This is a genomic window from Desulfuromonas carbonis (assembly GCF_054658035.1).
Genome location: NZ_BAAHXR010000003.1, coordinates 1867170 through 1924624, shown reverse-complemented (window position 1 = coordinate 1924624; position 57455 = coordinate 1867170). Strand labels below are relative to the sequence as shown.

General features: G+C 63.2%; 47 protein-coding genes, 1 pseudogene and 1 riboswitch (2 of these 49 cut by a window edge). Of the genes and pseudogenes, 26 read left to right on the top strand and 22 right to left on the bottom strand.

From position 1 onward, the window contains the following. The 3 genes from ACYQ8E_RS15620 to ppnP form a co-directional block, all read right to left on the bottom strand. Window positions 1-384 carry the start of a DEAD/DEAH box helicase gene (locus ACYQ8E_RS15620; protein ID WP_082820174.1) on the bottom strand. It extends 900 nt beyond the left edge of the window, so only the first 384 of its 1284 coding nucleotides appear in the window; its start codon is at window positions 382-384; its stop codon lies off the left edge, out of view. A 205-nt stretch (window positions 385-589) separates the two neighbouring features. Beyond that, window positions 590-910, bottom strand: coding sequence for a cytochrome b5 domain-containing protein (locus tag ACYQ8E_RS15615; protein WP_082820173.1), 321 nt, complete (start codon window positions 908-910; stop codon window positions 590-592). 22 nt (window positions 911-932) lie between these two features. After that, window positions 933-1262 carry a pyrimidine/purine nucleoside phosphorylase gene (gene ppnP / locus ACYQ8E_RS15610; protein WP_066724722.1) on the bottom strand — a complete coding sequence of 110 codons (330 nt, stop codon included), beginning with the start codon at window positions 1260-1262 and terminating at the stop codon, window positions 933-935. A gap of 159 nt (window positions 1263-1421) precedes the next feature. On the opposite strand from ppnP, the gene ACYQ8E_RS15605 reads away from it, so the two are divergent. Together ACYQ8E_RS15605 and ACYQ8E_RS15600 are read left to right on the top strand one after the other, a co-directional pair. Continuing rightward, window positions 1422-1802 carry a response regulator gene (locus tag ACYQ8E_RS15605; protein WP_066724719.1) on the top strand — a complete coding sequence of 127 codons (381 nt, stop codon included), beginning with the start codon at window positions 1422-1424 and terminating at the stop codon, window positions 1800-1802. Between the two features lie 139 nt (window positions 1803-1941). Continuing rightward, window positions 1942-2808, top strand: a complete 867-nt coding sequence (locus ACYQ8E_RS15600; RefSeq protein ID WP_066724707.1) for a response regulator — start codon at window positions 1942-1944, stop codon at window positions 2806-2808. 17 nt (window positions 2809-2825) lie between these two features. On the opposite strand, the gene ACYQ8E_RS15595 is transcribed toward ACYQ8E_RS15600, so the two are convergent. Beyond that, window positions 2826-3866 carry a zinc-dependent alcohol dehydrogenase family protein gene (locus ACYQ8E_RS15595; protein WP_197463727.1) on the bottom strand — a complete coding sequence of 347 codons (1041 nt, stop codon included), beginning with the start codon at window positions 3864-3866 and terminating at the stop codon, window positions 2826-2828. Window positions 3867-4032: 166 nt separating this feature from the next. Here ACYQ8E_RS15595 and ACYQ8E_RS15590 point away from each other — a divergent pair, with 166 nt between their 5' ends. Beyond that, window positions 4033-4728, top strand: coding sequence for a Bax inhibitor-1/YccA family protein (locus tag ACYQ8E_RS15590; RefSeq protein WP_231875388.1), 696 nt, complete (start codon window positions 4033-4035; stop codon window positions 4726-4728). Window positions 4729-4808: 80 nt separating this feature from the next. Here the strand turns inward: ACYQ8E_RS15590 and queF are convergent, their stop codons facing one another. Further along, the gene (gene queF, locus ACYQ8E_RS15585; protein ID WP_066724703.1) at window positions 4809-5648 is read right to left on the bottom strand and encodes an NADPH-dependent 7-cyano-7-deazaguanine reductase QueF; all 840 of its coding nucleotides are present in this window, start codon (window positions 5646-5648) and stop codon (window positions 4809-4811) included. 240 nt (window positions 5649-5888) lie between these two features. On the opposite strand from queF, the gene ACYQ8E_RS15580 reads away from it, so the two are divergent. Next, entirely contained in the window at window positions 5889-6869 is a 981-nt protein-coding gene (locus ACYQ8E_RS15580; protein ID WP_066724700.1) for a serine/threonine protein kinase, read from the top strand. A gap of 78 nt (window positions 6870-6947) precedes the next feature. Here ACYQ8E_RS15580 and ACYQ8E_RS15575 read toward each other — a convergent pair whose 3' ends face one another. The 4 genes from ACYQ8E_RS15575 to ACYQ8E_RS15560 form a co-directional block, all read right to left on the bottom strand. After that, window positions 6948-8018, bottom strand: coding sequence for a type IV pilus twitching motility protein PilT (locus ACYQ8E_RS15575; RefSeq protein WP_066724697.1), 1071 nt, complete (start codon window positions 8016-8018; stop codon window positions 6948-6950). A gap of 42 nt (window positions 8019-8060) precedes the next feature. Beyond that, entirely contained in the window at window positions 8061-9821 is a 1761-nt protein-coding gene (locus tag ACYQ8E_RS15570; protein WP_066724694.1) for a DUF4388 domain-containing protein, read from the bottom strand. 190 nt (window positions 9822-10011) lie between these two features. Continuing rightward, a complete protein-coding gene (locus tag ACYQ8E_RS15565; RefSeq protein ID WP_066724691.1) occupies window positions 10012-10425 on the bottom strand; it encodes a tautomerase family protein in 414 nt (137 codons plus the stop codon). Window positions 10426-10601: 176 nt separating this feature from the next. Beyond that, window positions 10602-11699: a phosphotransacetylase family protein gene (locus ACYQ8E_RS15560; RefSeq protein ID WP_066724688.1), complete on the bottom strand. Its 1098-nt coding sequence runs from the start codon at window positions 11697-11699 to the stop codon at window positions 10602-10604. Window positions 11700-12183: 484 nt separating this feature from the next. Between ACYQ8E_RS15560 and proV the strand changes: the two genes are divergently transcribed. The 7 genes from proV to ACYQ8E_RS15525 all read left to right on the top strand — a co-directional run bounded on the left by proV (window position 12184) and on the right by ACYQ8E_RS15525 (window position 22506). Continuing rightward, the gene (proV, locus tag ACYQ8E_RS15555; RefSeq protein WP_459861376.1) at window positions 12184-13437 is read left to right on the top strand and encodes a glycine betaine/L-proline ABC transporter ATP-binding protein ProV; all 1254 of its coding nucleotides are present in this window, start codon (window positions 12184-12186) and stop codon (window positions 13435-13437) included. Continuing rightward, the gene (locus ACYQ8E_RS15550) at window positions 13434-14285 is read left to right on the top strand and encodes an ABC transporter permease (RefSeq protein WP_066724683.1); all 852 of its coding nucleotides are present in this window, start codon (window positions 13434-13436) and stop codon (window positions 14283-14285) included. Before proV ends, ACYQ8E_RS15550 begins: the two co-directional genes overlap by 4 nt. Before the next feature lie 46 nt (window positions 14286-14331). Beyond that, window positions 14332-15360, top strand: coding sequence for a glycine betaine/L-proline ABC transporter substrate-binding protein ProX (gene proX, locus ACYQ8E_RS15545; RefSeq protein ID WP_066724680.1), 1029 nt, complete (start codon window positions 14332-14334; stop codon window positions 15358-15360). A 35-nt stretch (window positions 15361-15395) separates the two neighbouring features. Beyond that, window positions 15396-16562, top strand: coding sequence for a hypothetical protein (locus ACYQ8E_RS15540; RefSeq protein WP_066724668.1), 1167 nt, complete (start codon window positions 15396-15398; stop codon window positions 16560-16562). 76 nt (window positions 16563-16638) lie between these two features. Continuing rightward, window positions 16639-17955 (top strand): lysine 2,3-aminomutase, encoded by a 1317-nt coding sequence (kamA, locus tag ACYQ8E_RS15535; protein WP_066724664.1) that lies wholly within the window; start codon window positions 16639-16641, stop codon window positions 17953-17955. Next, the gene (gene ablB / locus ACYQ8E_RS15530; RefSeq protein ID WP_066724661.1) at window positions 17945-18787 is read left to right on the top strand and encodes a putative beta-lysine N-acetyltransferase; all 843 of its coding nucleotides are present in this window, start codon (window positions 17945-17947) and stop codon (window positions 18785-18787) included. Before kamA ends, ablB begins: the two co-directional genes overlap by 11 nt. 176 nt (window positions 18788-18963) lie before the next feature. Further along, window positions 18964-22506, top strand: coding sequence for a DUF748 domain-containing protein (locus tag ACYQ8E_RS15525; protein WP_066724658.1), 3543 nt, complete (start codon window positions 18964-18966; stop codon window positions 22504-22506). A gap of 83 nt (window positions 22507-22589) precedes the next feature. Here the strand turns inward: ACYQ8E_RS15525 and ACYQ8E_RS15520 are convergent, their stop codons facing one another. The 5 genes from ACYQ8E_RS15520 to ettA form a co-directional block, all read right to left on the bottom strand. After that, entirely contained in the window at window positions 22590-23009 is a 420-nt protein-coding gene (locus ACYQ8E_RS15520) for a DNA-binding transcriptional response regulator (protein WP_066724656.1), read from the bottom strand. Window positions 23010-23123: 114 nt separating this feature from the next. Continuing rightward, window positions 23124-23198, bottom strand: a riboswitch (cyclic di-GMP riboswitch). Between the two features lie 135 nt (window positions 23199-23333). Continuing rightward, entirely contained in the window at window positions 23334-23768 is a 435-nt protein-coding gene (locus tag ACYQ8E_RS15515; protein ID WP_459861372.1) for a hypothetical protein, read from the bottom strand. Between the two features lie 474 nt (window positions 23769-24242). Further along, window positions 24243-25157: a hypothetical protein gene (locus tag ACYQ8E_RS15510; protein WP_066724650.1), complete on the bottom strand. Its 915-nt coding sequence runs from the start codon at window positions 25155-25157 to the stop codon at window positions 24243-24245. Between the two features lie 94 nt (window positions 25158-25251). Further along, window positions 25252-27636, bottom strand: coding sequence for a putative bifunctional diguanylate cyclase/phosphodiesterase (locus ACYQ8E_RS15505; protein WP_066724647.1), 2385 nt, complete (start codon window positions 27634-27636; stop codon window positions 25252-25254). A 173-nt stretch (window positions 27637-27809) separates the two neighbouring features. Beyond that, the gene (ettA, locus tag ACYQ8E_RS15500) at window positions 27810-29483 is read right to left on the bottom strand and encodes an energy-dependent translational throttle protein EttA (RefSeq protein WP_066724644.1); all 1674 of its coding nucleotides are present in this window, start codon (window positions 29481-29483) and stop codon (window positions 27810-27812) included. Between the two features lie 539 nt (window positions 29484-30022). Here ettA and ACYQ8E_RS15495 point away from each other — a divergent pair. The 8 genes from ACYQ8E_RS15495 to tatA all read left to right on the top strand — a co-directional run bounded on the left by ACYQ8E_RS15495 (window position 30023) and on the right by tatA (window position 38924). Beyond that, a complete protein-coding gene (locus tag ACYQ8E_RS15495) occupies window positions 30023-30349 on the top strand; it encodes a c-type cytochrome (RefSeq protein WP_082820172.1) in 327 nt (108 codons plus the stop codon). A gap of 163 nt (window positions 30350-30512) precedes the next feature. Next, complete coding sequence (locus tag ACYQ8E_RS15490; RefSeq protein ID WP_066724641.1) at window positions 30513-32222, top strand: DUF3373 domain-containing protein; 1710 nt, start codon at window positions 30513-30515, stop codon at window positions 32220-32222. A gap of 101 nt (window positions 32223-32323) precedes the next feature. After that, window positions 32324-34525: a molybdopterin-dependent oxidoreductase gene (locus tag ACYQ8E_RS15485; protein ID WP_066724639.1), complete on the top strand. Its 2202-nt coding sequence runs from the start codon at window positions 32324-32326 to the stop codon at window positions 34523-34525. A gap of 28 nt (window positions 34526-34553) precedes the next feature. Next, a complete protein-coding gene (locus ACYQ8E_RS15480; RefSeq protein ID WP_066724636.1) occupies window positions 34554-35108 on the top strand; it encodes a 4Fe-4S dicluster domain-containing protein in 555 nt (184 codons plus the stop codon). 10 nt (window positions 35109-35118) lie between these two features. Beyond that, on the top strand, window positions 35119-36264 hold the full coding sequence (gene nrfD, locus ACYQ8E_RS15475) for an NrfD/PsrC family molybdoenzyme membrane anchor subunit (protein WP_066724633.1): 1146 nt from the start codon (window positions 35119-35121) through the stop codon (window positions 36262-36264). Window positions 36265-36280: 16 nt separating this feature from the next. Further along, on the top strand, window positions 36281-36901 hold the full coding sequence (locus ACYQ8E_RS15470; RefSeq protein ID WP_066724627.1) for a TorD/DmsD family molecular chaperone: 621 nt from the start codon (window positions 36281-36283) through the stop codon (window positions 36899-36901). 272 nt (window positions 36902-37173) lie between these two features. Beyond that, window positions 37174-38556 (top strand): tetrathionate reductase family octaheme c-type cytochrome, encoded by a 1383-nt coding sequence (locus tag ACYQ8E_RS15465; RefSeq protein ID WP_066724624.1) that lies wholly within the window; start codon window positions 37174-37176, stop codon window positions 38554-38556. 173 nt (window positions 38557-38729) lie between these two features. Further along, window positions 38730-38924, top strand: coding sequence for a twin-arginine translocase TatA/TatE family subunit (gene tatA / locus ACYQ8E_RS15460; protein WP_066724622.1), 195 nt, complete (start codon window positions 38730-38732; stop codon window positions 38922-38924). Window positions 38925-38955: 31 nt separating this feature from the next. Here the strand turns inward: tatA and ACYQ8E_RS15455 are convergent, their stop codons facing one another. After that, the gene (locus tag ACYQ8E_RS15455) at window positions 38956-39912 is read right to left on the bottom strand and encodes an IS1595 family transposase (protein ID WP_066723977.1); all 957 of its coding nucleotides are present in this window, start codon (window positions 39910-39912) and stop codon (window positions 38956-38958) included. A gap of 194 nt (window positions 39913-40106) precedes the next feature. On the opposite strand from ACYQ8E_RS15455, the gene mobAB reads away from it, so the two are divergent. Both mobAB and ACYQ8E_RS15445 read left to right on the top strand, forming a co-directional pair. Continuing rightward, the gene (gene mobAB, locus ACYQ8E_RS15450) at window positions 40107-41210 is read left to right on the top strand and encodes a bifunctional molybdenum cofactor guanylyltransferase MobA/molybdopterin-guanine dinucleotide biosynthesis adaptor protein MobB (protein WP_459861367.1); all 1104 of its coding nucleotides are present in this window, start codon (window positions 40107-40109) and stop codon (window positions 41208-41210) included. A gap of 64 nt (window positions 41211-41274) precedes the next feature. Continuing rightward, window positions 41275-42462, top strand: a complete 1188-nt coding sequence (locus ACYQ8E_RS15445) for a molybdopterin molybdotransferase MoeA (RefSeq protein ID WP_066724616.1) — start codon at window positions 41275-41277, stop codon at window positions 42460-42462. Window positions 42463-42552: 90 nt separating this feature from the next. On the opposite strand, the pseudogene ACYQ8E_RS15440 reads toward ACYQ8E_RS15445, so the two are convergent. The 7 genes and pseudogenes from ACYQ8E_RS15440 to ACYQ8E_RS15410 form a co-directional block, all read right to left on the bottom strand. After that, a pseudogene (locus tag ACYQ8E_RS15440) lies at window positions 42553-42777 on the bottom strand (DUF1003 domain-containing protein); the annotation flags it as partial. A 77-nt stretch (window positions 42778-42854) separates the two neighbouring features. Then, a complete protein-coding gene (locus ACYQ8E_RS15435) occupies window positions 42855-44264 on the bottom strand; it encodes an AcvB/VirJ family lysyl-phosphatidylglycerol hydrolase (RefSeq protein ID WP_066724611.1) in 1410 nt (469 codons plus the stop codon). Beyond that, a complete protein-coding gene (gene mprF, locus ACYQ8E_RS15430; RefSeq protein ID WP_066724608.1) occupies window positions 44261-46828 on the bottom strand; it encodes a bifunctional lysylphosphatidylglycerol flippase/synthetase MprF in 2568 nt (855 codons plus the stop codon). The genes ACYQ8E_RS15435 and mprF overlap by 4 nt, the downstream gene beginning before the upstream one ends. Before the next feature lie 123 nt (window positions 46829-46951). Continuing rightward, window positions 46952-49369 (bottom strand): glucan 1,4-alpha-glucosidase, encoded by a 2418-nt coding sequence (locus ACYQ8E_RS15425; protein ID WP_066724606.1) that lies wholly within the window; start codon window positions 49367-49369, stop codon window positions 46952-46954. Window positions 49370-49395: 26 nt separating this feature from the next. Then, on the bottom strand, window positions 49396-50178 hold the full coding sequence (locus tag ACYQ8E_RS15420; RefSeq protein ID WP_066724603.1) for an SDR family oxidoreductase: 783 nt from the start codon (window positions 50176-50178) through the stop codon (window positions 49396-49398). Between the two features lie 10 nt (window positions 50179-50188). After that, the gene (locus ACYQ8E_RS15415; RefSeq protein WP_082820171.1) at window positions 50189-50986 is read right to left on the bottom strand and encodes an MIP/aquaporin family protein; all 798 of its coding nucleotides are present in this window, start codon (window positions 50984-50986) and stop codon (window positions 50189-50191) included. Window positions 50987-51111: 125 nt separating this feature from the next. Further along, window positions 51112-51762: a YiaD family glycine zipper/OmpA-like lipoprotein gene (locus ACYQ8E_RS15410; RefSeq protein WP_066724598.1), complete on the bottom strand. Its 651-nt coding sequence runs from the start codon at window positions 51760-51762 to the stop codon at window positions 51112-51114. A 200-nt stretch (window positions 51763-51962) separates the two neighbouring features. Here ACYQ8E_RS15410 and gatC point away from each other — a divergent pair, with 200 nt between their 5' ends. The 5 genes from gatC to glnE all read left to right on the top strand — a co-directional run. Beyond that, a complete protein-coding gene (gene gatC / locus ACYQ8E_RS15405) occupies window positions 51963-52250 on the top strand; it encodes an Asp-tRNA(Asn)/Glu-tRNA(Gln) amidotransferase subunit GatC (protein WP_066724595.1) in 288 nt (95 codons plus the stop codon). 42 nt (window positions 52251-52292) lie between these two features. Beyond that, window positions 52293-53753 carry an Asp-tRNA(Asn)/Glu-tRNA(Gln) amidotransferase subunit GatA gene (gene gatA, locus ACYQ8E_RS15400; RefSeq protein WP_066724591.1) on the top strand — a complete coding sequence of 487 codons (1461 nt, stop codon included), beginning with the start codon at window positions 52293-52295 and terminating at the stop codon, window positions 53751-53753. A gap of 66 nt (window positions 53754-53819) precedes the next feature. Next, window positions 53820-55271, top strand: a complete 1452-nt coding sequence (gene gatB, locus ACYQ8E_RS15395; protein WP_066724587.1) for an Asp-tRNA(Asn)/Glu-tRNA(Gln) amidotransferase subunit GatB — start codon at window positions 53820-53822, stop codon at window positions 55269-55271. 17 nt (window positions 55272-55288) lie between these two features. Then, window positions 55289-56335, top strand: a complete 1047-nt coding sequence (gene mtnA, locus ACYQ8E_RS15390; protein ID WP_066724583.1) for an S-methyl-5-thioribose-1-phosphate isomerase — start codon at window positions 55289-55291, stop codon at window positions 56333-56335. Window positions 56336-56338: 3 nt separating this feature from the next. After that, window positions 56339-57455, top strand: the 5' portion of a protein-coding gene (gene glnE / locus ACYQ8E_RS15385; protein WP_066724581.1) for a bifunctional [glutamate--ammonia ligase]-adenylyl-L-tyrosine phosphorylase/[glutamate--ammonia-ligase] adenylyltransferase. 2066 nt of this gene lie beyond the right edge of the window; only the first 1117 of its 3183 coding nucleotides appear in the window; the start codon lies at window positions 56339-56341; its stop codon lies off the right edge, out of view.

The following is a 57455-nucleotide window of genomic DNA, read 5'->3' as shown; positions in this document are numbered from 1 at the left end:
CGGGCAGGCGACGACGATCTCGACGCCGCGCTTCAGCTTCTGGACCTGCGGATTGATGCCGACGCCGCCGTAGATGGTGGCGCTGCGCAGACCGGTCTCGCTGCCGAAAGCGGAAATCGCCACGTGGATCTGCTCGGCCAGCTCGCGGGTCGGGGCGATGACCAGGGCGCGCACATGACCGCGCTCCCCCTGCAACAAGCGGTGCAGGATCGGCAGCCCGAAGGCCGCGGTCTTGCCGGTTCCGGTCTGGGCCAGGCCCATGATGTCGCGACCGGCCATGACCCGGGGGATGGCCTGGGCCTGGATCGGCGTGGGGGTGGTGAAGCCGGCAGCGGCAATGCCGGCCGCAACCTTGGGGTGGAACTGGAAACTGCTGAAATTCATGGTGCCCTTTCAAAGCTTCCGGAGAGCTCCGAAAGCGTGGGGTAAAGCCGCAACAAAATCAGGCCCCGGTCGGTATACCGGGGCCTGCAGGATGGGTAATTTTCATCGATGCGTTGCGGGGAGCGGTGATACTTGGGGGCAAGACTAGCAGTGCCGCCCATTGCTGTCAAGTGAATTAGCTGCCGACGCCCGTTGCCAGAGCAACTCAGCGCAGGAAATAGACCAGCAACAGGACGGCAACCACCAGCACCAGGACCGCGGCCAGGAGGAGCGGTGATAACCGGGAGGGGGCCGCCGGCAGCGGATCCACCAGTTCACCGACCACCGGAAAGCGTTCGATCACGGCACGAACATGGGGCGCTGTCAAGAGCGCTGCGCTGAGATCGGCGCCGGCGGCGTGCAGCCCCTCGTGCAGGCCGTCAGGCCAGCGCGCGCTGGCCGTGACATCGTAGACCTTGCCGTTGACGGCAACCAGGGCCTGGCGGCCATCGCGGCCGTCAAATCGGCGCAACTCCTCGCTGGTCATGCTCCCTCCCGTGGCGGCCGGCTCAGACAAAAGAGCAGACATATTCGGTTATGCCCTCCTCGACGGCGATCTCGAAGGAGGAATTCCCCGGAACCTCGAACCAGGTGCCGGCGGCAAAACCGATCCATTTCTCCTGGCCACCGATCCTGACCCGGCAACTGCCGGAGATGATTTCCATCTTCTCCGCGGCCTCGGTATTGAAACGGTAGCTGCCGGGATAGATCAGGCCGAGGGTCTTGCGGCTGCCGTCGGCGAAGGTCAGGGAATGGCTGACAACCCGGCCGTCAAAATAGAGATTGGCCTTGCATGTCACGCTGACATTGGCAAACTGGGAAGGGGAAATGTAAGTCATCGGTGGCTCCTTGCCGGGTTTAAGGGGGACGTCCCGCTTGTTATCACAACCCGCCACCTCCCGGCAAGCGGATTCCGCCGGAATTGACAGGCCGGGCCGAATCGGCTATTTTGCCCCAACTCGGGCCGGGGGGAAATGGCTGACGACGGGATCGACTCCATGCACAAAGTCCTGATTATTGATGATGACCGGATCTTTCTCCAGTTCCTGCGCGACTATGTCGCCGGCCGCTGCCCGGATCTGGTCATCGAGACCTGCCCCGATCCGCTGCGCGGTCTGGCGGCGATCACCCCCGACCTCGACCTGCTGCTGGTCGATCTCGAGATGCCCGGCATCGACGGCAGCAAGATCCTTGCCTACGCCACCGAAAAAGGGCTCGACAAGCGCCGGATCATCATCCTCTCCGCCCGTGATGCCGACTACCTCCACCAGCGCTTCCCGATGGGGAGCTGTCTCGCCGTCCTCAACAAGCACGAGGCCCGGCAGAAGGAGGTCCTCGACATGGTTTTCAGCGCGCTGCAGCTCAAATGCCGGATCTGAGCTGCGCGCCCGCGTTGGCGACCGGTCTACGCCGCCGCAAGCCCTGCGTTGACAGTTCCGGGTGAAATCGTTATCTTTGCTCAGGCAACCGCGCCGCCACGCAGGCAGGCGCCCTTTTCGCGCCGACGGAGTCTGAACCATGAGCGAAACGCCGCCCGCCAAGGAACCCCGCCGGACCCTCGGCGAAATCTTCGTCGAACAGGGCATTATCAGCGAGAAGACCCGGGAGCGGATTCTGGAACGTTCCCGGCAGCTCGGGCGGCGCTTCGGCAGCGTACTCGAGGATCTCGAGCTGATCACCGGTGAGGAACTGGCCATTGCCCTCGCCACCCAGTACGACTGCCGCCTCCTTCCCAATCTCCCCCGCATCAAGGTCGATAACGCCGTCCTCGAGATGATCCCGGTCGAGGTCGCCATGCAGCACCTCATCTTCCCGATCAAGAGCGAGGGGGGACGCCTGGCAGTGGCAATGGCCGACCCCGCCGACAACCGCGTCATCGAGAACCTGGCTGCCGATACCGGCATGGAGATCGTCCCCTTTGTCGCCACCAAGCAGGATATCCGCGAGGCGATCTGTTACCGCTACCTGAACAAGGGGGCGACCCGCCCCAGCGAGCGCACCGTCCTGGTCGTCGATGACGACAAGCTGATCCGTACCATGCTTGGCGATATCCTCAGCGGCGCCGGCTACCGGGTTCTCAAGGCCAAGGATGGCATGGAAGCATTCAAGCAGGTGATCGCCCAGAGCCCGCATGTCATCATCTCCGACCTCGAGATGCCGCTGCTCAACGGTTACGGCCTGCTCGGAGCGCTGCAGAACATTCCCGAGACCAGTTTCATCCCGGTGATCATGATCACCGGCAAGGCCAAGAGCGAGGAAGACGAACTCAAGGCCTTTCAGACCGGCTTTTTCGATGTCATCTTCAAGCCCTTCACCGCCGGCTCGGTGCTGGCCCGGGTCAAACGCGCCTTTCACTTCTACGAGCACCAGTACCGCCTCTTCTGATCACCATCCCGCCAGCGTCACCCGATCCGCAGCACCTTGGCGCCGCGGATCTTTCCCGCCTTCAATTCCTGCAGCGCCTGATTCGCCGCCGCCAACGGGTATTCGCTGCAGGCCGGGTGGATCGGCACGCGGGCGGCCAGGGCCAAAAACTCGCGCACATCGGCGCGGGTGACATTGGCGACGCTGCGAATCTCCTTCTCCAGCCAGAGGTCGCGCGGGTAGTCGAGACCGGCCAGCAGCTCGCGATCGCCCTCCTCCTTGCGAATGGCGTTGATCACCAGCCGCCCACCCGGGGCGAGATGGCGCAGCGCCGCGACCACCGGACGCCAGACCGGGGTCGTATCGATGACCGCCTGCATCGGCTCGGGTGGCGGCGCCTCCGTCCCTCCTGCCCAGGCCGCGCCGAGATCGCGGGCAAACTGCTGCTCTTCGGCGCTGCGGGCAAAGACGAAAACCGGCAGCTGCGGATGGAGATGACGTACCAGTTTCAGAACCAGGTGGGCGGAGGCGCCGAACCCGGTCAGACCGAGGGGGGCCGTGCCGGTGAGTGCGGCCAGGCGCAGCGAGCGATAGCCGATCGCCCCGGCACAGAGGAGCGGCGCGGCCGTGGCATCGCCAAGCGCGTCGGGGATCGGGTGAACGAAGGGAGCGGGGACTACCAGATACTCGGCGTAACCACCGTCGGCATCGCGACCGGTGGCGCGAAATTCAGGGCAGAGATTTTCCCGCCCTTCGCGGCACCAGGAACAGTTCCCGCAGGCGGAATGAATCCAGGCGACACCGACCCGGCTGCCAACGGCGAGGTCGGTCACCCCGGCGCCGAGCCGGTCGACGCGACCGACCGCCTGGTGCCCGGGGATGACGGGGAGCCGCGGCGGCGGGGTGCGCCCCTCGACCTCGTCGAGTTCGGTATGGCATACCCCGCAGACAGTGACCGCGACCCGCACCTCGCCCGGGCCAGGGTCCGGAATTGGCCACTCCACCAGCCGCAGCGGTTCCGAACAGTCCGCCAGGGATACGATCCGCTCCAGCAGCATGCCTCGCATCGTTTCGGCCATGCATCCTCCCCGACCGCGCCAGCTTCACCCGCAGCCCTACCTTAGAGATACCCGCACCAACCGTCGCGGTCAAGCCCGGGCAGCCGGTCCGATTCCGGTTCCCTTCGCCAGGCCGCTGCTGCTATACTCGCAGCGCAGCGCCAACCGTCACCCAGGAGGATTCATCGTGGAACACCCGTTTCCCGCCACTGCCCGTCCGACCGTCACCAGCGCCAGCAGCTTTCTCACCAGCGTCTACGGCTGGATGACCGCCGGTCTCGGCCTCACCGCCGTGGTCGCCCTCTTTACCGCTTCGAGCCAGGCCATGCTGCAGCTGGTTTTCGGCAACCGGCTCGTCTTCTTTGGCCTGATCATCGCCGAATTCGGCCTCGTCATCGCCCTCTCCGCCGCCATCCGCCGCCTCAGCGCGACGGCTGCCACCGGCCTCTTTCTGCTCTACTCGGCCCTCTCCGGCGTCACCTTCGCCGCCATCTTCCTCGCCTACACCAGCAGCTCCATCGCCAGCGCCTTCTTCGTCACCGCCGGCACCTTCGGCGCCATGAGCCTTTACGGTTACCTGACAAAGCGCGATCTCAGCTCCTGGGGGAGCTTCTTCTTCATGGGCCTGGTCGGCTTCCTGCTCGCTTCGCTCGTCAACCTCTGGCTGCAAAGCGCCATGATCTACTGGGTCACCACCTATCTCGGCATCTTCATCTTTGTCGGCCTGACCGCCTACGACACCCAGAAGATCAAGAACCTGGGCGCTGCCGGCCTGAGCGGCGCGGAGCATCGCAAGGCGGCCATTCTCGGTGCGCTGACCCTCTATCTCGATTTCGTCAACCTCTTCCTGCTGCTGCTGCGAGTCTTCGGCCGCAGGCGTTAGACCGCGCCATTCGGTAAAACGCGACAAGGGACCGGCTGCAGCAGCCGGTCCCTTGTCGCGTTTTACGGGCGAGTAATCCGTTATTGGCGGGCCAGCCGCAGGTTCGGCACCTCAGCCTCAAAATTGCTGCGAAAGGGGTTGATATCGAGGCCACCGCGGCGGGTGTAGCGGGCGTAGACCGTCAGCTGCTCGGGGCAGCAGTAGCGTTGCAGATCGACGAAGATCCGCTCGACGCACTGTTCGTGAAACTCGTTGTGGCGGCGAAAGGAGACCAGGTAGCGCAGCAGCGCCGCCGGGTCGATGCGCCCCCCCCGGTAGCGGATCAGGACGCTCCCCCAGTCGGGCTGGCGGGTGACCAGGCAGTTGCTCTTGAGCAGGTGACTGTGCAGCTCCTCGTCCACCACCTGGCCGGGGTCGGCCGCCCCGGCGAGGAGCTGCGGGCTGAGTTCATAGGTTGCGATCTCGATTTCGAGATCGTCGATACAGCGCCCCGGCAGCAGCGCCAGCTCGCGGCCGGCGAAGCCGGGAGCGGCAAAGAGCGCCACCGCCACCGGCGCCCCGGCCGCCTGCTGCAGATCGGCGGCAAGCAGCTGGCGCACCTCCTCGAGGTTGGCGAAACGGGCCTGGTTGAGGGAATTGAGGTAAAGCTTGAGGGACTTGGACTCGATCAGCTGCGGGGAGGTGCAGGGGAAACGGAACTCCCCCATCGCCACCACCGGCTTCCCCCGGGGGTCGAGCCAGGAGAGTTCGTAGGCGGTCCAGAGGTCGCAGCCGCCGAAGGGAAGGTCGCCGGCCAGGCCAAGCTCCGCACGCTTGTTGTGGCGCGGCACCGGGCAGAGCAGCCGGGGGTCGTAGTCGGCAGCGTAGTCGGTCGGTTTGCCGAGGGGGAGCTGGGCGTGCAGTTCATCCATGGCGGTCATTTTCGGTCAGCAGTAAGCGCTTGTCAATAACCTGCCGCCGGCAGGGATGCTCTTTCAGCACGGGGATTGCAGCAACCACCCGATGCAAGGCTTGCCAGCAGGGTCGGCACGGGGGTATGGTGGGAATTCACCACCGACGGTCAACCTGCGGAAGGAAACAGCAACTCTTATTTCATCTTCCCGGCTGCGGCCAGCAAGGACGACGATGATGCCATTCTACCCTCTCACTTCCGGTCGGCCATGACCCGTGCCGGCCATCCCTATCAGAGTCTGACCCCCGACCTGGTCATGACCGCGGTGGAAAGCTGCGGCTACCGTTGCGACTGTCGCATTCTCGCCCTGAACAGTTATGAAAACCGGGTCTACCAGGTCGGCGTCGAAGACGCGCCTCCCCTGATCGCCAAGTTCTACCGGCCAGGACGCTGGTCTGACGCCCAGCTGCGGGAGGAACACCTGTTCACCCTGGAACTGGCCGAGCACGAACTGCCGGTGGTGGCGCCCCTGGTCAGGGACGGCGAAACCCTCTTCCAGTATGGCGGCTTCGCCTTCTCCCTCAGCCCGCGCCAGGGGGGGCACGCTCCCGAGTTCGACAACCTCGACAACCTGCTGATCATGGGCCGGCTACTGGGACGCCTGCACGCCGTCGGGGCGATCCGTCCCTTTACCCACCGGCCGCAGCTGGACAGCCTCAGCTTCGGCCGCGAGAGCGTCGCCCTGCTCCTGGAGGATTTTGTCCCCGCCGAATACCAGGCCAACTACCGGGCGCTGAGCGACGATCTGCTCCTCTCCATAGAAGAACTCTTCGCCGCCGTCAAGCCACGCTTTATCCGGACTCACGGCGACTGTCACGCCGGCAACGTCCTCTGGCGCGACGGTGCCCCGCATCTGGTCGATCTCGACGACGCGCGGATGGCGCCGGCGATCCAGGATATCTGGCTGATGCTCTCCGGCGACCGCCAGCGGCAGACGGCGCAGCTCGCCGAAATCATCGACGGCTACAGCGAATTCCACGACTTTCACCCCCGCGAGCTGCGCCTGATCGAGGCGTTGCGCGCGCTGCGCCTGCTCCACTACAGCGCCTGGTTGGCGCGGCGCTGGGACGACCCCGCCTTCCCCCACCACTTCCCCTGGTTCAACACCCCGCGTTACTGGGGGGAACAGATCCTCGCCCTGCGCGAGCAGCTGGCCGCCCTGGTCGAGCCGCCCCTGGAACTGCCCTAGATCAAAATTGTCTCTGACGAAGCAAGGGCGGCCAATTAGCCGCCCTTGCTCTTTCTGAAATCAGCCTTCCGTGCTGCCTTACCCCTCCATCATCAGTTTGCGCTCGAGATCGGTAGAACGGGAGATGCGCTTTGCCTCCTCAATGGCGACGATACCGCGCTTGCAGAGCTCGACCAGGTGCTGGTCCATGGTCTGCATGTTGTACTGGTCGCGCCCCTTCTCGACGTTCTTCTCAATCTCCTCCAGCCGCCCCTCGCGGATGCAGGCCTGGATGGTGGTGGTGGAACGCATTACTTCGACCACCGGCAGGATCGCCTCACCGCTCTTGTCCTTGACCAGGCGCAGTGACACCGTCGCCACCAGGCAGTCGGCGAGGCGCTGGCGGACGATCTCCTGCGACTCGGGGGGGAAACTGCCGAGGACGCGGTTGATGGCCGAGGTGGCGTTGGGGGAATGGAGGGTGGAGAAGACCAGGTGGCCGGTCTCGGCCGCCTTGAGGCAGGCGTCGATGGTCTCGGTGTCCCGCATCTCGCCGACCATGATGACGTCGGGGTCCATGCGCAGGGCGGTCTTGAGGGCGACGCTGAAGCTGTCGGTATCGAGGCCGACCTCGCGCTGGACGATGCAGCTCTTGTTGGAGGTGAAGAGGAATTCGATCGGGTCCTCGACGGTGATGATGTTGTGGGTGAAGTTCTCATTGAGGAAGCGCAGCATCGAGGCGAGGGTGGTCGACTTACCGTTACCGGTCGGTCCGGTGACCAGAATCAGGCCGTTGGGTGCGCAGGCGATCTTGCCGAGCACCGCCGGCAGGTTGAGTTCCTTGAAGGTGCCGACCCGGGGCGGGATGACGCGCATGACGATGCCGATAACCCCGCGCTGGCGGAAGAGGCTGACCCGGAAGCGGCCACCGTTGGCCAGGGCATAGGAGGCGTCCTGCTCGCGGAAGTCGGCGCCGAGCTCGCGGCGATTGTGGGCGAGAATGGTCGCGGCAATAAACTCGGTGTCCTCGGCGGTCAGGTTGGGCAACTTGGCGCGGATCAGCTGGCCGCGGCCGCGGAAGATCGGCGGGTTGTCGACCTCGAAATGGACATCGGAGACCCGTTTTTCGAATGCAATTTCCAGGATCTGGTTCAGTTTGGCGGCATCCATGGCAAGACCTCGTGAAAAGTAGACGACCCACCCCGCAGGGGTCTAGAGTGAACCTTTCTGTAATTTTTTCCGATACAGAGCGTTTTCCAGCACCAGCCCCCCCGTGACAGCGAGAATCTCGCAAAGGGGGAGCGGGATAGGGGTATTGGCACCATCGGCAAAATCGGCGTAGATCAGAAACCGCGCCTTGCCGAAGCTGAGGACCGGCAGGAGCAGAACCTGGGGTGTCGCCGGCGGCCCGAGAAGGCGTTGCAACTGGTCGGCGAGGCAGGGGTCCGCGGCCGGCCCGAAGAAGGGGCGTCCGCCGGCAGCGACCGTGGCGAGGAGCGAATCGTCCGTAATCGCAAAGCGACTCCCGGTCAGCGCCTCGTCCCCTCCGGCCAGGCCGATACCGCGATCGATCACCAGCTCGCCCTGGCCGACCACCAGGATCAGGGCGCGGGGGCAGAGACCGGAGACGAAGCGGAGCAGGCTGAGGGCGACCTCGCGTGGTTCACCCAGCTCTCGCAAACTGCAACAGGCTTGGGTCAGGGCCATCACCTTCCCTTCGCCACTCTCCCGCGACCAGTCCTGCAGGGCGACCACCAGGGTCCGGACGAAGCGATTGAAGGCCCTGCCAAATCCGGCGCCGTCCCCTTCCGGAACAGGGCGCGGCAGGGTCAGCCGGGCGCCAGTGGCATGGGCGGCATAGACCGCCGCGGCGTCCCCGGGGGCAACCAGCTGGACACAGGAGGCCTGGGGGGCCTCGTCCCGCAAACGGCGGCGCAGCGCATCCAGGGCCCCGGCGGCGAAGGGACCGTCCGCGGCCGGGCGATCGAAGACCAGCAGCGGCCGCATTCCCTTGCCGAGAGAACGGGCCAGCATCATGTCGAGGTCCTGGACTTCGTCGGTAGCGAAGACCAGCAGGCCATCCTGTTTACAAAGAAGCGTCAGGGCCTGGCCGAGGAGCGGGTCGGCACTGAAGAGAATCACCGTGGCGCCCCCGGCGCCCTTCTCCTGCCCGGAAGCGGCCAGCAGCGGCGCGAGCAGCCCGGCGATTTCTTCCCGCTCCGCCGGCGGCAAATCGGGAGCGTTCTCCGCCAGCCGCTGCTGCAGGTCGGCCAACGGGTCGGGTTCGGGATCGGCGAGTCCGATGAAGACATCGGGGATTTTCCGTTCCAGCTTGTCGATGTCGGCCAGGCCGAGAATGTCGGCGGAAATTTCCGGGCCGGCCGCCACCGGCGCGGCCGCGGCAAGTACCGGGAGGCTCGCCTCTTCTTCCTCGAATTCGGTTTCGAGTTCGCCGTCCCGTTTCTTTTCGTCGTAGAGCCGCAATGCCTCCATCAGCACATTCTGGCTGTTTAGGTTGATCTCCTTCTTCATCTTCTCGGGGATGTAGCGGTACTCGTCCGCGACATTGACCACGTCAACATCGAAGGTGAAGCTCCCTTCCTTCCAGATCAGGATCTCGAGGACGGTCTTCTCGATGAGGATTTCGAGTCCCTTGAAGGCATCTTCCTTCGCCACCAGGCCACGCTCGATCAGGGTCGTAACCAGCGGCTTGCGATCGGCGCCGGCCGCCTTCTGAAATGCGAGGGCCTGTTCGAGGTCGGCTTCCTTGATGGCGTTGATTTCGAGGAGGATGCGGCCGATGCGGACGTTGTTGCGGGAATTGTTGGCGCTGACGATGAAGCCGTCGCGAAAGACCAGCTGGTTGTCCCCCTTGCTGTTATGTACCGTGAGGGTCCCCGATTTGCGGGCCGCATGCAGCAGCTGAATGATGTCAACAATAGGAAGGTGTTCCAGGTCGCCGGTAAACGACATCGCCTTGGGCCCTCTCTGCGCGGGGGATCGGTCCGGTTGCAGGGGCGGCGCCAGCCATCACCTGCAAGCTGCTATCCTCGCAAAACCAGAGCCGTTTGGCAACCCTCCATCGCACGCCTGGCGTCCAATTTTTTCGGCGGCCGCTGCCCTTTTGCCACCAGGCTTCGGCCGGAATCTTCCCTTTGGGAGGTCAGCAGGTTTCCGGCAGATCGGCGAGCGGGTCCTCCCCGGTCGACCAGCCGGGAAGCACGCGGTCGTGGAGTTGGAAATGCTCGCCCGGGTGTTCGGTCAGGATGACGTAGACATTCTGCGGCGGCACCTGCCAGACCCGGCCCAGCTCGGCGATGAAGGCAAGGCAGAGTCGACGCTTTTGCTCCTGGCTGCGGCCGCCGCGGATGTCGGCGTTGACGAAGGCGATACCGGCCTCCGGGTCATCGGCATGGCCGAAGGAGAGATCGTTACGCCCGAGACAGCGCAGAGTGACGCCGATATGGTCGGTGCCGGTGTCCATGATCTCGGCAAAGTGGGCCTTGATCCGGGCGGCAAAAAGAACCTTGTCGGCCTCCTCGACGGGGAAGTTTATTTCGAACTGGAGATGGGGCATGGGTCACTCCTCCTCTCTGGTGTTGAATGCTGCCGGAAGTTCGCGTGTATATAGCATTCAGGTACGGTCCGATCAGGTTTGGATCAGGCAATCGCGAAAGGCTCGATCCGAATTTTAACTGAAGTGATCGGACTTGATCCGCGGGAAACGCCTGGGGTCTTCTTCCCACCTTGTCCTCAAGCGAACAACCTGTCAATCGCTTCAAAATCGAAGCGGAACTCGGCGAGCTTGCGCACCAGATCGAGCTTTTCCTTGTCCTCGGCGGTCAGCTTGGAAACATCCTCGACGATGGTCTGGTAAAGCTCGGCGGTGGTATTCTTCGCGGTGCGCAGGTAGGGGATATTGCTGCGATCGAGGATCTGCTGGGTGATCTTGTTGATCGGCAGAATCCCGGGGATAACCAGGCCGACGATACGGGAGCGGTACTCGGGAATCTGGTAGAGGTTGGCCATCGTCACCAGCAGTTCGTCGCGGCTGCTGGTGACGATCAGCAGCGAGTCGTTCTTCAGCAACTCGGCGACGCGCTGGGTGGAGGCGGCGCCGATCTGGACGTGGTGAAGGATCCGCTTCGCCTCGCGCCGGTTGCCGTGCAGCTCAAGGCCGAGCAGCCGGGCGACGCGCCCCAGGGTCGGGTTGGCGAGGATCGGCTGGTAGTTGAAGCCGCCGAGGAGCGCGAAGGGCTCCCGGGCAAAGGCCCGGCGCAGGTAATCGAGGGTGGGGTCGCGCTTCTCGGGGATCAGCTTGTTCGCCAGCACCGCACGCACCTCGACCCCTTCCTTCTCGAACAGCGCCCGGTTGAGGGTGACCGCATCGATGACGCTGCCGACGCCACCACCGGTGATGAGCAGGACCGGCGCCCCGACCAGGCCGGCGATAGTGGCATTGGAGAGGCCGACCACGGAGCCGACTCCTGGGTGCCCGGAACCCTCGATGACGAGGAAATCGCACTGCTTTTCGAGGGCGGCGCAGGCCGCGACGATCTGCCCACGGTAACCGGAGGGATCGAGCTGGCCGTCGATGACCTGGCGCGTGGTTTCCGGAAAGAGAACCACCGGTGACATGTGGCGCAGGACTTTCTTCAGACCAAAGACCTCGGCCATTAACGCCGCGTCCTTGTCCATCGGCCGCCCGTTCAGCAGGGCCGGCTTCGGTCCGAGCGGTTTGATGAAGCCAACGCGGGCGTATTTTGCCTGCGCCAGGTGCAGCAGCGCCAGGCAGACCGTGGTCTTGCCGCAGTTCTGGCCGGTCGCGGCGACAAAGATCTTGCGGGCCATCTTGCATGCTCTCCTGGGAAGGGTTGCGCTCTCGTCGTGGCGCTTCGACCCCCTAAGCTTACCAGAAGAATTGCAACCGTCAGCCCTGGTCCAGGGGAAGGGAGCGGCTTCGCGCGCGCAGGGGGCAGGACCGACGATTTGACCTTTCCTGATCATTACGGTATATTCAGCCATTGATGGTGGCGCCCCGCCAGGGCGTTCCGACCTCAACCCGCTATGAGGCTTTCTGCCCGTGTCGCCCGACCCGGGATCTTAACGCCTCAACCTCTCTGGGCAGCACCGAATGACGGGAGTCCCCCGTTATTCCGGTTGCGGGTTGCCCAGCCGCAAAAACCAGTTGATTCATCCCGGGCACGCCGTCGCGTGCAAAGCTCCCCATTAGCCAGTGGATATTTTCCACGCGGCGGCCTGTCCCTATTTTCGCAGCGCATTCCCCAGGTGCCACCGTTTCTGGCGCCCGGGAAGTCGCAGGACAGGAGTCTGCATGCCATCGCACGTCAATAAAATACGGGTCGAAGCGGTCAGCAAGATCTTTGGACCGCACCCGAAAAGGGCCCTGAAGATGCTCGCCGACGGAGCGGACAAGGAGACGATTCATAGCAAGACCGGCATGACCGTCGGCGTTCACGAGGCGAGCTTCGAGATTCGCGTCGGGGAGATTTTTGTCATCATGGGCCTCTCCGGCTCCGGCAAGTCGACCATGGTGCGCATGCTCAACCGGCTGATCGAACCAACCGCCGGCGCCATCTCCGTCGATGGCGACAACGTATCAACCATGAACGACCAGCAGCTGCGAGAGCTGCGGCGCAAGAAGATGGGGATGGTTTTCCAGTCTTTTGCCCTGATGCCGCACCTGTCGGTCCTCGACAACGCCGCCTTTGGCCTGGAGATGTCCGGCATGCCCAAGCCGGAGCGGCATGAACGGGCCCTGCAGGCCCTCGCCCAGGTCGGCCTCGACGGCTATGCCAACAGCTTCCCCCGGGAGCTCTCCGGCGGCATGCAGCAACGGGTCGGCCTGGCCCGGGGGCTCGCGGTCAACCCCGACGTCCTGCTGATGGACGAAGCCTTCTCCGCTCTCGACCCGCTGATCCGCACCGAGATGCAGGATGAACTCCTCAAGCTCCAGGCCCGCGCCCAGCGCACTATCGTCTTCATCTCTCACGACCTCGACGAAGCGATGCGCATCGGCGACCGCATCGCCATCATGGAGGGAGGCCGGGTGGTCCAGGTCGGCACACCGGAGGAGATCCTCCAGCACCCGGCCGATGACTACGTGCGCGCCTTTTTCCGCGGCGTCGACCCGACCAATATCCTCACCGCCGGCGACATCGCCCGCGATACCCAGGTCACCGTCATCCGCCACCAGGGCGAGGGACCGCGGGCCGCCCTGCAGCGGCTGATCAGCCAGGACCGCGCCTACGGCTATGTCCTCGATTCCGAGCGCCAGCTCAAGGGGGTGGTCTCGACCGACAGCCTCAAGGATCTGATCGATGGTGGGGGGGGGAAGGATTTGAGCCCGGCCTTTCTGGAACAGGCGAAGGCCGTGACCGCCAGCGACTCGATGCAGGATATTCTCCCGGAAATCACCGCCCACCCCTGGCCGATCCCGGTGGTAAACGAAGACGGTCGTTATCTCGGTGTCATCTCCAAGAACCTCTTTCTGCGCACCCTGCACCGGGGTCAGCAGGAGACCGCCGAGGCCGAAGCGGAGGCGCAATCTGAAAAGGTGATCGCATGAGACTGCTCAATTTCGATGAAAAACTGATCCCCCTCGACGACTGGATCCAGTCCGGTGTCGACTGGCTGGTCTATAACTACCGCGATCTCTTCCAGTTCATCAAGGTCCCGATCGAAAAGACCCTGGAAGGGCTACAATGGCTGTTTGACATTATGCCGCCGAGCCTGCTCATCCTGCTGCTTGCCCTCGCCGCCTGGCGTTACGCAGGGAAACGGATCGCCGTCTTCACAGTTCTCACTCTGCTCCTTATCGGCTATCTCGGCCTCTGGGAAGAGACCATGATCACCCTGTCGATGGTTATCTGCGCGGTCCTTTTCTGTGCCCTGGCCGGCATCCCCCTCGGGATCCTGGCCGGGCGCAGCGACCGCTTCCAGGTGCTGCTGCGCCCCTTCCTCGACGCCATGCAGACCACCCCGGCCTTCGTCTACCTCGTCCCGGTGGTCATGCTCTTCAGCATCGGCACCGTTTCCGGGGTCCTGGCGACTATCGTTTTCGCCCTGCCGCCGATCGTTCGCCTCACCAGCCTTGGCATTCGCCAGGTCCACCCGGAGCTGGTCGAGGCGGCCCTCGCCTTTGGCGCCACCCCCTGGCAGGTGCTGCGCAAGGTCCAGTTCCCCCTCGCCCTGCCGTCGATCATGGCCGGCCTCAACCAGACCATCATGATGGCCCTGTCAATGGTAGTCATCGCGGCGATGATCGGCGCCGGCGGTCTCGGCGGCCCGGTGGTCCAGGGGCTCAACACCCTGGAGATCGGCCTGGCGACGATTGGCGGTCTGGCCATCGTGCTGCTGGCGATGATCCTCGACCGCATCACCCAGGGGATGGGGCAACCACGCAGGTCCAACTAAAATCAATGCAACTGTATGTTTCGCACCCAATAAAAAGGAGCTGAAGATGAGAAAAAGCTTGAAACTGTTCACCATCGCGCTCGCCCTGATGCTGGCCGGACCGGCCCTGGCAGCGAGCGAGCAGCCCGGCAAGGGCGTTACGGTCCAGCCCGCCCGCGCCACCTGGAACACCGGCTACTTCCAGGAAGTGCTGGTACGCAAGGGGCTGGAAGAGCTCGGCTACAAGGTAAAAAACCCGAAGGAGTTGACCAACCCGATTTTTTACCAGTCGCTGGCCCTCGGCGACCTCGACTACTGGACCAACGGCTGGTTCCCCATGCATGATGGCCAGCTGCCGAAACACTTTTACGAACGGGCGGAAAAGGTCGGATACGTCTCCAAGGCCGGTGGCCTGCAGGGCTATCTGGTTTCGAAGCGGGATGTGGAGAAATACAACATCCGCTCCCTCGATGACTTCCGTCGTCCCGAAGTCAAGCAGGCCTTCGACGCCAACGGTGACGGCAAGGCGGACCTGACCGCGTGCCCCCCCGGCTGGGGCTGCGAGAAGGTCATCGCCCACCACATGAAGGTGTACGGCCTCGACGATGATATCAACCTGATCAAGGCGTCCTACTCTGCCAGCATGGCCGAGACCCTGGCCAGATACCAGGCCGGAAAACCGGCGTTCTTCTACACCTGGGCACCGAACTGGACGATCTTCAAGCTCAAGCCGGGCCAGGATGTCATGTGGATCAACGTACCGGAGATCAACCCCACCGAATCGCAGCTGACCGGCAAGGAGCGCATGACTGTCAGCGGCGTCCAGGGCGCGGTGAGCGATCCGGCCAAGCTCGGCTTCGTCGTCAGCGACATCCGGATTGTCGCCAACAAGAAATTCCTCGCCAAGAACCCGGCGGCAAAGAAGTTTTTCGAGCTTTTCACCCTCCCCCTGGCCGATATCAACGAGCAGAATGCCCGCATGGAGAATGGCGAAAAGTCGCAGCATGACATTGAACGCCAGGCCGATGAGTGGATCGCCAAGCATCGCCCGCAGTGGGATGGCTGGCTGGCGGAAGCCCGCAAGGCCGCACTATGATCCCCCATTCACTTGATTGCCAAAAGGAGACTCTCTTGCATTTGAAAAGACTGTTGCATCTTGCCCTGACCATGATTTTCCTGCTGGCGGTCGCTTCACCCGTCCTCGCCGCCGATTCGGCCCTGGACGCCCTCGACAGCCGCCTGCAAAAGCTCGAAGACGCTACCGGCATCAGGCTGGGGGGCGCCCTGCGGGTGAACTACGGACTCCAGGACTGGAGCGCGGCATCCAAAGACAAGGGGGGCGATTTTGCCTTCGACCTGTTCCGGCTCAATCTCGATGGCGAAGTCGCCGACATCCTGCTATCGGCGGAGTATCGCTTCTACCCCGAATATGACTTCGACACCATCCATCACGGCTGGATCGGCTACAACTTTTCCGACGACCTCCAGGGACAGATCGGCATCCAGCAGGTCCCCTTCGGTATCCAGCCCTACGCGTCCCACAACTTCTGGTTCAGCGGCGCTTACTACCTCGGCTTGGAAGATGACTACGACATGGGGGTGAAGTTTCTCTACACCCCCGGTCCCCTCGATATCGCCGTCGCCTTCTACAAGAATGCCGAGCTCGGCAACTCCAGCGACAAGGAGCGCTACTCCATCGACCTGATTACCGAAGGGGTCAACGCCAACGAGGAGACCAACCAGGGGAACCTGCGGCTCGCCTACACTCTGCAGCACAGCGAAACCTGCGCCACCGAATTCGGCTGGTCGGGTGAATACGGCCAGGTCTACAACACCGCCACCGGCGACATGGGCGACCACTGGGCGAGCGCCGTGCACCTGGTGGGAAATTACGGCAACCTCAACGTCCAGCTCGAATATGCAGCCTACGAGTACGCCCTGGAGAACCCGACCGGGGTCGACAACCGCCTGATTCACGTCGGCGCCTTCGCCGCGGCCTGGGACGCGCCGGCAAAAGCGTCGATCGGCATCTTCAACGCCGCCTACACCTTCCCCCTCGACTGGGGTCCCCTCGACAGCATCCAGGTCTACTCCGACAACACCGTCATCGAGCCCGACGAGGGCTCCTTCGGCACCGCCTGGCAGAACGTCGTCGGCGCCATGGTCGCCGCCGGGCCGCTCTATACCTATTTCGACGTTATCTCCGGGGAGAACATGATCTTCATGAACGGCAATCCGACCACCCCGGACAACGAGCGCAACACCCGGATCAATATTAACTTCGGCTATTATTTCTAACGGCCTCGCGGCCGGTTGGCTGGTCATTACTACCGCAGCACGAATCCAGCCAAATTACCCAAAAGGGAGTTTAACCTTGCCCATTTACAGCAGCAAACAACAGGATATCGCCCATCGCATCAGTGACATCGACGCGTCCCTCTCCAACTGGAAGGACTGGCGCTGGCAACTCAAGCATTCAGTCCAGGATATCGATACCGTCGAGGAACTGCTCGGCACCCGTTTCAGCAGCGCGGAGAAGCAGAAACTGGAGCTGACCCTGAAGCGTTTCCCCCTCTCCATCACCCCCTACTACCTTTCCCTGGTCGATGCTGATGACTTCCGCAACGATCCGGTCTTCATGCAGGCCTTCCCGTCACCGCGGGAGTTGGAGATCGAAAGCTACGACATGAGCGACCCGCTTGCCGAGGACAAGGACAGCCCGGCGCCGGGGATCACCCATCGCTATCCCGACCGGGTACTGCTGCAGATCAGCAATGTCTGCTCCATGTACTGCCGCCACTGCACCCGCAAGCGCAAGGTCGGCGATGTCGACTCGATCCCGAAAAAAGCCGAACTGTTGGCGGGAATCGACTACATCCGCAACACCCCGGTGATCCGCGACGTCCTCCTCTCCGGCGGCGACCCGCTGATGCTCTCGGACAGCTACCTCGACTGGATCCTCGGCGAGCTGAAGACGATCCCCCACGTGCAGGTGATCCGTATCGGTACGCGGATGCCGGTGGTCCTCCCCTACCGCATCACCGATAGCCTGGTGGCGGTGCTGAAAAAACATCAGCCCCTCTGGCTCAACACCCATTTCAACCACCCCCGCGAGATCACCAGTTCCTCCCGCGAGGCGCTGCGGATGCTGGCCGACGCCGGCATCCCCCTCGGCAACCAGTCGGTGCTCCTCGCCGGCATCAACGACTGCCCGCGCATCATGAAATCGCTGGTCCACAAGCTGGTGGAGAACCGGGTCCGCCCCTACTACCTCTACCAATGCGACCTCTCCGAAGGGCTCTCCCATTTCCGCACCCCGGTCGGCAAGGGAATCGAGATCATGGAGAGCCTGCGCGGCCACACCAGCGGCTTTGCCGTGCCGACCTATGTCGTCGACGCCCCGGGCGGCGGCGGCAAGATCCCCCTCTCTCCCAACTACCTGATCTCCATTTCGACCAACAAGGTGGTGCTGCGCAACTACGAAGGGGTGATCACCACCTACCAGGAGCCGAACAGCTACGAGCCGATCTTCTGCGACCGCAAGTGCGACGACTGCCGGCTCCACCTGAAACTGGGCGATGCCGAGGAGTGCCGCTCGACCGGGATCGAGATGCTCCTCTCCGACTTCGACCGCACCATCTCCCTCACCCCCGAGAACAACAGCCGCATGGAGCGCCGTCATGACCACTGATCGGATCGAGTCCTTTGGCAATTCCACCATCCAGCACGGCAAGCATAGCGACCGGGTTTACCTGATGAGCCTGGCGCGCAACGATCTGCCGGAGCTCCTCCCCTACCTCGAAGAGTTGGCCGATGAACGGGGCTACTCCAAGATTTTCGCCAAGGTCCCCGACGACCGGGAAGAACTTTTCCGCCGGCGCGGCTACCAGCCCGAAGCGACGGTGCCGGACTTTTACCGGGGGGAGGTCGATGTCCACTTCATGGGGAAATTCCTCTCGCCGGAACGGCGCCGGGAGACCCGGCCTCAGCGGGTGACCGAAGTGCTGGAGCTCTCCCGCGAGAAGAGCGCGGCGCCGGAGGAGCTGAGTCTCCCCCCTGGCTACGGGTACCGGGCCCTGGGCCCGGAGGACTGCGAGGCGATGGCCGCCGTCTACCGGGTGGTCTTCGCCACCTACCCCTTCCCGATTCACGACCCGGCCTACCTGCGCACCACCATGGCGAGCCACATCCGCTACCACGGTATCTTCGCGGCGGGGGAGCTGGTTGCCATCGCCTCGGCGGAACTCGACCTCGCCGGACGCAACGCCGAGATGACCGATTTCGCCACCCTCCCCGAACAGCGGGGGCGCGGTCTGGCCAACTACCTCCTCGCGCGGCTGGAACGAGCCGCGGCTCAGGAAGGGATCGTCACCGCCTTCACCATCGCCCGGGCCTATTCCTTCGGCATGAACATCACCTTTGCCAAGAGCGGCTACCGCTTCGGTGGCACCCTAACGCGCAACACCCAGATCTCCGGTGAGCTGGAGAGCATGAACGTCTGGTATAAATCGCTGGTGGAGTAACCCGATGCCGGACCACCCATCCATCCATCCACTCGGTCCTGCAGGGAGTAGCAGACGGGCTCCCCTACCTGGCGCCGGCTCTGAAAGAATCAGGGCCGGCGCCCTGATTCCCGGCTGAAAAAGCCCACCGGTTGGCTATAATCTGTAAAAGTGATTCCGCCCACCGAAAGGCTCCCATGTCCCGCTGGAAGAAAATCGTCGCCAGCCTTGCCATCCTGGTCGTCCTCCTCCTGCTGGCGATCACCCTGTTTTTGCCTGGCCAGCTGCGCAGCCGCGCCAGCGCCTGGGTCGCCGACCAGACCGGGCGCAGTCTGAGCATCGGCGCCATCGGCGTCAACCCCCTGACCCTGACCCTGACCATCCGCGACCTCGATCTCAAGGAACCCGGCAGCGAGCAGAGTTTTTTCTCCTGTCAGCGCCTGCTGGTTTCGCTGAGCAGCCGCTCTCTGCTCGAACGGGCGCTGATCCTCGACGCCGTCGAACTCGACCAGCCCTACCTGCTGCTGCAGCGCACCGGACCGGAGCGCTTTAACTTCTCCGATCTCATCCCCGCCAACGACCCGGCAGCACCGCCCGTCCCCGCCGCTGAGCCGCTGCGCTTTTCCATCAACAACCTGGTGGTCCGCGCCGGCTCTGTCGACCTCGCCGACCTGACCCGGGAAGACGGCGGCCGCCATACCATCCGCCAGTTCGATTTGAGCGTTCCGGTGATCGGCAATGTCCCTTACCTCGCCGACCGTTATGTCGAGCCGGCGCTCAGCCTGCGCTTCGACGACTCGCCGCTGCGCGCCGAAGGACGCAGCAAGCCCTTTAGCGAGTCCGAAGAGACGACCCTGGCGCTCAAGCTGCAGGATCTCGATCTTGCCCACTACGCCCGCTACTCTCCGGTACCGCTCCCGTTGACCGTCGCCACCGGTCGCCTCGCCCTCGACATCGAAGCCTCATATCGGCTCAGCGCGGCCAAGACGCCGCAACTCCTCCTCAACGGCAGCGTCGTCCTCAGCGGCCTCAACCTCGACTTCCCCGATGGGACGCGCTGCTTCACCCTGCCGCTGCTGAGCGCCGACATCGATTTTATCGACCTCGCCGAGCGCCAGCTCGCCCTGCGGGAGCTTTCGATCTACAGCCCCGAGCTCTACCTCGACCGAAACCGGACCGGAGAGTGGAACTTCGAACGCCTGCTGCCGCAACGGACGGGGGAGATGGCTGACGCTGCTGCACCGGCCACCGCCGCCCCCGAACTGCGGGTGGCGATCGAAACGCTGCGGCTGCGCCTCGGCAAGGTACATTTCCGCGACGCACTCCCCCCCGGCGGCTTCAGCGAAGAAATCCGTGAGATCAACCTCCTCGGCCACGACTTCTCCAACCTTGCCGATGACCGGGGCGATTTCAGCTTCGGCCTCGAAACCGAACGGCGGCTACGGCTCGCCATTTCCGGCACCGCCGGTCTCATACCCCTGGCCGCCAGGGCCGAGTTCAAACTGGAGGATCTTCCTCTCGCCCCCTACTACCCCTACCTTGCCGACCGCCTCACCGCCCCGGTTTCCGGCCGCTTCGGGACCGCCGGGGAGGTCGACTACGGTCCGCAACCGAACCAGCTGCAATTGCGCGGGGTGACGGCAACTCTTGCCGGAGTTGACGCCCCCTTCGGTGGCGGCGATCATTTCGCCCTATCAAGCCTCGCCCTGGCCGGGGGGCATTTCGATCTCGCCACACGCACCACCGGCTTTGCCGACCTGGACCTGGAGCAGGCGGAACTGGTCGCCTCGCGCCAGGCCGATGGCCATCTCACTCCTTTCGACCTGCTGCGACCGCAGCCAGCAGCCCCGGCGCCTGTTCCGGCGGCCACCACCGACCCGGAATCGCCCCCCTGGCAGGTGACGCTAGGGCGGGTGGCGCTCGCTGGTTCGCGGGTGCAGTTCCGCGACGCCACCCTGCCGCGGGAAGGGGTGCTGGAGCTCGAAGATTTGCACGCCTCCATCGCCAACCTGACCCTGCCGCAGGCGGGTAAGAGTCCCTACCAGCTCGGTTTCCGCCTCGGCAAGGGAGAGCTCAACCTGGCCGGAGAGCTGGTCCATACGCCCCTCGCCGTCAACGGCACCCTGCAGATCGCGCACCTGCCGCTGCCGGACCTCAGCCCCTGGTTCCCGGCGCTGGTCAAGGTCGACTTCGTCGACGGCCGCCTCGACAGCCATCTTCAGTACCACCTGCGGCAGAAGGAAACGGGCCTCGGCGGAACCATCTCCGGCGCGGCCGGTATCCGCCGCCTTGCCCTGCACGATCCCCTCGCGCATGAACCGCTCCTTGCCTGGGAGAGCCTGCAGCTCGACGGTCTCCGGGTCGATCTCCAGCCGCTGCAGGTCGAGATCGCCGGCGTCGCTCTCAACAACTACCAGGCCCAGGTCCTGGTCACCAAGGACGGCCGCGTCAATCTCGCCAGCGTCGCCAACGCGGCTGCAGCGGAGGCTCCAGCCACGACACTGCCGGCAGCGGCGCCAGAACCCGCCCCATCGCCCCGGGTGCAGATCACCAGAGTGACCCTGCAGGACGGTACCCTCACCTTCACCGACCACCACCTGCCGGAATTTTTCGCCACCACCATGTACCGCCTCGGCGGCCGCATCACCGGCCTGGCCAGCGACGCCAAGGCCCCGGCTGCCGTCGATCTGCGCGGCGAGCTGGAGAATCGTTCGCCACTACAGATCAGCGGTTCCATCGATCCCTTCCGCGACAGTCTCTACCTCGACCTCAAGGTGACCTTTAGCAACATCGACCTGGTGCCGGCCACCCCTTACGCCGGCACCTATCTCGGTTACGTCATCGCCAAGGGGAAGCTCTTTCTCAACCTCGATTACCACATCGAAGACCACCAGGTGACGGCCAGCAACCAGCTTTTCCTCGACCAGTTCAGCTTCGGCGATGCCGTGGCGAGCGACGCGGCGACGTCGCTGCCGGTGCGCCTGGCGGTCGCCCTGCTCAAGGACCGCAACGGGGAAATTCACCTCGACCTTCCGGTCTCCGGCCGCACCGACGACCCCCAGTTCCAGATCTGGAGCACCCTCTTCACCATCGTCAAGAATCTGCTGGTCAAGGCTGCCACCGCCCCCTTCTCGCTCCTCGCGGCGATGCTCGGCGGCGGCGCCGACGGTGACTTCAGCCAGGTCACGTTCCCCTTCGGGAGCGCCGCCCTCACGGCCGCCGCCCAGGAAAAGCTGGCCAAACTTGCCCAGGCGTTGCAGCAGCGACCGGCCCTGAAGCTGGAAATCAGCGGGTTTGTCGATCCCGATCAGGACCCCGAAGGGTACCGGCAACTGCAGTTACAGCAGCGGCTGATTGCGTTCAAGCGGCGTGAACTTGCTGGCGCAGGGAAGGAACCGTCCCCAGCAGGAGCGATCGAAATTGGCCGCGAGGAGTACCCGCGGCTGCTGCGCCAGGTCTATAAACAGGCCAAGTTCCCAAAACCGCGCAACTTTTTGGGATTTGAAAAGGATTTGCCGGTAGCGGAAATGGAAAAACTGTTGCTCGCCAATATTCCGGCCGGTCCGCAGCAGCTCCAGGAACTGGCCAGCGCGCGTGCAGAGGCGGTGCAGACCTACCTGCAACAGCAGGGTAGCGAGATTGGGCCGCGTCTCTTCCTGAAGAACGCGCCCATCGAACAGCCGCCGGCCAAGGCCGGGGAGGCGGCGAGCCGGGTCGAGTTCGGACTTTCGCTCAACTGAATGGGGAGGTGAAGCGCGGGCGGGATGTTTAAAGGGGAAAAGGTTAAAACCGGTTCCGGCCCAGGGCCGAGGCGTGTCGACGTTTAGCTCTCTTGCGCGGCCAACCGCTGGGCACATCCTTCGGCCCAGGCCAGGATCTCCGCCAGATGAAACGGCTTCTTGATATACGCTCCGCCAAACTCAGCTATTTCCCGCTGCAGTTCCACGGTCAGACTGGCACCCATTATCGCCTTGTTGGCGTCAAGGGCCTTGCACCCGCGCAGGCGTTGCAGTTTCAGGAAATCGAGGGCGCTGATATGCGGCAGGTCGAGATCGCTCAGCAAAGCATCAGCGCAGGGGACTTTGCTGGCGCAGCAGGCTTCCTCGTCATCCCGCCGATGAAAGAGGGGACAGGCGGAAGGATCAGCGAAAGTCTGAACCTGATACCCCGCCCCGGTGAGGACGACATTCAACAGTTCCCGCAAGCTTGGTTCCCGTTCAAAAATCAGGATTCGCAACCCCATCGCCAACATCCCTCCCCACAGTACAGGGGCGAAACCATTGCCGCCCAACGGCAAACGCCCGCCTCCAGAAAATCCGAAGACGAGCGTCTCAGTGCCTGCAGCAGCTCAACTCTCTTCGGCAACCCGGCTGTCCCCGTGGGACCCGCAGCTTTGCGTCACCGGCTCGCGCCGGTTTTGCCAGTATCGGAGAATAATGTCGTATACATTACCGAAACCAGATCAGGTTGTCCATCCCATTTCTGCACTCCCATTTCTGCGCCGCGGCAAACGGGAGAGTAACCTGGCCGCACCAACCTATTGTTCTGTCCTCATTTTCAAGCCTCCTCAATCTGGGGGGGCTTGCTGTTTTCCGGCAATGCCGTTCTGGATTTTTTCGTTAAAATCCGGATACAATTTTACACCACAGTCCGGACATAGCCCATGTGAGAACAGGGTGCCGGAATTGTTTGATATGTAAGTTTCAATCTGGTGCCAGTACCCGCTGTCATCACGTATTTTTTTACAATTGGCGCAAATAGGCAGCAACTTTTTTAAGATTTTGACGTTGGCCAAGGCCTCCTGAAGACTCTCAGCTAAAGCTTGCTGTTTTTTCCCCGCATTTATGATCATTAAAAAAAGGGGTCTTATTGCAATCACGCCGCCAACCATCATTGCAGAACCAAAAACACCTATAATTTCAAAAAGATAATCCACTGACCCGAAGTGTACCGCTGGGCCCGACAATAATGTCACCAGAGTAATGAAGCGACGGGCAGCCATGGTGCCTATTCCCAACGAGAGGAGTAACCAGGCTCGGGTATGGCCCGTAAGGGGGATGAGCCGGAAAGAAAAATATACGGCAGTGCACTGCAGGACGAGAGAGATGAAAACAATGGCGGCAAAGGTCAAGGAGTCCTTCCTTCCTGGTTATTTTCGAGGGAAAAACAGAGACCTGTATTTGGTGAGGATGGCACAGGAAACGAGGGGGCGCCCTCCCCGTCCCAACGGCCCCGGAGGCCGGCAAAGGCGAGGTGTGATCGGTCGCGGCTGCTGATGGAGCGGGGGATCCTGCCGGTTGCTGTCTGTTGCCACAGGTAGAAACCGGCGGCGAAGAGATTCCCGAAGCCCTTGGAACGGGTGCCGATGCAGGCAGGGAGCGCAAATCGACCGCTCATGACGCAGACTCCTGGCTGATGCGACCCTGGCCGGCCGGGATTCGATTCCCGACCCGGATAGGCTGGGTTGGGGGAGAAACTATTCGTCGGCGGTCGGAGCGGGCCGCGGTGGCAGCTCCGGAAAAAGATCGAGTTCCTTGGCCCGGACCCACCAGGGGTCGGCGTAGTAGGTGGCGGCCTGACGGTGGGTGACCGGAAAGGCGCCCGGCTGGAGCGGCGGACGGTAGTCGTCGAAGAGGTCAAGATAGACCGGGTCAAGAATGACCACGTCCAGGCTGTTCAGGCGCTCCTCAAGCAGGGCGCGAAGAGCGCCGACCGGAACCAGGCGGGAGCCGTTGCAGACAACTTCGCCGCCGAAACGGTCATAGAGGGCCTTGTCGAGCTTCCAGCGTTTGACCCCGGCACGGGCTTCCGACGTCTGCGGCATCGCCGTCCGCGCCGGGTTGAGCTCGGCGCTCTTGGTGTCCGTCGTTTCCTGGCTGAACCAGGCGATCAGGGAATTGAGTCTTTCGAGCCGCAATTGCAGCCATTTTTCATCTTTCCCCCCCGGTTTGGCCTGCTCGAGCTCGGCGGTAAGCGCCGCGCTTTCACGAGTCAGAATCGTCAGGCGGGTCTGCAGTAGCCAGCGCAGATAATCGAGGTAGGCTGCAATTTCCTCATCCCGGGCCTCGACTTGTTGCTCCTCGGCAAAGGCGCTGACAACCGCCTCGACTATTTTGTTGCGCAGGATAGTCCGGCGTTCTTCCTGCTGCCAGAGCTCGGTCAACTCCTGGCCGAGGTGAACCTTTTGCCGCGTCATCGTTTCCGGCGAAGGGTCGAGATCAGCGACGCTGATCAGCTTCTGGAAGACTTGGGCTACCGGCGCTGCCGCGCTGCTCTCGGAACTGAGCGCCGTCGACGGCAGAATGAGGAGAAAAAGGGCGCTCAGGACTGGCACTACCCTCCGGTAGCTGCTGTACCCGCGCCCGATTCGATTTTTGGTCTGCTGTTTCATGCCCCTCCCCCTCCCCGGCCTGCTTTCCAGCGAATAGCCTGTGGTTTAAATAGCGCCCTTCACCCCTGATGTCAAGCCGCCGGTCGGTCGCGGGTCAGCCTGGGAGCCAGGAAGAGTCTTCACTCGCCAAGAGTTCCGCAATCCTCTCGGCGGCAAGGGGGCGACTGAAGAGGTAGCCCTGCATTTCGTGGCACGCCTCACCGCGCAGGAAGCGGAACTGGTTCTCGGTCTCGACCCCTTCGGCGATCACCGACAGGTTGAGACTCCTGCCCATGGCGATGATCGCCGCGGTGATGGCGGCATCGGTCGGATTGTCGGCGACATCGCGGACAAAAGACTTGTCGATCTTCAGGGTGTTGACGGCAAAGCGCTTGAGGTGGGCGAGGGAGGAGTAGCCAGTGCCGAAGTCGTCGATGGAGAGATGGACGCCGAGTCGGCGCAGCTCGGCGAGAAGCTGGGCCGCGAAGTCGGGATTCTGCATGATAACCGTCTCGGTGACCTCGAGCTCGAGGAAGGCGGGCGGCAGCCGGGTCTCGTCAAGGATCCGGGCGACGACCTGCGGCAGGTTCTTCTGCTGCAGCTGGTAGCCGGAGAGGTTGACGGCGACGCGGACCGGGGGCAACCCCTGCTCCTGCCAGCGGCGGTTCTGCGTGCAGGCGGTGCGAAGCACCCACTCGCCGATCGGTACGATCAGACCGGTCTCCTCGGCGAGGGAGATGAACTCCCCGGGGGGGAGGAGCCCGAGAGTTGGGTGCTCCCAGCGCAGCAGCGCCTCCAGGGCGGTGACGCGGCCACTGTCCATCGCCACCTTCGGCTGGTAGTGGACCCGGAACTCCTCCCGTTCCAGGGCCTTGCGCAGGCCGTTCTCCATGATCAGGCGGCGGTCGGCGTCGGCGTCCATGCTTGGCTCGTAGAACTTGCAGGTGTTGCGCCCGCCGGCCTTGGCACTGTACATGGCGAGGTCGGCTTTTTTCACCAGGCTGGGCGGGTCTTCGGCGTCGCCGGGATAACGGGCAATGCCGATACTGGTCGTCACGTAGAGCTCGTGGCCATCGATATGCAGCGGCTGGGCGAGGGCCTTGAGAATCTTGGCGGCGACCCGCTCGGTATCGTCCGCCTCCTGGAGCTGGCCGAGTATGACGGTGAACTCGTCGCCGCCGAGGCGGGCGACGGTGTCCGACTCGCGCACGTTCACCTGCAACCGCCGGGCGACCTCCTGCAAGAGCTTGTCCCCCACCGCGTGCCCGAGAGTGTCGTTGATAATCTTGAAACGGTCGAGGTCGAGAAAGAGGACCGCCAACGGGTACTTGCCGCGCTTGGCCAGGGCGAGGGCATGGTGCAGGCGGTCGAGGAAGAAGGTACGGTTCGGCAGACCGGTGAGCATGTCGTGATGCGCCATGTGGTAGAGCTGGTTCTGGGCCAGCTTGCGCTCGGAGATATCGCGGCAGATCCCCCACAGGGCTGTCGGCCGGGCGTCCTGGAAACTGCAGGAGACGCTCCCTTCGACATCGACCAGGCGCCCGACCTTGGCGACCAGTTGCCCCTCGATGGCGTTGCCGCGGTCACCGGAGAGGGCTTTTTGAAACTCGACCAGGCACTTGCCGATACAGTCGCGATGCAAGACGTCGCGGACCCGCAGGGTCGCCAGCTCGTCCCTGCTGTAACCGGTGGCCCGCAGCCAGGCCCGGTTGGCAAAGAGAAAACGCCCCTCGGGGGTGAAGCTGAAAATCAGGTCGTTGGCCGACTCGAGAAAATCGACCAGCCTAGATTCGCTCTGCTGCAGCGACGCGTTCTCCTTGCGGATGACCCCCATCAGAAAAGCGGCGACCACCGCCACGGTGGCGTTGAGGAGACTGACCCAGAACCAGATCAGGCCGAGATAGAGGGCGTCGTGGTGCAGACCCGGGTCGACGAAGGGCATGCTGACCGCGGGAATCAGGCTGAAGTAGGTGGCAACGAGCAGGGCACCGAAGAAGAAACCGCCGAGGCTGCCGAGAAACCAGACATCCTCCCGGCGCTCGAGCAAAACCGCGGCCTCGATGGTCACCACCAGGTAGACCGGCCAGAACCAGCTGGCGCCGCCGCCACTGAAATGGATCAGGACCGTCACCAGCAGCAGGTCAAGCAGAATCTGGACCTGTTCAAAGGCGGCAATACGGGCAACCCGTTCCGGGATACTGTGGCAGGCGGCATTATAAGCAAGCACCACCAGGACGGTGCTGCAGAGAAAGACCACCTGGGCATGGGAGAGGAAGAAACCGTAGCGGCTGAGGGAATAGGTGCTGGCGGCAAAGGCGGCGTAGATGCCGAAGAGGATCAGCAGCAGCCAGCGGGCCCTGGCCACCAGCCGGGTGCGGCCGTAGCGATCGGTAAACTTGGGGGTGTTTTCCCGGCCAGTGGTGGACCGGGCCCTCGTCCCGGCTTTCAGGCCATCGAGCCCATCGGCCCAGGAACCGGCCTCGGCCAATTCGTTTTCCATTCCTTACCTCGCAGGACTTGTTCCACACGAACGGTCGCCCCGGGGAAAGGGGTCACCGGCAATATCCCCCCTGCAAAAAGTTCCAACGCCTGAACAGATATGCAAAATCAGAACCGGCAGCCAATTGGCTGCCGGTATACGACCTCATAGAGTTGCAGTATTTCGGTTGGAGGCTAACGGGTCAGCTGGCGATACTTGATACGGTGCGGCCGGTCGGCCTCGGCGCCGAGCCGTTTTTTACGGTCCTCTTCGTATTCGCTGTAATTCCCCGCAAACCAGACCACCTTGCTCTCCCCCTCGAAGGCGAGGATGTGGGTGGCAATGCGGTCGAGAAACCAGCGATCATGGCTGATCACCACGGCGCAGCCACCGAAGTTCTCCAGGCCTTCTTCGAGGGCGCGCATGGTATTGACATCGAGATCGTTGGTCGGTTCGTCAAGGAGAATGACGTTGGCCCCCTCCTTCAGCATTTTCGCCAGGTGTACGCGATTTCGCTCCCCTCCCGAGAGCATGCCGACCTTCTTCTGCTGGTCCGCCCCGGAGAAATTGAAGCGGGCGACGTAGCCGCGCGAGTTGACCAGCTGCTTGCCGAGCTGCAGCTGCTCCTGGCCACCGGTGACTTCCTCCCAGATGGTCTTGTTCGGGTCGAGCTCCCGGCTCTGGTCGACGTAGGCGAGTTTCACCGTCTCGCCGAGGCGGATGGTCCCGGCATCGGGCTGCTCCTGGCCGGTGATCATGCGAAACAGGGTGGTCTTGCCGGCGCCGTTGGGTCCGATGACGCCGACGATGCCGCCGGGGGGGAGGGAAAAATCCATCTGCTCCACCAGCAGCTGGTCGCCATAAGCCTTGCTGACCCCCTTCGCCTCGATCACCAGGTTACCGAGGCGCGGTCCCGGCGGAATGTAGAGTTCCAGCTCGCGGGCGCCCTTGTCGGCCTCCTCGGCAAGGAGTTTTTCGTAGGCGCTGATCCGGGCCTGGCTCTTGGCATGGCGCCCCTTGGGCGACATGCGAATCCATTCCAGTTCGCGCTCCAGGGTCTTCTGCCGGCCGCTCTCGGCCTTCTCCTCGCGCCGCAGCCGTTCCTGCTTCTGCTCCAGCCAGGAGGAATAGTTTCCCTTCCAGGGGATCCCTTCACCACGGTCGAGCTCGAGAATCCAGCCGGCGACATTGTCGAGAAAATAGCGGTCATGGGTGACGGCGATGACGGTCCCCGCATACTGCTGCAGATGCTGTTCGAGCCAGGCGACACTCTCGGCGTCGAGGTGGTTGGTCGGCTCGTCGAGGAGCAGGATGTCCGGCTTTTGCAGCAGCAGCCGGCAGAGAGCGACGCGGCGCCGCTCGCCGCCGGAGAGGACGGCAACCCGGGTATCGCCCGGAGGGCAGCGCAGGGCGTCCATCGCCATCTCCAGGCGCGCGTCGAGATCCCAGGCATCGAGGTGATCGAGCTTCTCCTGGACCTGGGCCTGGCGGTCGCAGAGTTTTTCCATGTCGGCGTCGGGGTCGGCGAAGGCGGCGTTGATCGCCTCGAACTCGGCCAGAAGGTCGACGGTCTCCTGTACCCCTTCCTCCACCACCTGGCGGACGGTTTTGACGACGGCGACCAGGGGTTCCTGTTCGAGGAAGCCGACGCTGTAGCCGGGGGAAAGAACCGCCTGCCCGTTGAACTGCTTGTCGACGCCGGCCATGATGCGCAGCAGGGTACTCTTGCCCGAACCGTTGAGGCCGAGTACCCCGATCTTGGCGCCGTAGAAATAGGAGAGAGAGATGTCCTTGATGACCGGCTTCTTGTCGTAAAACTTGCTGACCCGCATCATCGAGTAGATCACTTTGGTGGTGTCGGTGCTCATAGATCCTTGCCTCCAGGGGGAACGGATTTCTGCCGCGGTCGCTGCCGTCGGGGCGAGAATCTTAACCCGATTCCGCTGCCGCTGCCAAGGAGAAAGGCCAATGCGCTAGAGTACGTGAGCCAGCCTTGGCATCGGCGGTAAGGTGATTGTGGTTAGTGACCCCTAATTATTTTCTTGACATGAATTTTTTATATGCTAAATTCCGAATAATCCTATTTCCCAATGTTTGGTCAGATTTTTGCGCAGTGGGCCGGGGCTCCCACCGCCCGGCAGGGTCCGAGGACTCCTACAGATCAGGTGATTTTTTGCGGCCAACGTGGGACCGGAAAGAAGAAATTGGGCAATTGACGGAGTAATCGGGACAAGCTTCGCCATTAGGCGTTTCTCAGGAAGAGTTGCAGAATTCAATCATTGGGTAAAAATATCCATCCAGGCGGGCCCCGGGCGGACACGAGACACTTCGGCATGGATTGTGAATTTCAAATATTAGGAAATATGGATCTATTGACGCCGGACAACCAGACAACGGAGGTAACACCATGAAAAACCTGCAAAAACTGATCATCGGCATGCTCCTGGTCGCCTTCGCGACCACCAGCGTGTTCGCCGCCGAAGGTGGCAACCCCAAGAAGGGGAAGTACCTCTTCAAGAAAAACTGCAAGAGCTGCCACTCTGAAGGTGCCAGCGGCGGCGATCTGACCCCCCTCGCCAAAACCCAGGCCCAGTGGGACCGCTTTTTCGACAAGGACAAGCACGAGAAGAACCCCGAAGGGTTCAAGGGGCTCTCCGAGAAAGACCTCAAGGACATCCAGCAGTTCCTCTTCGACCACGCCGCCGACTCGCCCCAGCCCCAGACCTGCGGCTGATCTGCCGGCGGCGCCGATCGATCGGAATTTTCCGGGAGCACAAACCCCGCGACCGGCAGGTATCGTACCGTCATTCCGGCCCGCCAGCCCCCCAAAGCGGGGGCGGTGAGGTCGGAACGGAAAGGCCCGCACCCTGCCGGCCGTCTTCTCAAGGAGGCAAGAGATGCGCAAACTGTTCGCCCTGATGCTGGCCATCCTGCTGATGGCCCCTGCCACCGTCCTGGCGGCCGACTCGCTCGAGGATCTGCAGCTCAAGGTCAAGGATCTGACCCAGGAACTCGAGGAACTCTCCAAGCGGATTGACAAGAACGAGAAACACACCGCCCTCGACCGCATCCAGTTCAGCGGCGACTTCCGCACCAAGGCCGACACCCTGCACTACCAGGATGTGACCTTCTATCCCGGGGTTCTGGTTGACTTTGACCAATTCGTCGCCGATGCCATGAGTGGCACATTCGGCGACCCCGCTGACCCGAACTCGCCTATCGCCAAAATGATGGCGGCCAATCCTTCCTTGGCCACGGCTTTCGGCATGGGACTTCTCTCCGGAGTCCAGCCTTACGCCATGGCCCCGGCCCCGAAAACCAGCGACATCAACAATGACATCCTCTACACCACCCGCCTGCGCCTCAACATGAAGGCGAAGGTCTACGATAACGTCAACTTCAGCGGCCGCCTTACCATGTACAAGAACTGGGGCGACTCGACCGGCTCCAAGGTCTTCGACTCCTGGAACTCCTACACCATGGACGGCACCGACAGCGGCAGCACCAGCGGCGACTGGCTGCGGGTCGAGCGCGCCTACTTCGACTGGAGTAACATCGGCGGCAGCAACGCCTACCTCTCCATCGGGCGCCGCCCTTCGACCTACGGACCGCCGACCCAGTACCGCGAGAACGAAATGCGCGGCGGCACCCCGACCGGCCACCTCGTCAACTTCAACTTCGATGGCATCACCGTCGGCTACCATCTCAGCGACCTGACCGGTATCGAAGGCCAGACCATCCGCTTCTGCTACGGCCAGGGTTTCGAGTCCGAGTGGGGGAACGGTGAGCTCTTCAACGACAACTCGGTCAACACCAAGGACACCCACCTCGGCGGCATCAACCTCGATGTCCTCAATGACGGCACCAACTTCCTGCAGTTCACCATGTTCCGGGCGATGGATGTCAATGACGGCTTCAAGGGGGTGATCGCCTTCCCCAACCAGTTTGCCGCCCTCTTCGCGCCGACCCTCTACTCGGATCTGCAGAAGTTCCCCAACTTCAACTTCGTCACCCGCGTTCAGCCGAGCACCGTCATCGGCGACATCAACCTCGCCGCCATCGGTTTCAGCCGCGAGGAGATGAACGGCATCAACTGGTTCGCCTCCCTCGCCGCCACCCAGACCGATTCCAACGGCAAGGCCGGCATGTTCGGCGGCATGAACTCCGATGCCATTTTCCAGGCGGAATTGAATACGACCAACACTGAAATCATCATGACCCCTGCCCGCGGTACCGCCAGCGACAAGGAAGAGGGTTACGGCATCTATGTCGGTCTCCAGGTCCCGGCGCCCCTCGGCAAGATCGGCCTCGAGTACAACTACGGCTCCAAGTTCTGGACCCCCTTCACCCAGGCCCAGGATGACATGATCGGCAGCAAGCTTGCCACCCGCGGCCACGTCGGCGAGGCTTACTACATCTTCGACGTCAACCCCAACATGTTCATCAAGCTCGGCGGTCTCTACTACGACTACCAGTACACCGGCAGCGGCTCCCCGGTTGGCGCGCCGCACAAGATCGGAGATGTGCAGAACGGCACCGCCTTTTCGATGCTGCCGGCGGTCGATACCGCCTGGGACGGCTATGCCAGCCTGACCGTGCGCTTCTAAAGAACCCGGCGCCTTGTCACGGGGAGAGAAGCAGCGCTTCTCTCCCCACTTTTCCGGAACATATATTCAGATATGTTAATAATTGGAAAAGGAGCCTGAACGTGTCCAGTCTGTTCGATAAGAAACTGAACCGCCGGCGTTTCCTGGGACTCTCCTCCTGTGCCCTGGCCGGGGTTGCCGTCGGCTCGCAGGTCAAGGTACTGCGGGCCCTGGCCGAGACCGGCCAGATCGCACCCCCGACCGCCATGGTGACCAAGGATGTCTTCACCAGCTGCGGCATGTGCGTCAACAAGTGCGGCGTCATTGCCCGGGTGAAGGACGGGGTAATTCACAAGCTCGACCCCAACCCTCAGTTCATCAAGAGCCGCGGCATGCTCTGCGCCCGCGGCAACTCGGGGGTGAAGGTCACTTACGATCCCGATCGCCTCAAGTATCCCCTGATCCGGGTCGGCGCCCGGGGCGAAGGGAAATGGCGGCGGGCGAGCTGGGAGGAGGCCCTCGACCTGGTGGTGAAGAACATGAACGAGATCGCGGAGAAGTACAGCCGCGCCGGGATGATGTTCGCCTCCACCGAAGGGACCTTCCAGGAGCACTTCTTCCTGCAGCTGGCCGAGTGCTACGGCTCGCCCAACACCCTGCGCCACCCCACCCTCTGCCTGTCTTCCAACCTGCAGGGATTCGGCGCCACTTACGGCACCAGCCCGACGCCGGACGTCCTGAATGCCGACTACATCATCATGAGCGGCGCCAACCGCAGCGAGGCGCTGATCACCCCCGACTCCATCGACCTGCTCAAGGGGGACGGCGGCAAGCGCAAGCTGGTCTACCTCGACCCGCGCTTCACCAAGACCGCCGCCAAGGCCGACGAGTGGCTGGCGATCAAGCCGGGGACCGACATGGCCTTCATCCTGGCGATGCTCAACGTCATCGTCTTTGAGGAGCGCTACGACAAGAGCTTCGTCGCCGAGCGCACCGTCGGTTTTGACAAGCTCCTCCCCCATATCCAGCCCTACACCCCCGAATGGGCAGAGGCCGAGTGCGACATCCCGGCCGCCACCATCCGCCGCATCGCCCGCGAATTTGCCGCGGCAGCGCCGAAGGCGGTCTACTACCAGGGGCGGCGTTCTTCCTTCTTCGCCAACGACACCCAGATGCGCCGGGCGATGGCGATTCTCAACGCCGTGGTCGGCAACTGGGACGTCAAGGGGGGCATGGTGCCGAACCGCGGCATCAAGCTGCGTTCCCACGACTACCTCGCCCCCTGGTACGACGATATCCCCGACCGGCTCGACAAGGGGAGTGTCGCCTTTCTCTCCGAAAAGGACGGCTCCTGGCCGATCTTCCGCGACCGGGTCCTGGAAGGGAAGCCCTACCCGGTGAAGGGGATGATGATCTACAAGCAGAATGTCGTCTCCTCGGTGCCGAACCGCGCCAAGACCCTGAAGATGATGGAGCAGATGGATTTTATCTGCACCATCGACATCACCATGAGCGACACCGCCTGGTTCTCGGACGTCGTCCTCCCCGAAGCGACCTATCTCGAACGGCTCGATCCGCCCGAGGTACTTTCCGGCCTGGTGCCGGTGGTCGCCTTCCGCCAGCCGGCCATCGAGCCCCTCTTCGAGAGCAAGCCGAACCTCTGGATCATGCAGCAGCTTGCCAAGCGCCTCGGCGACGAGGTCTACGAGCAGTTCGACTTCACCATGGAAAAGCACATCGAGCATATGGTAAGCCACAACCCGCAGATCCTCACCGACCTGAAAAAAACCGGGGTCTACTTCATCGAGGGGGAACCGGTCTACGGTTCTACCCGCGGCCAGAGACTGAAGACGCCAAGCGGCAAGGTCGAGATCTATTCGGAGCGCTATGCCGAGAACGGCCTTGACCCGCTGCCGGTCTACCAGGCGCCGGCTGCGGCTCCCGGGGGGCGCTACCGGCTGGTGGTGGGGCGCCATGCCTACTTCACCCACGGCACCACCGCCAACAACCCTTACCTGCACGACCTCATGCCGGTCAACACCCTCTGGCTCCATCCCCGGGAAGCAGACCGCCTCGGACTGAAGAACGGACAGCTGGTCAAGGTGCGCAGCGGCGTCGGCGAAGAACAGCTGCCGCTGGAGGTCACCGAGAAGATCCGCCCCGACACCGTCTACATGGCCCACGGGTTTGGCGTCCTCTCTCGCGGCCTCAGCAATATCTACGGCAAGGGGGGCTGTGACGCCGCCCTGATCGAGGAGAAGACCTGTCCGATCTCGGGCAACGTCGCCATGCATGAAACTTTCGTCGAAATCCTGCCGGCCTGATCGGAGCCAAGGAGAAGGAGTCGCGACCATGAAGAACAAACGCTTCGCCATCGTGCTCGACACCCGGCGCTGCATCGACTGCAAGGCCTGCACGGTGGCCTGCAAGGCGGAAAACAGCGTCCCCCTCGGGCGTGACAACTATCGCAACTGGGTCACCGAGGAGCCGCTGCGCGGAAGCTACCCCAACCTCGGCCAGAACTTCGCCCCGGGCCAGTGTATGCAGTGCGCCAACACCCCCTGCAATCGGGTCTGCCCGACCCGGGCCACCGGCGTCAACCCGGACGGCATCGTCTTCGTCGAAGTCAAAAAATGCATCGGCTGCAAGTACTGCATGACCGCCTGCCCCTACAATGCCCGTTATTACAACGAGGAGACCGAGGCAGTCGACAAGTGCACCTTTTGCAGCCACCGGGTTTACCAGGGGCAGATTCCGGCCTGCGTCGAAACCTGCCCAACCAAGGTTCGGGTCTTCGGCGACCTCAACGACCCCGGCAGCGAAGTCTCCCGCCTGTTGGCCAAATACCCGACCCGGGTCATGAAGCCGGAGATGGGGACCAAGCCGTACCTCTTCTATATCATTTAAGGAGAACCTCATGCCTACGATAGCCAAACGGCCCGGCGAGTTGCTCTGGTTCGCCCTGCTCGGCGCAGGAATGATAGCGGGAGCCGCTGCCGTCGTCACCGTCCTGATCAAAGGGCACGGCGAGGTCTACAACCTGACCCGGGAAATCCCCTGGGGGATTCTCATTGCCACCTATGTCTTTTTCGTCGTCTCCAGTACCGGGCTCTGCCTGGTTTCGAGCCTCGGCGATGTCTGGGGCTTCGAAAAGTTCACGGTGATCGGCCGCCGCGGCCACCTGGTCGCGATCCTGACGCTGCTGACCGGCTTCGGCACCATCGCCATGGAGCTCAACCATCCGCTGCGGCTCGCGCTCTACGCCATCATCAGTCCCAATTTTCAATCGCCGATCTGGTGGATGGGGACTCTTTACGGCTTTTACATGTGCTGCCTGATCGTCGAGTTCACCTCGCTGATGCGGGGCTGGACCCGCACCGCCTTTATCTCCGGCCTGGCCGGTTTCTTTGCCGCCATCACCGCCCATTCCAACCTCGGTGCGGTCTTCGGTCTGCTCGAGGCGCGTCATTTCTGGTACGGATCGTTTCTGCCGATCTACTTTATCGTCTCTGCGCTCGCTTCGGGTGCGGCGCTGACCGCCCTGATCGTCTATTTCAATCACAAGGCCCGACACATCGACCTCTCTCCCCAGTACAAAGAGTTCATGTACACCATGGGCAAGCTCCAGGCCTTGTTCCTCGGCATCCTCCTCTTCTTCGTGATCTGGAAGTTGATCCCGGGGCTTTACGGCCAGCCGCCGGAGAAGTACGAAGCGACTATGGCGCTGTTGACCGGTCCGCTCGCCTTCAACTTCTGGTTCTTTGAAATGGCGCTCGGCATCCTGATCCCGCTGGCGATCGTCGCCAACCGCCGAACCCGTACCGTCTTCGGGGTCATGCTTGCCTCACTGCTCTCGACGATCGGCATCTTCTTCATGCGCTACGACCTGGTCATCGCCGGGCAGATGGTTCCGATGCGCGAAGCGGAAGGGAGCCCAAGCCTGCTCAGCTACGTGCCGTCCGTTGCAGAGATCGCCATTGTCGTCGGGGCGCTTGCGACCTGCCTCTTCCTTTACACTATGGCGGAAAAGTTCTTTGACCTCGAGGGCGGACACCGCCACTAGATAGAGGACCGGCAAAATGCTTCATGTCAGCCAGCGTCGACAGCTCTACGCCATGTTCAGCACCCTGTTCAGTTATCCCGACCGGGTTATACTGGAGCAACTGGTTTCCGGCCAGTTGCTCCAGCCGGCGCAGCTGCTGGATCAGGATGCCCAGCTGCCGAAGCTGGCCGGAGAGAATGACCTTGAAGCCTTGCAGGTCGCCTTTACCGATCTCTTCATCAACCGTCGCGGCGGGGTTCCGGCCCCGCCCTACGGATCGGTCTATCTCGATGCCGGCGAACAGCTGCATGGCCCCTCGACCGGGGAAGTCGCCCAGGCCTACCAGGCTGCAGGTTTAGTCTTTGAACAGAGTTCCACCGAACCCGCCGACTTTCTCGCTACCGAGCTTGAATTCCTTTATTTTCTGGTCGGCAAGGAAGAGCAGGGGTTCGAACGCCGTGACCTGCAGGCTGCTCAATCTGCCGTGATCCGGCAGGCCCGTTTTTTTCAGCGCCTGTTTGCACCCTGGATTCCTGAATTCTGCGGCCGCATTGCGGCAGAACCCTCAGCCCACCCCGTCTATGCCTGGGCTGCTGCCCGACTGGCCTGTTTTTGTGCCACTGAACAGGAATGGCTGACAAAGATCGCCCCGGAATAACCCCGAGGACCTGGCAGAACGCCCGTTAATGGACCGACTTTAGCCGTGGGCAAAGGCAGCGGGTTGGTCAGGTTGCGGCAAGTTTCGCAGCAGTATATTCGAAAATACATATTATTGGAAATGAACTACCCCGCAGCAAGCTACGGGGTATCAACAGCCTACACCCTTAGTAAAAATCGCGCAGCAAGCTGCGGGGAATTGAACCCAACTTTTGATTAAAAAGCAGTCAAGTTCACCCCACACCACCAATTTTTCGAACAAAGGAGCTCATCATGAACAGACCAAGCCGCAATTGGCAAATTACCCTGGTCGCGGTAGCCGCCGTCCTGCTGACAGCCCTGCCGGCCCTGGCGGTCGATCACTCCAAGCTGATCACCGGACCGATCGAAACGGGTTCAGACGCCACCAAGCAATGTCTCAAGTGTCACGACACCGAAGCCACCGCCATCATGCAGACCGCCCACTGGACCTGGACCCGCAAGCAGGTGATCAACGGCAAGGAGGTTGATCTCGGCAAGCTCAACGCCTTCAACAACTTCTGCACCTCGACCTCGACCAACCGGGTCCATTGCAGCGAGTGCCACATCGGTTACGGCTGGCGCGACAAGAGCTTCGACTTCAGCGACAAGACCAAGGTCGACTGTCTGGTCTGCCACGACACCACCGGCACCTACCACAAAGATGGCGACAATGCCGGTGAAGTTGAGAAGGAAGTCGATATCCTCAACATCGCCCAGAACGTCGGCAAGCCGGTCCGCTACAACTGCGGGACCTGCCACTTCTTCGGTGGCGGCGGCGACTCGGTCAAGCACGGCGACCTCGACTCCACCATGGAGTACCCCGACAAGAGCCTCGATGTCCACATGTCCCCCGACGGCCAGGACTTCGCCTGCCAGACCTGTCACGAGACAAGCAACCACCAGATTTCCGGCGCCAACATGGCGACTTCGGCCGACGGCAAGGGCGAATTCGGCTGTATCAACTGCCATGACGCGGCCCCCCACCGGCAGAGCCGTCTGAACCGGCACACTGCCACGGTCGCCTGCCAGACCTGCCACATCCCCGAATTTGCCCGCGAGCAGCCGACCCAGATGGACTGGGACTGGTCGACGGCCGGCCAGGACGTCAAGCTCTCCACCAAGGCCAACGTCACCTATCGCAAGACCATGGGGACCCTGACCTGGAAGAAGAACGTCGTTCCGACCTACGCCTGGTTCAACGGCAAGTCCGGCCTCTATCTGCGCGGTGAAAAGATCGACCCGACCCAGGTGACCCGGCTCACCTACCCCCTCGGCGACATCAAGGACGCCAGCGCCAAGATCTATCCCTTCAAGGTGCATACGGGGAAACAGATCTATGATTCGAAAAACAACATCCTGATTACCGCCCACATTTACGGCAAGGATGGCTTCTGGTCGACCTTCGACTGGGCCAGCGCGGCGAAAATCGGTATGACGTCGACCGGCCTCCCCTACAGTGGCGCATACGGCTTCGCCCCGACCGCCATGTACTGGCGCATCGACCACCAGGTCGCGCCCAAGGAGAAGGCCCTTAAGTGCCTCGACTGCCACGGCGACAACGGCCGCATGGACTGGAACGGCCTCGGCTTCGGTGGCGACCCGATTGACAACCCCCAATTCGCCCGCAAGCAGTAGCAACAGCAGACCTTGTCACACCAGGGAATGACGGTTCCCTGCCTCCTGGGGCCGGCTTCGGCCGGCCCCTTTTTTTAACCAGATAGCAGCAACGGCCCGATATTGTATACGTTTGCACTTTTCCCGGGAGGCGTGTATCATTCGCTCAACCCTTTGCTCAGGAGAGTCACGCCATGTTCGGTCTCGGAACCCAGGAACTGATTATCATCCTTGTCCTCGTGCTGGTTATTTTCGGAGCCGGCAAGCTCCCCCAGGTCGGCGGCGCGCTCGGCAAGAGTCTGCGTAACTTCAAGGAAGGGATCAAGGACGACGAAGAGGCGCAAAAAGAAGAGAAGACCGGGACGATTGAGGACAAGAAGGACGACTGACTCTAACGCTGCCCGACAAAAACTATCCTGATTAGGTCCAATTCTCAGCTCGGCGAAGCCAGGCCTCGGGCCGCTTGCCGATTGAGACACAGGCGAACAGCAGTCTTGGCAGCATGCTGCGCAGATCGAACCGCCGGTTGAACCGGTACTGAAACTCGGCCAGATAGCGATGCGCATATTTGTCGAAGTCAAACGCATGATACGTTCCGGCCATGGCCGTCTTAAGATTGCCCAGGATGGTGTTGATCCAGTGGAAGCAGCCCATGTCGGTACTTCTGCGTTGATCACCAACCACCTCTCGCTGATGGTAGCACCCAGTCTTGGTGACGGCGCGGAAGCAATTCAGGCCATCAGAAACGACCAGCGCCGTCGGTGCCAAGTGATTCTTGGCCCATTGATCAACGTCATGGCTGCTGAAGGTCGTCACCCGGCTAAAAACAGCTCGCAGCGGATGGCCCTCGTGACTGGTCTCCACTGCCGCAATGAAGGGAACTTTGTTCTCCGAACCGCGACCAACCTTACCGCCGGAGCGTTCCCCGCCCAAGTAGGCGTCGTCGATCTCGACCCGCTGGGCCAGAACCGTTGTCTCTTCGCGCTCGAACATCGCCTGCATGAGCTTGTGCTTGAGCCGCCAAGCCGCTTTGTAGCTCAAACCCAGCATTCGTCTCAACTCCAGCATCGACAGGCCGGACTTGCCTTGTGTCATGAAGTAGAGGGCCAGAAACCACTGGGTCAGCGGCAGATTGCTCCCATGGAAAATCGTTCCGGAGATCAGCGAGATCTGTTTGCGGCAGCGACAGCACTGGAAGATGTTCGACCGTCCTCGCCGAAACTGGACCGCGCGGCTTGCACCGCATGCTGGACAGACAAATCCTTGGGGCCAGCGCGAGTGCTCAAGGATCGCCTCGCATTGGGCCTCCGTACCATAGTCTTTGAGAAAATCAGCCAAGCTCAGCCCCGGTTGGAACTGGATACGATTGATGGCCATGGATGCTAACCTCCTTGTTATTCATGAGTTCCATGGCCAAACTCTATGCTCCCTGTGCGACAGAATGTGTCATAGCTGAGAATCAGACCTAATCAGGAAAACTATTGAGAACAAGACACGACACCCCGCCAATCGGATTCCTGCGGGGTGTCTCATTTTGAGCGCGAAGGTCCGGCGCTCAGTGTGGACGACCGATGCAGGATTCCCCCAAAGAGAGATATCACGATGTCACCGGCGTGTTGCTGGCCGGGGGCAAGAGCCGGCGCATGGGCCGCGACAAGGCGTTGCTGGAGCTGCAGGGTGAGCCCCTGTTCGAGCGCGCCCTCGCCCTGTTGCAGGATTACTTCCCCCGGGTGCTGATCGCCGGCGACCGCCCCGATCTCGCCCGGCCGGAGGTTCCGGCGCTCGCCGACCACTATCCCGGCAGCGCGCTGGGCGGAATCCACACCGGGCTGCGCGCCGCGGCCACCGAATGGATCTTCGTTGTTCCCTGCGACATGCCCTTTCCCGACCAACGGATCGTCGAGGCGCTATTGCGTCTCCGCCCGGGCGCCGATGCCGTGGTGCCGCGCACGGCCCACGGCTACGAGCCGGTTTTCGCGCTCTACCACAAGAACTGCCTGGCGTTGATGGAAGCGCAGCTGAACCAGGGACGCTTCCGAATCAACGAACTCTATACACAGCTGCGCCTCAACGTCCTCGACGGAGAGCAATTGCCGCCGGGTTGGCAGCGCAGTTTGACCAATCTCAACACCCCGGAGCAGTACACCCGGGCCCAGGAGGAACGGATGACCCCACCGGTTGTCTCCATTGTCGCCAAAAGCGGCACCGGCAAAACGACCCTGCTGGAGAAACTGATCACCGAGCTGAAAGCCCGCGGTTACCGGGTCGGCGCGATCAAGCATGACGCCCACAGTTTCAGCATCGATCACGAGGGGAAGGATTCCTGGCGCCTGACCCGGGCCGGCGCCGACACCATGCTGATCACCTCCCCAGCCCAGATCGCCATGGTCAAACAGAACCCGCCGGGGGCGGAGCCGTCCCTGGCGGAAACCATCGCCACCTATTGCAGTGGCCTCGACATCGTCCTCACCGAGGGCTTCAAGCGCAACGCGATGCCAAAGATCGAGGTCCACCGCCAGGCCTGTGGCGAGCCCCTGCTCTGCCGCGGCGAGGCGCACGATCCGCAGCTCTTCGCGGTAGCCAGCGACCAGCCTCTCGAACTCGACGTCCCGGTTCTTGACCTCAACGATGCCCGCGGCCTCGTCGACCTGATCGTCGCCCGCTTCCTGGCCTGAACCACCGCGAGTCCGGTTCCGGGGACAGACCCGGTTCCTCTGACCTTTTGCACTGGAGATCGAAATGCTCAACTATGACGCTGCGCTCGAGATGGTTTTGCAGACCGTCCAGCCGCTGCCGCCGCTGGAACTGCCTCTGAACCAGGCGGTCGGAAGTGTGCTGGCAGAAGGGATTTTGGCGCGCTGGGATCTGCCCCCGGCCGACAATTCGGCCATGGACGGCTATGCCTTTGCCTTTGCCGGGCAAGAGGCAGGCGCCACCCTGAAGCTGGTCGGGAGCAGTTTTGCCGGACACCCGCACCCGGGCACGATTGCTCCCGGTGAAATCATCCAGATCACCACCGGCGCGCCCCTGCCGGCGGGGACCGACACCGTGGTGCCGCTGGAGGAGACGACGCAGCAGGAGAACCTGGTCTGCTTGACGCGGCAACCAAAACCCGAGCAACACGTTCGCCGCCGCGGCGAGGAGTTTCACAAGGGGGACCAGCTGCTGGCGGCCGGCACCAGCCTGGCGGCGGGCGCAATCGCCCTGCTCGCTTCAGCTGGCATCACCCGGGTGCGCACCTATCCGCGGCCCCGCGTCGCCATCCTTTCCACCGGGGACGAGTTGGTTGAGCTGGGGGAAACCCCGGGACCCGGCCAGATCGTCAACTCCAACCTGCACCTGCTGGTAGCGCGGCTGAAGGAACTCGGCTGTGACCCCCTCCCCCTCGGCATCGCCCGCGACACCCCCGATGGTCTTGAGAACGCGATCCGCTCCGGTCTCCAGGCCGACCTCTTTCTCTCCACCGGCGGTGTTTCGGTGGGCGAAAAAGACCATGTCCAGGCGAGCCTGAACCGCCACGGTTTCCAGCGCCGCTTCTGGAAAGTTGCGATCAAACCCGGGAAACCGGTTCTTTTCGGCACCATCGGGACGACCCCGGTCTTCGGTCTCCCCGGCAATCCCGCGGCCACCGCCGCCACCTTCGAGCTCTTTGTCAAACCGGCACTGCGCAAACTTGCCGGCGAAGCCGAAGCCCGGCCCGTTACCCGCAAGGCGAGACTGACCGCCGCCGTCAAGGGAGGCGGAAACCGCCAGGCCTTTCTCTGGTGTCATCTCGACTGGGATGGGGAGGAGTACCAGGTGAGTGTTTCCGGTCGCCAGGGCTCGGGTCAAAACCGCAGCATTCAGGGTGCTAACGCCCTGCTGGCCCTTCCGCCCGGGACCGATTCGCTGTCCGCCGGGGAACGGGTGGAAGTTTTGGTGCTGTAACAGGCTGGTTCCCAAATAAAATTAACGCCCCCCGGACAAAATGTTCGGGGGGCGTTTGCGTTGGGTCGACTGCGAGGGGAAATCTCCCCCCTAGTGCCTGGCCCGAACCTCGTTGATCAGTTCCAGCTGGATATCCTGGACCTCGACCAGTCGTTCCCATTGGTGGGAGAAGAGATGGTCGAGTTTCTGGTGCAGGTGACGAATTTCGAGCTCGGCCTTCAGGTTAATCTGGCAATCGCGCTGAGCATGGAGCCGGTCGCGGGTTTCCTGACGGCCCTGGCTCATCATGATGACCGGCGCCTGAAGGGCGGCGATGATTTTCTGGTCATGGGGCACCTTCCTTTGTAGGAGTTGCGGAATGTTTCAACACCCGGGCAAGAAGAGAAGTCTCTTTACTGGCCGGATTGAGCCGCAGTGAAGATCAACTCGACGAGCCGGACATAATCATTATTGAAATGGTGACCTCCGCCCAGTGCCAGGGGCTGGAGCCCGACGTCTCCCGGAGGGAGGTCGCGGCAGAGGGTCTCCTGCTCTTCCTCACCGTAGAGACAGAGCACTTTTGTCCCCTTCAGCTTCGCCAGTTCCGGAGCGATCGGCAATTCTGCCGGGTTCTTCCCTCCCAGCCAGTCGTTGAGGTGGAATTCGAAACTGGCATTCCGGCCGGGGGCGAGTAACGCAACGACCGCGACCCGTTGCTGCAGATCCTTTGGCAACCTTGCGAGCATGAACGGAAGCACGTCGGCCCCAAATGAATAGCCAATTAGCACCACCTTCTGACAGTTCCAGTCAGCAAGGTAGTGCCGCAGGAGACGGACCAGATCCCGGGTCGCCGTCTCCGGGGTGCGGGGTGTCCAGAAATATTGCAGGCTGTTCAGACCAACCACGGCAATCCCCCTGGCGGCCAGACGCTCCCCGACCTCCCGATCGATGGAAGCCCAGCCACCGTCTCCACTGAGGAGAACGGCCAGCAGGCCGGTAGCCGCACCCTGCGCCGGGAGTTCGACCACCGGCAGGTCGCTGAGACTGCCCGCATCCGGCGGCGCGGCTGATCCAGGCACCTCATTCCGCACCAACCGAGCAAAAGCATCCCGGAACTGGGGCAGCCAGTTCTGCTGAACCGCAAAACCATGCCCAACCCTGGGCAGGAGGACCAACTCACCGCCGCGGACCTGCTTGACAAAAGTTGCTACGTTCTCGGCAGCGCAGGTCTGGTCGCTCGCCCCCTGAAAGGCGATCCAGGGAACTGCCAAGGTCGTGGCAGGAAGAAATTGGTATCCCGGAGCTTTGGGGTAGGGCTCACTCTTAAGTCCATTCCCGACACAGAAGGGTTTGTTCAGCGGCAGGTCCGGGCAGAACCCCATAGAGATGGCGCCGCGAAACGTGGTTGGAGGCGCCTGTGCCAGCAGGCCATAGACCAGAGTAGCCCCCGAGGAATAACCGACCAGTACCGGCGTGCGATACCGATCAAAACCGAGCTTTTTCTGGACAAACTTTGACAGGTTTTCAAAATCTGCAGCGGGATAGGAGCAAGTTTGATTCCTTTTGGCGAGTTGCCGCAGATAGTGAGTGACATCGATACCGACCACCAGAGCGTCGAGACCAGCCAGACTGCGCGCCATATCGACAACTCCCAGGTTCCACCCGCCGTCGCCGGAAACAAAGAGAACAACGTGGCTCGGCTGGGGGCGGTTTTGATAAAGGGTCAGTGTGCCAAAAGGACCGTATTGAAGAGTTTTCTCTCCGCCGAGAGCGGTGGCGGCATAGAGCAAAAAAACGATGACAGGCAATACCAACCTACTCATTTGCTGACAACTCCTTTAAGTCCACCACTGATCAGCGCCGCGACATTGAGGAATATTTTTGGCAGCGCCAGGCCTCCGGGGCAGGCAAGATAGCGCGGCTCCCAGACCGGATTAAACTTCTCCTTGTACTCGCGCAGGCCCTCGAAGTTGTAGAAGTGTTCCCCATGCTGGAAGATGACCGCGCCGAGCCGGTTCCAGAGCGGAGCGAAAGGGCGGTTTTCCATGCCGGAGAGCGGCGCCATGCCGAGATCGAAGTGCTGATAGCCCGCTTCCTGTCCCCACAACAGCAGACAGATAAAGAGGTATTCCATGACGCCGCTCGGTGCGGCCGAAGCGAAGCGCATCAAGTCAATGGAAAGTTCCTGGTGATCGGCGCCCGGCCAGAGGTTGGCAAAGGCGATCACCGCTCCCTGGCGCCGGACCACGGCAACCGGAAAATTCAACAGGTAGTCCTCATCGAACCGTCCCAGGGAAAATCCCTTCTCCCGGGTCTTCTTCGCCGCCAGCCAGGCGTCGGAGATCTGCCGCAGCTCCGGTAGCAGCGTGGGCACTCCCGTCGCCGGCACCACCTCGAACTCACACCCTTCCCGGGTCAGGCGCCGGTAGGTATAGCGCAGTCCCTTGCTTGCGGACCCTTCCAGGGAAAAGTCGACCAGCGGCACCCGGGCCACTTCCCCGAGTTTGAGGAGGGTCAGCCCCATGTCGAGATAAACCGGCAGCATGGCGGTCCCGACCTCGTAAAAGACCGGTTCGCCACCATGCCGTTCGACCAACTCGCGGAATTCCCAGGCCAGTTCGGCGGCCCCGTCCGGGGCCCCGATCGGGTCCCCCAGTGCGACCCAGGAACTCCCCTCCACCCCGTACATGACAAACCCCGGCGCCGCCTCATGAAAAAGAAGTGCTTTGTCGCCAAGCAGGGCTAGGTTGGCCAGGGTCTCCGGCGCCTGGCGAATAACCTCCCGGGCACGAGCGATCTCCGCCGGACCGGGGCGATCCGGGTCCCGGGACGCCGGCCGCAACAGGCGGGTCACGGCCAGCACCAGCAACAGGGTGCTGGCGCCGACCGCCGCCCGCAGGAACCGCGGCGCATCCCCAAGCAGGGCGAAATGCCACCAGAGCTCCTGGCGATAGGCGACATGTTTGTAGGCAAAGATTCCGAGCCAGACCGAACTCGCCAGAATCAGCAGGACCGTCACCCCCCAGCCAACGCTGAAGGGCTCACTGAAGAGGGAGGCCTTGCGGTAGAAGTGGCGGCGACAGGGGAGGAGCGCCGCCAGCATCAGCCCGAGGAGCAGGGCTTCTTCGTAATCGCCACCCTTCAACAGTGACAACAGGCTGCCAACGCCGAGCAGGACGGCAGCCAACAGGTAGGCAGCATCGAGCCGCCGTTGCAGCCCGCGCGCCAGCAGCAGCAGGCAGACTCCGACCAGACTGCCAAAAAAGTGGGAGAGTTCGATGACCGGCAGCGGGACCATCTCCTTGAGCCAGTGCAAACGCCCGGGCAGCGCCGGGGTCGCCCCGGAAAAGAGCAGCACCGCGCCGCTGACCAGAGTGGCCGCCGCCAGCAGCTGCGGCATCAGGGCGCTCCCCCAACGCCCTGCCAGAAGCACCGCCTGCCCGATCAGGCGCCGACGCTGCAGCAGTTCATTGCCGGCCAGCAGCAGGGTCGCCAGGGCGAGGGGGAGCAGGTAATAAATCCCCCGGTAGACCAGCATCGCCCCAAGCAATGTCGCGGGGGGAATCCCCGGCGCCGAGAGGAGAATCATCGACTCGAAGACGCCGAGGCCACCGGGGACATGGCTGATCAGGGCGACGACCTGGGCGAGCAGAAAAATGCCCAAAAACTGCCAGAAGCTGAGGGGAGAGGCGGCGGGGAGCAGGACAAAGAGGACACTTCCGGCCAGGAGCCAGTCGAGGGACCCGACCAGAAGTTGCCCCGCGGCCAGACGCAGGGACGGTAGTGGCAGCTCCCAGCTGCGGAACCGGAACGGCTCCTTGCGCCAGGCGACGGTAGCAAGGTAACCGGCCACCAGGGCGATGAACAGCAGGCCGAGGGGCCAGCTCGATGCGAAAGGGAGCTTTTCGGTCAGCGGCAACGCCACCGGCAGGGCGACGAAGATCCCGCCGGCAACGGTAATGATCCCGAGCCAGAAGGTCAGGGTGGTGAAGGCGACCAGACGGGCGATCTCTTCCGCCGACAGCTCCCAGGCCGAATAGAGCCGGTAGCGGATCGACCCCGACGTCAGCAGCGAGAGACCGATGGTATTGCTGAAGGCGTAGCTGACAAACGCGGCCAGGGTCACCTTCCCCGGTGGCAGCGGATGCCGGACATAGCGCAGCGCCAGCCGGTCGTAGCCGGTCATGACCAGGTAGCTCAGCACGGTCAGCCCCAGCGCGGCAAAGATCCGGCGTCCGGGGATAGCGCGAAGCTGAACGAGAACGTGCTGGTAGTGAATCTGGCGCAGGACATCATGCAACACCCAGAGCGCCACCGCGAACAGGATCAGGGCGAGGAGCGGGAGCAGGCGATGCGCGAGGGCGGATTTTTGGTGGACCGGGGACATTCTGGTTCAGTCCTCCCTTTCAGGCAATGGAACGGTCGGAAACAATGACTAGTGCAGTGCCGACCCCATTGGCGCCACTGCACACCGGAGGCAGCTCGGGGTGCCTCCGACCGAACAGGAATTTCAACCGCCGTCAGGCCGCGCTTCGATCCGGATCATGAAGTCGGTCCCTTCCCAGTTTCCCGTATCAGGCCAGTAGAGGGTAAACAAGATGGCTGTTCCCGCCGGCAGGGCGGCGGTCGGCAAATCGGCCAGATGGATCCCCAACCCGCCATCCCGGGTCCTGGCATCCGCGGTGGTCGCCCAGGCGTCCTGACTCCAGTGAACGACCGCAGCCGCCAGCGTCTCGATGCGCAGCGTCCGCCCGACCGGCAGGGTGCGCAGCTTGTGATTGAAGCGCCACACCGCATGGCCGGCAGTGGTTTTGTCGACCAGATAGCGCTGGACCGTCTGCGGCGGCAGATCGAAAACGGCCCCGTCGTGCAGGGAGCGCAGCAGCTTGAGGTATTCGGCGTGCGCCCAGACCAGCGGCATGGCCGAACCGGAAGGGCGCCCGAACCAGAGTTCGCGCTCCGCCAGATCGGGCGCGTCCCAGACCTGCTCCGGAAGCAGGCCTTCGGCGCCGGCAAACGATTCCAGGGCCACCTGTAACCGCCGGGCCTCGGATTCGCGTCCTGCCGCCAGTTCGAAATGGGCCCGTTCGCCGGTCAGAAGCGGCCAGGCGCGGCCGATGCCGGTTCCGTCGAAGGGCGCGCCGTCCGCATGCTCGCCGTAGCCGTCGCCATTATAACGATGCCAGACCGGACCCTGCTTCGTCTCGGTCCGGAGCAACGCATCGACGACCTTGACCGTATCGAGGATGCGCGGATCATCAGCGCGCCGCAGCCCGAAGCGGACCAGCGCCAGGGCGTCGGGGCTGATCAGGTGACAGGCAGGACTTTCGGCCTGATCGGGAGCGACGTTCTTGACCGGGATGCTCTGCTGAAAGCGCGACACACCGTCTTCACTCTCGACCGGAGCGATGCGTACGTAATAACCGGCCACCTCAAATTGCCGGCACCAGTCGGTATCGGTGACGTACATCCAGTGATCGATCGCCGCGTACCAGACATCGGCAGTCTCGCGCAGGTAGCCGGCAATGGCCGCTTCCTGCTGCAGCTCGGCCAGTTCCGCCGCCGCCAGCAGGGCGGCGATCTCTGCGGCGATGGTGAAGGGCGAATAACCGGGGTCTTCCTCCCAGCGGTCCTGCATGCTGACCGGCCCGCAGCGTATCAGGTAGGCGACGGCGGCACGAACCATCGGCCAGAAGCGCGCCACCGCCTCAGCGCTCAACGCCTCTTCGCGCCGGGCCAGGTCGACCAGGAGGACCGGCAGGGCGGTCTCGTCCATCTGGATGCCATTCCAGTAGGGGGACCCGTCAAGCCACATATTCTGCGCCCAGTGGCCGTCCGCTTCCTGGGTGGCCTGCAAAAAAGCAAGGACCCGACGCACCTCGGCCGCAGCTCCAGCCGCCAGCAGCCCGCCTGCCGACTCCACCAGATCGCGCGGCCAGGCGAGGTGATAGCCGCCGAGGTCGTTGTCGCCCTTGCTGAAGCCCCAGGGGATCGATAGGCTGGCAATCAGCCCGCCGGGAAAATTACCGGACTCATGGAGGGCCACCACGGCGGTACTGACCCGGTAGAGGTTCTGCTCTCCTCCCTCCGGGTCGAGGGGAAGGAGCTCTTTTTGCCAGTTCTGCCAGCCTTTGCCATAGTCCGCCTGCGCCGCCGCGAAGCCACTCTGCAACGCGGCCCGGGCACGATTACCGGCCTCGGCGCAGTTGCTACCAAAACCGAGGACGATCAGACATTCGCCACTCCCGACAGCCAGATCGAGTTCGGCAGCGAGAGCGACATTACCGTTTTTGGCCCGAGTGTAGTCCCAGGTCATGCGGTTGTGAGCGAGCAGGTCCTGCCAACCGTCCGAAACCCCGACAAAGCCAACCGAACGCTGCAACCAGGGGACGGAGCAGGCGAGCGCAAGGGCGATACCGTCCTGATCGGCGAAGAGCATCGGCAGCCCCTTGTAGTCCCCGAGCCAGGCGTTGTTACCGCCCCCCTGGTTGCCGAGGTGCGGCGCCAGCACCAGGTGCAGGCGATAATCCTCAATCTTGCCCTGCTCGGCGATGAAGCGGGTCCGTTGCAGTATCGCGTCCCGATGCGGGTCGGCGAGAATCTCCTTTTCAATGCGGTAACGCCCCTGGCGGCAGCGATTTACGACGGCAAAGGCCGGGACACCCGGAGCCAGCCAGGTGACCGTGGAGTCGGCGTCGCGTTTTTCTTCTGACAGGAAGTCGGTGCCGGCGGTGACGATCATCCCACAGTCGCGCACGCAGGCCTGATCGATACGCGGATAATAGATTTCATTGAAGATGCCGTGACTGAGGGTGAACCAGACCCGGCTCTGACTCCCGAGGGCGGTACCGACCCCCGACTTGGCGCTGGAGGTCCAGCGTGCCGGGATCCCCGGCCAGCCCGGGGCGTAACGTTCAAGACTTTTCATCGCATTCCCTTTCAGTGTTGGCCGGGTCACCCGCCATGGGCGAAGTCGGGATAGTCGGTCATCCCGCCATCGACAAAAACGGTGCAGCCGGTCACGTAGGAAGCAACCTCAGAGACCAGCACTACGACCATCTGCGCAATCTCGGCAGGCTCGCCGATCCGTTGCAGCGGAATCTTCTCCTGCAGATCCTGCAGACTCTGCGGATCGCTCCAGACCGGACGATTGATCGGCGTCTTGATCGCGCCCGGCGCGACCGCCAGCACCCGTACCCCGAAGGGGGCAGCCTCCTGGGCCAGGGTCTTGGTCAACATGCCGACCGCCGCCTTGCTGGCGGCATAGGCGCTGTAACCGGACCAGGCGATCTCTTCGTGCACCGAGCTGAGGTTGAGCACCACCCCGCTCTTTTGCTTCACCATCCGCCGCGATGCTTCACGCGCACAGCAGAAGGCACCGACAAGGTTCACGTCGATCACCTTGCGCCAGGCAGCGATATCGGCCTCCCAACTCAGGGCGCGGGCGCCATCGATACCGGCGTTGTTGACGAGAATGTCGATCCCGCCCCAGGCGGCATCGATGGTAGCGAACATGGCGGCAACCGCGCCGGGGTCGGCGACATCGGCCTGAACTGCCAGGGCGCTGCCGCCCCCCCTCTCGATCTGTGCCACCAGTTGCTCTGCCGCTGCCGGATCGGCGACATAGTTGATCGCCACCCGGGCTCCAGCTTCGCCCAGGGCCAGTGCGATCGCCGCGCCGATACCCGAGTTGCCACCGGTAACGAGAGCCCGTTTGCCATCAAGTCTGATGTTCATGGTTGTCCTTTCATTTCTGCTGCCGAGGATGATGTCTGGGGTGAAATACGCCGTAACGGTCATGGCCGAAATGGTAGAGCTTGGCGACTTCGATCTGCAACCGATCAAAACCGGACAAGTGGAAGGCGGCCACCCCCAGCAACGTCCCCAGCAGGGGCCCGAGCCAATAGATCCACCACCCCTGCCAGGCGCCGGAGATGACGGCGGGACCAAGGCTGCGCGCCGGATTGGTGCTGGTGCCGGACATTGGTGCTTCAAGGAAAACCATGACCGCGTAGAGGAAGGGGAAGAGTGCAGGGGTGAAGGGTCGCAGCGAGGGATGCCGCAGGAAGCTGAACAAACCGGTGATGAGGAAGAAGGTGGTCACGACCTCCCCGAGCAACGCTGCCCAGATGCCGTAGCCAGCGCCGGGAAGCGTCGCCCCGAAAGCGACACTGCGACCCATGCGCCCCCAGAGGAGCAACGGCCAGGCGCCGAGCAGGGCACCGGTCAACTGCGCCAGGAGATAACCGAGGGCATCCCAGCCGCGCAACTTCTTCATCAGCCAGAATGCCAGGGTGACGGCCGGGTTGATGTGTGCGCCGCTCTCCCGGCCGAGGGGCGAAAGGGCAATCAGGGCGCCGGTGGTGCCGAACAGGAACCCGGTGAGGAGTCGGCGGTCGCCGGGATCCGGTAGCCAGCCGACCACCGGGCTCCCCGCACCAAAATTGAGGATGACCAGCGACAGGCCGATACCGACCAGCAATGCCGTGCCGAGAAACTCTGCGCCGAACAACAGCCAGGGGACTGGTCGGCCAGGATCTTCCATAGGGAGCTACCCTCAGGCACCGGGCATATTTACCAAACTCTTCTTCACCCGGGCCGAGCAAAACCCTCCGGCCAACGGCCGGAGGGTTCGCGCGATTGCGGTTGAAACTTGCCGCATCAATTTAATTATTGCTGCGGGGCGATGGTGATCTCCACCCGGCGGTTCAGCTGGCGACCGGCCTCGGTGTTGTTGTCGGCAATCGGCCGGCTCTCGCCATAGCCGATCGTGGTCAGGCGCGCCGGGTTGACGCCCTGGCCAGCGAGGGAGTTCATCACCACCTGGGCGCGACGTTCGGAGAGCTGCTGGTTGTAGGCCTCGGCGCCGCTGCTGTCGGTATGGCCGGCGATCAGGATGTTGGTCTGCGGATACTGGACCAGGACCTGGGCGACCCGGGAAATTTCATCGTAGGCGCCCGGCTTGAGCTGGGCCGAATCGAGGTCGAACAAGAAGTCGGACTTGAAGGTGATCGCCAGCAGGTTGGCATTGCGTTGCACGTTGGCCGCTTCGACGCCGGCCAGTTGCTGGCGCATCGCCGCCTCCTGGTTATCCATATACTTGCCGATCGATCCTCCGGCGAGGCCACCGACGACCGCACCGATTCCAGCGCCGATCAGGGTCGACTTGGTGTTGCCGCCGATCGCCTGGCCTAGCCCGGCACCAGCCGCCGCGCCGACGCCGGTGCCGATCATGGCCCCCTGCCCGGTTTTGGTCTGGGGCGCCGTGCAACCGAGAGCCAGGATCGCCGCAATTCCAATGCTCACTATGAGCCTGTTCATACCGTGTTGTCTCCTTCCGGGTTGAGACCGGCAATAGCCGGTGTCGTGGTTTAAACTTCCATATCAAACGGTACCACCGCGGGGCCGGAAAGCAACCCTTTTCCTGCTGGTGAAAGACGCTGAAAGCTTGAACAGGCCGCACATCCCGTGTTAACTTAACGGTTTAAAATTCCTGCCGCAGCCAAACCAAGGAGCACCCCATGAAAATCAGCCGTGCCGAAGTCGATCACGTCGCCCGCCTCGCCCGCCTTGCCCTCGCCGAGGAAGAGCTGGCGGCCCTGACCGGTGAAATGGACGCCATTCTCGGCTACGTCGACAAGCTCAATCAGCTCGATACCGCCGGCATCGTCCCGACCGCCCACGCGGTTCCCCTCGAAAACGCGTTCCGGGACGACACCGTGACCCCCTCGATCGGCGCCGGCAAGGCACTGGCCAACGCTCCCGATGCGGCCCAGGACTGTTTCCGGGTCCCCCGTGTGATCGAGTAACGTCCCCTCCCCCGTCCAGCCGGGTAATGTTTCGGAGCCTTTATGAACCTGATCGATCTGCCTATCCACGATCTGCGCCAGCAGCTGCGCAGCAAAAGTATCTCCGCCCTCGAGCTGACCCGCGCCTACCTGATGCAGATCGAGGCCAGCAACCCGCAGCTCAACAGCTTTATTACCGTCTGCGGCGAGCAGGCCCTGGCCGCTGCGGCGACAGCCGATAACCTGCTGGCAGCCGGCGAAGCCCAGCCGCTGACCGGCATTCCGCTGGCGCTCAAGGATATCTTCGTCACCGCCGGTGTGCGCACCACCTGCGCCTCGCGCATTCTCGAGAACTTCGTGCCGCCCTACGACGGCACCGCGGTCGCGCGGTTGCGCAGCCAGGGCGCGATCCTGCTCGGCAAGCTCAACATGGACGAATTCGCCATGGGGAGCTCCAACGAGAACAGCCATTTCGGGCCGACCAGGAACCCCTGGAACCTGGCCTGCGTCCCGGGCGGCTCTTCGGGCGGGAGCGCCACAGCGGTCGCCGCGTGTCAGGCGGCGGCGACCCTCGGCACCGACACCGGCGGCTCGATCCGCCAGCCCGCCGCCCACTGCGGCGTAGTCGGTCTCAAGCCGACCTACGGCCGGGTCTCCCGCTACGGAGTGATCGCCTACGCCTCCTCCCTCGACCAGGTCGGGCCGCTGGCCCGCGACGTCGAGGATTGCAGCCTGATGCTGCAGGCGGTGGCAGGCTTCGACCCCCTCGATTCGACCTCCGTCGACACTCCGGTCCCCGACTACGGGGCGACCCTGAAAAAGGGTGTCAAGGGGCTGCGCATCGGCCTGCCCCGGGAATATTTCATCGACGGCCTCGACCCCGAGGTGCGCAGCGCCGTCGAGGCGGCGATCGCCACCTATCGCCAGCTCGGCGCCGAGATCGTCGAGGTCAGCCTGCCGCACACCGATTACGCCGTCGCCTGCTACTACCTGATCGCCACCGCCGAGGCCTCGAGCAACCTCGCCCGCTACGATGGCGTCCGTTATGGGCTGCGCGTCGACCGCGGCCAGGGGCTGATCGACATGTACAGTGCCAGCCGCGCCGCCGGCTTCGGTACCGAAGTCAAGCGCCGCATCATGCTCGGCACCTACGCCCTCTCCTCCGGTTACTACGACGCCTACTACCTCAAGGCACAGAAGGTCCGCACCCTGATCCGCCAGGACTTTCTCGACGCCTTCGAAAAGGTCGACGTCATCCTCACCCCGGTGGCGCCGACCGCCGCCTTCAAGATCGGTGAGAAGACCGCCGATCCCCTGCAGATGTACCTCTCGGATATTTTCACCATCCCGGTCAATCTCGCCGGCACCTGCGGCATCGCCCTCCCCTGCGGCGCGACCGCGGACGGGCTGCCGATCGGTCTGCAGCTGATCGGCAGGCCCTTCGACGAGGCGACCCTGCTGCGCAGCGGCTACGCCTTCGAACAGGCGACCGAATGGCACAAGCGCAAGCCGGAACTCTCATAGGTCCCATCAGTCCCATGGGTCCCATAAGACAAATGGGATCTATGAAAAACCACAGGAATCAACTTCATGACTACCAGCAATTACGAAATCGTCATCGGCCTGGAAGTGCATGTCCAGCTCACCACCCGCACCAAGATCTTCTGCGGCTGCTCGACCCGCTTCGGCAACACTCCCAACTCCCAGACCTGCCCGGTCTGCCTCGGCCTGCCCGGGGCGCTGCCGGTCCTCAACCGGCAGGTGGCGGAGAATGCGATCATGGCTGGGCTGGCGACCAACTGCCGGATCGCCCCGCGCTCGATCTTCGCCCGCAAGAACTACTTCTATCCCGACCTCCCTAAGGGGTACCAGATCTCCCAGTTCGAGCTGCCGATCTGCGAGCATGGCCACCTCGACATCGAGACCGAGGCCGGCGGCAGGAAACGGATCGGTATCACCCGCATCCACATGGAGGAGGATGCCGGCAAGCTTCTCCACGGCGACAGCCCGGAGAGCGCCGGCAACTCCCTGGTCGACCTCAACCGCGCCTGCACCCCGCTGCTGGAGATCGTCTCCGAGCCGGACATGCGCTCTCCCGACGAGGCAATCGCCTACCTGAAGAAACTGCACCAGATCGTCGTCTACCTCGACATCTGCGACGGCAACCTCGAAGAGGGATCGTTCCGCTGCGACGCCAACGTCTCGATCCGCCCCTGGGGGCAGAAAGAATTCGGCACCCGTGCCGAGCTGAAGAACATCAACTCCTTCCGCTTCATCAAGCAGGCGATCGAGTACGAGGTCGAGCGCCAGGCCGAGCTGATCGAGGACGGCGGCAAGGTAATTCAGGAGACCCGTCTCTACGACCCCACCACCGGCACCACCCGCTCGATGCGCGGCAAGGAGGAGGCCCACGACTACCGCTACTTCCCCGACCCCGACCTGGTGCCGCTGGTGGTCGATGGGGAGTGGATCGAACGGGTTCGCGCAGCGCTGCCGGAGCTCCCCACGGCGCGCCTGCAGCGCTTCATCAGCGACTACGGTCTTCCCCGCTACGACGCCGAGGTCCTCACCGCCGAACGGGCGGTCGCCGACTATTACGATGCCTGCGTGGCCCGCCACAACAACCCCAAGGCCTGCTCCAACTGGGTGATGGGGGAGGTGACCCGCGGCCTCAATAATGCCGGGATCGGCATTGCCACCTGCCCGGTCACCCCGGAGTTCCTTGCCGGCCTGTTGAAGCGCATCGATGACAACACCATCTCCGGCAATATCGCCAAGAAGGTCTTCGAAACGATGTGGCAGAGCGGCGAGAGCGCCGATGAAATCATCGAGAAGCAGGGATTGAAGCAGGTCACCGACAGCGGTGCCATCGAGGCGATCATCGACGAGATTCTCGCTGCCAACCAGGGGCAGGTCGAGGAGTACCGCGGCGGCAAGGAGAAGGTCTTTGGCTTCTTCGTCGGCCAGGTGATGAAGGCGAGCAAAGGGAAGGCAAACCCGGCCGCCGTCAACGAGCTGCTGAAAAAGAAACTGCAGGGATGAGGGACGGGAGGGAAACCATGTCGATCAAGCCGATCCTCTTCGAAAACGACACCCTGAAGATGCTCGACCAGCGCCTGCTGCCCACGGCGGAGGTCTGGCTCGACTACCGTGACTACCGCGAAGTCGCCACGGCGATCACCACCATGGTGGTGCGCGGCGCGCCGGCGATCGGGGTGGCGGCGGCCTTCGGCGCGGCACTCGGCGCCCGCGACATCTTCGCCGCTTCCTTCGACGAGTTCCAGACCGAGTTCAACCAGGTCTGCGCGGTACTCGCCGCGACCCGCCCCACCGCGGTCAACCTCTTCTGGGCGCTGGAGCGGATGAAGGGGTGCGCCCGGGAGCATCGGCAGCTGGCCGGCATCGATCTCAAGGAGCGGCTGCTGGCCGAGGCGCTGGAAATCGCCGCCGAAGATGAGCGCCGCAACCGGGCGCTGGGAGCCTTCGGGGAGAAACTGATCCCGGACGGCGCCCGCATCCTCACCCACTGCAACGCCGGGGCGCTGGCGACCGCCGGCTACGGGACGGCGCTGGGGGTGATCCGCGCTGCCGTCGAAGCGGGGAAGAAGGTCGCGGTCCTCGCCGACGAAACCCGCCCCTGGCTGCAGGGGGCGCGCCTCACCGCCTGGGAGCTACAACGGGACGAAATTCCGGTCACCCTGATCTGTGACAACATGGCCGGGGCGCTGATGGCTCAGGGGGCGATCGACTGCGTGATTGTCGGCGCCGACCGCATCGCCGCCAATGGCGACACCGCCAACAAGATCGGCACCTACACGGTGGCGGTGCTGGCCAGGGAGCACGGTCTCCCCTTCTATGTCGCGGCGCCGACCTCGACTGTCGACCTCGACCTCGCCGACGGCAGCGCCATCCCCATCGAGGAGCGCGCGGCGCAGGAGGTGACTCACACCGCCGCCGGCGTCCAGCTCGCGCCGACCGGGGTCGCGGTACGCAATCCCGCCTTCGATGTCACCCCGGCGCGACTGATCACGGCGATCATCACCGAGCGCGGCGTCGCCACCGGGGACTACGAGAAGCGGCTGCAGGAGCTGGTCAAGGGAGCCTGAGCGATGGATCGGACCGAGATCAGCCAGGCCCTGCAGAAGGCCGCGCGCAATGAAACCGCCCTGGCGACGCTGGCGACCCGCCTCGGCTTTGCCGAAAGCCGCAAGACCGCCGCCAACCTCCTGCTCCTCTCCGACCTCCTCGCCGACCCGGCGCTGCTGGCGTCCCTGGTCGAAATCGCCCGCGACTGCGCCGACCCCGACCTGGCGCTGAACAACCTGGAGCGGCTTGGCAACGTCGTCCCAATCAACACCCTGCGGCCCCAGCTTGAGGATGCGGTGTCCGCCCGGCGCCTGCTGACCGTTCTCGGTGCCTCCCCCTTTCTGACCAGTATTTTCTGCCGCAAACCAGTCTATTTCGAGGAGCTCTTTCCCGGCGGCGAGATCGAGCGCGCCAAAGACGAGGCGACGATGCTCACCGAGCTGCGGGAACGGGTCGCCCTGGAGGTCGACTTCGCCACCCTGCAGCAGGGGCTGCGCCGTTTCAAGTGCCGCGAGATCCTGCGCATCGGCAGCCGCGATCTCTGCGGCCTCGCCGACCTCGCCACGGTGACCGCCGAGCTCTCCGCCCTCGCCGCCGCCACCCTGCAGCGTGCCTACGAGGTCTGCGACCGGCAACTGCGGGCCGAGCATGGGGCGCCGCTCCTCGCATCCGTGGCGGAGAGCTGCCCGCTGGAGGCGGAATTCACCATCCTCGGCATGGGCAAGTTCGGCGGTCGCGAGCTCAACTTCTCCTCCGATATTGACCTGATCTACTTCTACACCTCGGAACGGGGCCAGAGCACCGGGGTCCCCGACGCCGCCGGGAAGGTAAAGAACAGCATTCCGCTCCACAACTACTTCTGCAAGCTGGGGGAGCTGGTCACCCGGGCCGTCGGCCAGGCGACGGAGGACGGGTTCGTCTTTCGCGTCGACCTGCGCCTGCGCCCGGAGGGGAACAACGGCGAGATGGCCAACTCGTTGCGCAGCGCCGAAGTCTACTACGAGAGCTGGGGGCAGAGCTGGGAGCGGGCGGCGATGCTCAAGGCGCGACCGGTGGCCGGCAGCCATACCCTCGGTGAGCAGTTGCTCCGGGATCTTGAGCCCTTCATCTACCGGCGCTTCCTCGATTACGCGATGATCG

What these genes read in the sequence shown, in the direction of transcription:
- ACYQ8E_RS15470 (WP_066724627.1), top strand. Translation starts at nt 36,281, where the DNA reads ATGCTTCATGTCAGCCAGCGTCGACAGCTCTACGCCATGTTCAGCACC.
- ACYQ8E_RS15425 (WP_066724606.1), bottom strand. Translation starts at nt 49,369, where the DNA reads ATGAAAAGTCTTGAACGTTACGCCCCGGGCTGGCCGGGGATCCCGGCA.
- queF (WP_066724703.1), bottom strand. Translation starts at nt 5,648, where the DNA reads ATGACCGCCATGGATGAACTGCACGCCCAGCTCCCCCTCGGCAAACCG.
- ettA (WP_066724644.1), bottom strand. Translation starts at nt 29,483, where the DNA reads ATGAGCACCGACACCACCAAAGTGATCTACTCGATGATGCGGGTCAGC.
- ACYQ8E_RS15445 (WP_066724616.1), top strand. Translation starts at nt 41,275, where the DNA reads ATGCTCAACTATGACGCTGCGCTCGAGATGGTTTTGCAGACCGTCCAG.
- ACYQ8E_RS15515 (WP_459861372.1), bottom strand. Translation starts at nt 23,768, where the DNA reads ATGGCTGCCCGTCGCTTCATTACTCTGGTGACATTATTGTCGGGCCCA.
- gatB (WP_066724587.1), top strand. Translation starts at nt 53,820, where the DNA reads ATGACTACCAGCAATTACGAAATCGTCATCGGCCTGGAAGTGCATGTC.
- tatA (WP_066724622.1), top strand. Translation starts at nt 38,730, where the DNA reads ATGTTCGGTCTCGGAACCCAGGAACTGATTATCATCCTTGTCCTCGTG.
- proV (WP_459861376.1), top strand. Translation starts at nt 12,184, where the DNA reads ATGCCATCGCACGTCAATAAAATACGGGTCGAAGCGGTCAGCAAGATC.
- ACYQ8E_RS15605 (WP_066724719.1), top strand. Translation starts at nt 1,422, where the DNA reads ATGCACAAAGTCCTGATTATTGATGATGACCGGATCTTTCTCCAGTTC.
- ACYQ8E_RS15595 (WP_197463727.1), bottom strand. Translation starts at nt 3,866, where the DNA reads ATGGCCGAAACGATGCGAGGCATGCTGCTGGAGCGGATCGTATCCCTG.
- ACYQ8E_RS15490 (WP_066724641.1), top strand. Translation starts at nt 30,513, where the DNA reads ATGCGCAAACTGTTCGCCCTGATGCTGGCCATCCTGCTGATGGCCCCT.
- mobAB (WP_459861367.1), top strand. Translation starts at nt 40,107, where the DNA reads ATGCAGGATTCCCCCAAAGAGAGATATCACGATGTCACCGGCGTGTTG.
- proX (WP_066724680.1), top strand. Translation starts at nt 14,332, where the DNA reads ATGAGAAAAAGCTTGAAACTGTTCACCATCGCGCTCGCCCTGATGCTG.
- ACYQ8E_RS15550 (WP_066724683.1), top strand. Translation starts at nt 13,434, where the DNA reads ATGAGACTGCTCAATTTCGATGAAAAACTGATCCCCCTCGACGACTGG.
- ACYQ8E_RS15615 (WP_082820173.1), bottom strand. Translation starts at nt 910, where the DNA reads ATGACCAGCGAGGAGTTGCGCCGATTTGACGGCCGCGATGGCCGCCAG.
- ACYQ8E_RS15525 (WP_066724658.1), top strand. Translation starts at nt 18,964, where the DNA reads ATGTCCCGCTGGAAGAAAATCGTCGCCAGCCTTGCCATCCTGGTCGTC.
- ACYQ8E_RS15465 (WP_066724624.1), top strand. Translation starts at nt 37,174, where the DNA reads ATGAACAGACCAAGCCGCAATTGGCAAATTACCCTGGTCGCGGTAGCC.
- gatC (WP_066724595.1), top strand. Translation starts at nt 51,963, where the DNA reads ATGAAAATCAGCCGTGCCGAAGTCGATCACGTCGCCCGCCTCGCCCGC.
- ACYQ8E_RS15410 (WP_066724598.1), bottom strand. Translation starts at nt 51,762, where the DNA reads ATGAACAGGCTCATAGTGAGCATTGGAATTGCGGCGATCCTGGCTCTC.
- nrfD (WP_066724633.1), top strand. Translation starts at nt 35,119, where the DNA reads ATGCCTACGATAGCCAAACGGCCCGGCGAGTTGCTCTGGTTCGCCCTG.
- ACYQ8E_RS15420 (WP_066724603.1), bottom strand. Translation starts at nt 50,178, where the DNA reads ATGAACATCAGACTTGATGGCAAACGGGCTCTCGTTACCGGTGGCAAC.
- ACYQ8E_RS15510 (WP_066724650.1), bottom strand. Translation starts at nt 25,157, where the DNA reads ATGAAACAGCAGACCAAAAATCGAATCGGGCGCGGGTACAGCAGCTAC.
- mprF (WP_066724608.1), bottom strand. Translation starts at nt 46,828, where the DNA reads ATGTCCCCGGTCCACCAAAAATCCGCCCTCGCGCATCGCCTGCTCCCG.
- ACYQ8E_RS15480 (WP_066724636.1), top strand. Translation starts at nt 34,554, where the DNA reads ATGAAGAACAAACGCTTCGCCATCGTGCTCGACACCCGGCGCTGCATC.
- ACYQ8E_RS15600 (WP_066724707.1), top strand. Translation starts at nt 1,942, where the DNA reads ATGAGCGAAACGCCGCCCGCCAAGGAACCCCGCCGGACCCTCGGCGAA.
- ACYQ8E_RS15435 (WP_066724611.1), bottom strand. Translation starts at nt 44,264, where the DNA reads ATGAGTAGGTTGGTATTGCCTGTCATCGTTTTTTTGCTCTATGCCGCC.
- ACYQ8E_RS15560 (WP_066724688.1), bottom strand. Translation starts at nt 11,699, where the DNA reads ATGGCCCGCAAGATCTTTGTCGCCGCGACCGGCCAGAACTGCGGCAAG.
- mtnA (WP_066724583.1), top strand. Translation starts at nt 55,289, where the DNA reads ATGTCGATCAAGCCGATCCTCTTCGAAAACGACACCCTGAAGATGCTC.
- gatA (WP_066724591.1), top strand. Translation starts at nt 52,293, where the DNA reads ATGAACCTGATCGATCTGCCTATCCACGATCTGCGCCAGCAGCTGCGC.
- ACYQ8E_RS15455 (WP_066723977.1), bottom strand. Translation starts at nt 39,912, where the DNA reads ATGGCCATCAATCGTATCCAGTTCCAACCGGGGCTGAGCTTGGCTGAT.
- ACYQ8E_RS15415 (WP_082820171.1), bottom strand. Translation starts at nt 50,986, where the DNA reads ATGGAAGATCCTGGCCGACCAGTCCCCTGGCTGTTGTTCGGCGCAGAG.
- ACYQ8E_RS15505 (WP_066724647.1), bottom strand. Translation starts at nt 27,636, where the DNA reads ATGGAAAACGAATTGGCCGAGGCCGGTTCCTGGGCCGATGGGCTCGAT.
- ACYQ8E_RS15575 (WP_066724697.1), bottom strand. Translation starts at nt 8,018, where the DNA reads ATGGATGCCGCCAAACTGAACCAGATCCTGGAAATTGCATTCGAAAAA.
- ppnP (WP_066724722.1), bottom strand. Translation starts at nt 1,262, where the DNA reads ATGACTTACATTTCCCCTTCCCAGTTTGCCAATGTCAGCGTGACATGC.
- ACYQ8E_RS15565 (WP_066724691.1), bottom strand. Translation starts at nt 10,425, where the DNA reads ATGCCCCATCTCCAGTTCGAAATAAACTTCCCCGTCGAGGAGGCCGAC.
- ablB (WP_066724661.1), top strand. Translation starts at nt 17,945, where the DNA reads ATGACCACTGATCGGATCGAGTCCTTTGGCAATTCCACCATCCAGCAC.
- ACYQ8E_RS15520 (WP_066724656.1), bottom strand. Translation starts at nt 23,009, where the DNA reads ATGGGGTTGCGAATCCTGATTTTTGAACGGGAACCAAGCTTGCGGGAA.
- ACYQ8E_RS15580 (WP_066724700.1), top strand. Translation starts at nt 5,889, where the DNA reads ATGACCCGTGCCGGCCATCCCTATCAGAGTCTGACCCCCGACCTGGTC.
- ACYQ8E_RS15570 (WP_066724694.1), bottom strand. Translation starts at nt 9,821, where the DNA reads ATGTCGTTTACCGGCGACCTGGAACACCTTCCTATTGTTGACATCATT.
- ACYQ8E_RS15495 (WP_082820172.1), top strand. Translation starts at nt 30,023, where the DNA reads ATGAAAAACCTGCAAAAACTGATCATCGGCATGCTCCTGGTCGCCTTC.